A 57,671-nucleotide genomic window follows, 5' to 3' on the forward strand; every position below is an offset into this window, starting at 1 on the left:
AAAACCAGATGGAAATTCGTTCTTTTCACCAATGAACTCCGTTACGATTATTGGTAATTTTCATGATTTGTTTACCAGAGACGTATTGGGTAATCTTAAAGCTGTTGGCGAGCGTGGTCGGGTTAATCCGGTATCAGTTATTGAAGATATCAAACAACGCCAATTTGTTAACCGGGTTATTGCCAATGCAGGATTAAAGTTAAATCCCGTGAAAAACCTAACCGTAGACTATTCTATGGGTGTAGATAACAGCATTCAGAATGGAACAACCTACATCCCTCCCTTTGCTTATAATGTGAGTACAGGTTTTTTTGGGGGTGGCCCAACATTAGATCCATCTTTGAATGGATATGCGAGTACTGCAAATGCCACTACTACCTTGTTTAATAATGAACTGAATCTTACCTACGATGCTAAATTATCTAATTTATTAAGTTCTACAACACAATTAGGAGGTTCTTATCAATACCAAAAAGATCTGTTTAGTTTATTAAACGGACGTGGACTTGCTCCTTTTACACAGGTCGTAAATTCGGCGAGTACAATTCTGGTTAATAATGACTCGAGGTCTGAGTTTTCGATCAGTGGAGCATATTTGCAACAGAATTTCAAATATAAAGACCACCTATTCGTAACTGGCGCATTGCGCGTAGATCAATCGACGGTATTTGGTGAAGATAACCGCACTCAATATTATCTAAAAGGCAATGTGAGTTATGTGCTTTCATCTGCCGATTATTGGAAAAAATTGGGTATAAGTTCCTGGTGGAATTCGTTTAAATTGAGGGCTGCATATGGAGAATCAGGAAATCTTACCGGAATTCAACCTTATGACCGTTTCAATGTCTATTCGCCAGGGTCACTTAATAGCAGAACTTCATTAGTGTCGAGCGGTATATTAGCTAACACCTCTGTAAAGCCTGAGCGTCAAAAGGAATTAGAAGTTGGAACCGATATGTCTTTCTTTAATAATCGGTTGGGCGTAACATTTAGCTGGTACAATAAGAATGTAAGCGACTTATTACTTCCGGTTGTTGTTGCACCATCAACGGGTTTTTCTAGTTTGCTAGATAACATTGGTGGTACATTAAGGAATAGAGGAGTTGAACTCATGTTAACTGGTGTGCCGGTAAAAACAACTGATTTTAGCTGGACGACTACCCTGATATACAACCGGAACCGGAATAAGGTTATCGGGTCTGGTGCAAGAAGAACACTTGCTACAAATGCCGGGGCACCCGTTTCTATAATAGATGGATATCCTGCAGGGGTTTTTTGGGGTAGCTATTTTGCTAGAAATGATGACGGAACTTTGTTAACAAATGCCCTGGGCATTCCACTGGCAGAAGCTCCGAGAGTAAATGGTGTACCTAGTGGAACTCCTGTACAAAAAGTGATTGGTGACCCCAATCCAGACTACACGGGCTCTTTAGTTAATGATTTTACCTATAAAAAATTGAGTCTTCATATTCAGCTAGATGCAGTTCAGGGTGGCGATGTTTGGAATGCAGATTGGAGAACCCGTCAGGGGGTAGGTAATGGCAAAATAACAGAGGCAGAAGATTTAGGACAATTACCAAGGGGTTATGTAGCCGGTGTTTATAATATAGAAGAATGGCGTATAGACGATGGTTCGTTTGTGAAGCTAAGAGAGATTTCATTAAGCTATAATATTGGTAAAGTGAAATTTGTTAAAGATTTGACAGTTAATTTAAGTGGAAGAAACCTCATTTCCTGGGATAATTACAAGGGGTATGACCCAGAATTAAATTCAGGAGGGCAATCAACCCTTTTGAGAAATATCGATTTTGGCTCAGTTCCTATTCCCCGTACCTTTTCTATAGGTTTAAAAGCAACGTTCTAACTTAAAACTATTTGTTATGAAAAATTTAAAATCAAAATATACGATCTGGACATTCCTGTTGTGTGCATCTGTACTTTTAGGTGCCTGTAAGAAGGAATATTTAAATCCTAACGGAGCCAGCGCCACTGATGTATTGTCTTCTGCCAAAGGGCTTACGGGGGTAACTGTAGGTTTACAGAAAGCTTACTCTACATCCAGGGCTGGCCTTTTGTATGCCTCTCTGTCATTAAATGGGATTACCACAAATGAGTTAATCTCTATCAATACCGGAAATACAAACGAAGAGCGCCTGATGGCGGGTGGAGTTCAGGTTGATGGTAACAACACTATTGTGTTAGGGGTTTGGACAGCTTCAAATAAGATTATTTATGATGCTGACAATGTTATTAACAATGCAGTTAATTTGGCCGACAAGAACTATGCAGCAGGACTAATTGCTCATGCCAGTATTTTTAAAGCCATTGCATTGGGGAATTTGTCTGAGTTTTGGGAGAAAATTCCTGCAGGAATCGGGCTAAATGTAGGTTTCATTAATCGGTTGGATGGTTTCAATAAGGCTATAGCTACAATCGAGAATGCACAGGCTGTTATTGCCGCCAATGCCATCAGCACAACCTTTTTAGGGAATATTCCTACGGGAGTAGACATTCCCAATACACTTAATGCTTTGAAGGCCAGATATGCGCTGTTTGCTGGTAATTATGCGCTGGCGCTAACGGCGGCAAATGCAGTAGATTTAACAAAGAGGTCTACCTTTACTTATGATGCACTTAATCTGAATCCAATTTTTGAAATTGCTACTTCTACAAATAATGTAGTGCAACCTAAAAATATAAATTTAGGTCAAACAGGGGTTAATGTTCCCGATGCAGGCGATTTGCGCATTCCATTCTATACTGTAATTAATACCACAGTGAGGATAAATGGGTTTGGGGTATCTACTTTTGCACAAATTCCACTTTACCTGCCTGGAGAAATGACACTAATCAAAGCGGAAGCTTATGTTCGTCAGGCCACACCTAATTTGGCCAGCGCTTTAACAGAGTTGAATAAATTAGTGACCAAAACGCCTGCTCAAGACCCTTTTGGTGTAGGAGCTGGATTACCTGCCATTACGGGTTCGCCCACTGCTCAAACGCTTTTAGATTTGATCTACAAACACCGGTGCATAGAATTATTTATGTCAGGGCTTAAGTTAGAAGATATGAGGAGATTTAATCAACCTCTAACCGATCGGAAAAGGAATTTCTTTCCTTACCCTTTTGCAGAGCGAGATAATAACACCAATACCCCAGCCGATCCAACGTTTTAAGACAAAAATTGTATCATAAAATTCAATTATCAGTCTTGTCGAAGGATCTGTGCAGCGGAACATCGCTAAATAAACAGAAAACCAATCTGCGAAAATCCATTCTAATCTGCGGGAGAAAGTATTCTTATACCTCCCGCAGATATAAGAGGATTAGACAGAAAAGGATTCTTTTCGGGTTGTCGATCCTGAGCTTATCTAAGGATCTGTGGAGGAGAACTGCCTTCTACAATATATTTAATTCCTTTGTTCGATAGTTTGCCAGCAGATCGTCGTTTACATCCAGCTCCGTAATCAGATAGCTTATGCTTTCTATCGGGCAAACTTTTAGGCGTAATGCAATATCCAGTTTCTCGGAGATGCAAAGCACGGCAGTTCTTTTAGAGCAGGCCAGCATCGCCTTTTTGAGTTGATTAATTTCCCAGTAAGTATCTGTTAAACCTTCTTCAGGATGAAGTGCACTAGTACCCATCAAACATAAATCTGCTTTTATTTCAGCCAGTTGAGTAATCACATGCCCGCCATAGGTAACCTGCGAATTTTTGGAGAATAATCCACCAATTAAGATGACTTCAATATTGTTGTATTTCGCTAGCTCCACCGCAACCAACGGACTAATAGTAAAAAAGGTAGCCGTAAGGCCCTGAGGAAGTTGTTTAACCAGTTCTAAAATGGTCGTTCCTCCCCCTGTTAATATCACCATTCCATCTTTGATCAGGTTGGTCGCTTTTTTAGCAATGGCAATTTTGCTGTCTCTCGCATAAACCGTACTGTCATCAAACGAACTGTGGTACGATTTGGATAATGCCCCACCATGAACTTTATAAAGTAAGCCTTCGTCTACCAGCTCCTGCAAGTCTCTTCTGATCGTATCTTCTGATACATTGAGTAATTGTACCAGATCTGATGTAAGTACCCGATTATGAAGGTTAATCTGGCGCATAATGAAATCATGGCGTTCTTTTTTGAGCATAGTGGTTTGGTTTAGAAGCGAATGTATAAAAAGATTTTGAAAAAATATAAAACTGCGTTTTTTTGCTTGTTTGTGCAAGTTTGTCTTTTTAAACAAGTAAATGAAGAATATTATTTGCATTTATAACCAAAAACATTTTATATATTTACTAAACTAAACTTAAAATGCGTTTTTATGCGTGTTTGATAAACTACAAATAATCAACAAAACTAATTATTAACTTATCCCTAGTCAGTTTATGAAAAAAAAGCTACTACTAATTTTTATTGGTACCTTTTTGCTGTTTGCAAATGCTATTGCCCAGCAAATTACAGTTACCGGTAAGGTCACGTCGGAAGACGGGCCAGTGCCAGGTGTTTCCGTTCGGGTGAAGGGAAGCAATATGGTGGCACAAACCAATAGCGATGGGCTGTATACGATCAAAGCATCCAAAACAGATGTTTTGGTTTTTACTTTCATCGGATATCTTACCGCCGAAAGACCTGTTGCAGGTAATACAACCATTAATGTAAGTCTTAAAACCGATTCAAAAGGTTTAGATGATGTGGTGGTTGTAGGTTATGGAACCCAGAGAAAAGGCAATGTTACCGGCGCAGTTTCTACTATCGACGTTAAAAAAACTTTAGAAGGCCGACCTATCTCAGATGTTGGAAGGGCATTGCAAGGTGCAGCTTCAGGTTTGAGTATTACCGTACCCAGCGCAGAGATCGGCTCTGATCCGGTAATCCGCATCAGGGGTCAGCTGGCATCTTTTAACGGAAGTGCCCAACCCCTGGTATTGGTAGATAACGTGGAGATTCCAAGTTTGCAATTGGTTAATCCTAACGATATTGCCAGCATTACCATCTTGAAAGATGCTGCTGCTTCATCTATTTATGGTGCAAAGGCAGCTTTCGGGGTAGTTTTAATTACTACTAAAACCGGCTCTGCAACAGATAAACCATCTATAACCTACTCTAATAACTTTTCATATCAAAACGTGTGGAAAGACCTTAAAATGGCTGATGTAAATGGCTTGAAATATACAGTTGATGCAGCCGAACGAATAGGTGTAACCACACCAACAGGTGCCTTTTATTACGTAGATAGGGCCAGTTACGAAAAGGCAGCTGCCTGGAAGGAGAAATATGGCAGTACTATAGGTCCAGATGATCCTACTGTATTTGGTAGGGATTGGTATGTGCAGGGGGCAAACCAAAAAATGGGGGTGCGTACCTATAACCCTTACGATTACATGGTAAGAGAGTGGGCACCAACGCAGCAACACAACCTGTCTATAGGCGGTACATCTGGTAAAACGTCTTATAACATAGGTTTGGGTTTACTAGATCAATCGGGTATGTTAAAGCCGGCAAAAGAAGATCGTTTTACACGTTACAACGCCTCGTTTAAAATTACCAGTGAGATTAATAAATACCTCACCATTAGAGGAGGGGCAATCTACTCAAGAAGAAATAAGCAGTATGCGTATACCACCAGTTCTACAACGGCCGATCCATGGTTATACCTGTACAGATGGAGCTCAATTTATCCATTGGGTAAAGATGAAAACGGCGACCCTATACGCAGTCCGGAAAGCGAAATTGCTTCGGCAAACACCGCTAATATTCTTTTAAATTATGCCAATGTGAATTTAGGGACAACCGTAAATATCCTCAAAAATTGGAAAGTGGATTTAGATTATACTTTTACCAATCAAAATGAAGATTGGAGAAGGCCTGGAACGCGTTTCACGGCAAGGAATTCATGGGTTGCGCCAAAAGCAAGGCTCAATTCAAGTGGCGCACCAATTTACGTGAATGATATGGGGCAGGTAGTTTCAAGTACCTCCCCTGGAGCAATTGCTGCATACGATTTGTCTATGGATATGTATACTACTCCAGGGTCCAGTCCTGATCATTTTGCCCGGACCGCTACAAGTTTCTACAGCCATACCATCAATGCACTTACCACCTACAATTTAAAATTGAAAGAAGACCACGATTTTAAATTTATTGCAGGTTTAAACCGTGTAACCAGCACAGCAGAAGCTCAATTTGGTCAGATTACAAATCTCTCGGATATCAATAACCCTCAATTTAGTTTTGGAACTGGTTTGCAAACCGTTCTTCCAACAGCGGTTTCCCTTGGGTTAATTCCGGGAGGGATCCGGATTTTTGCACCAGATAAAATATGGGAATCTCAATTGGGTTATTTTGGCCGTATTAATTATGCCTATAAAAACAAATATCTTTTAGAGGGTAATATCCGTTATGATGGCTCTTCTAAATTTCCAGAATTTTTATGGTGGAGATGGTATCCTTCCTTTTCTGCAGGCTGGGTAGCCAGTGAAGAGAAATTTATGGCCTGGACAAAACCAGTATTGGATCAGTTAAAATTCAGGGCTTCCTGGGGATCCATCGGAGATCAATCTGTGCCCAATGATTTGTATCTCCCGATAATGCCGAATGGGCAGGTATCCTGGATTTTAAACGGTGCGAGAGCGAATTACGTGGGAACACCAAGAGCAATTGCCGCAGATATTCAATGGCAGGATATCGTAACAACTAACTTTGGTGTAGATGCTACGCTACTCAAAAATAAACTCACGGCCTCATTTGATATATTCCAGCGAAAAACAGAGAATATGATTGTGCCAACAGAAGGTATCCCGCTTACCTTTGGTATTGCTTCTCCACAGGGCAACTATGGCGCATTAAATACCAAAGGTTGGGAGCTTACTATCGATTTTAATCATCGTTTTCAAAATGGTTTGGGCTTAAATTTTAAAGGAAATTTATCCAATGCTAAAACTACCCTAACAGCGTATGGTTCTGGAACACAAATTACTTCTAACTATAATGGAAAAGATATAGGTGAAATCTGGGGATATCGTACAGATAGGTTATATCAAATGGACGATTTTGAGCTTGACGGATCAGGAAAACCAATATTATTTACCCTCACCGCTGCAGAAAGTAAGTTGAACGCTGGCAAGCAGGCTTATAAGTTAAAGCCAGGTCCAAATGGCGAAAAACCAGTATATCAACCTTTCGTGCAAAACTCAGCTAATTTCCGTTTTGGCCCGGGTGATGTGAAGTTCAAAGATGTAAACGGCGATGGGGAGATTAGCAACGGCGATGGAACCTTAGCCAACCCTGGCGATTTAGAAGTTATCGGTAATTCTAATCCACGGTATGAGTATGGTTTCCGTTTAGGAGCAGATTTTAAAGGCGTAGATATCAGTGCTTTCTTCCAGGGCGTTGGTAGCCGTAAAATCTGGGGAGCGGGATTCTTAGCTATTCCGGGTTTCAACTCTGCAGACGGTGCCATGCCGGAAGCCATTGCAAGTAACTATTGGACACCACAAACACCAGATGCTTTTTATCCTGCAGCTTATAATAATGCTGCAAGCAATACCACTAATAACATGCAGGTTCAGGATCGTTACTTATTAAATATGGCTTACTTAAGGTTGAAAAACCTAACTGTTGGCTATACTTTTCCTTCAACACTGGTTAAAAAGGCAGGAATCAGTTCCTTAAGGGTATATACCGCTTTAGAAAACTTCTTTACCTGGGATCATTTAGGCGATTTGCCTATCGATCCGGAAAGTGTGAGTGGTTATTCGGTTTGGGATCAGAACAACTATAACAGCGGGCGTACCGGTACAGGTATTCCAGCTTTCAAGAGTGTTTCATTTGGTGTACAGTTGAATTTTTAAGATTATGAAAACGAAATATTTCAAATATATAAATGGTTTGGCGCTAGCCTGCGTATTGCTGGTGTCCTGTAATAAAGAAGTGCTTGATCGGCCACCTTTGACATCAATTATCGATGGTGAATTTTGGCGGGGTGAAGATGATGTGCGTATGTATGCCAATGCCTATTACACTAATTTTTTCACCGGCTACAATTCAGGTTTTGGGGTAGATTATACACCAGTAAGGGGTTACACATTTTCAGATGATTTAACTGGCAAAAATGTTCAGATCAACTTTGAAAGCAGTATCCCAACTTCAAGAGGATCGGTTGCGGAAGCGGCAGATTGGATGGGAACTTATGCTGGCCCAACCTGGACTTTTGCCTGGATCCGTAAGTCGAATGTGATGATCGATCGTTTAGATAATGTAGTGAAGCCCAAAATGACCACCGAGGCTTACAACCATTGGTCGGCTGTTGCCCGTTTTTACAGAGGCTTTGAATACAGTCGCTTGGTGAGTGTTTTTGGCGATGTTCCTTATTTTGATAAAGTACCTTTGGATACTGATTTACCCTATTTGTTTAAAGACAGAGACAGCAGAGGGGTGGTTATGGATAAGGTATATGACGATTTTAAATTCGTTATGGCCAACATGCGCGAAAATGATGGTGTTCAGGTGCTTAACAGGTATATTGCTGCGGCATTTATTTCCAGATTAATGCTTTTTGAAGGAACATATGAGCATTATCATGGCATTGATGCCGCCAGAGCAAAAAAATATCTTGAACTTGCAGTAGAAGCTGCAAACTATGTCATCGCCAGCAACAGATACAACTTCAGCCGCGATTTTAAATCTATTTTCTCCAGCGATAATTTGGCTGGTCATCCGGAAGTTTTATTGTACAGAACCTATGATGCAGCATTGGGTGTAACCCACAGCATTGGCTCTTATCAAAACGGAACAGAAGTAGTAGGTGTTGATGCCAATCTGGTGTTGATGAAATCATTTATCATTAATGATGGTAAGGTGTGGCAAAATTCTGGTGTAGCAGGTGCCAATTCATTTACCATTGCCGATATGGTGAAAACCAGAGATCCGCGTTTTGAAGCTTCATTTTATGATAAGGCATTGCCCGCTTCGGCAACTTTGCTTTATGGCTTTAAATATGCTTCTAGAGAAGCTTTAACCTTTATCGGAAAAACTTATCCGGCAGCCTGGGGAAGCAATACCAATACCAGCGATGCGCCTATTATACGCTTAGGAGAGGTGGTACTCAACTGGATCGAAGCCAAAGCCGTTTTAGCTCAATATTTCTCTGGTCCTGCAGTAACACAGGCTGATATTGATAAATCCATCAATGCGATACGCAATCGCCCGCTGGATGCTGCTGCAATTGCTAAAGGTGTAGTTAAAACAGCACCTTTAAACTTGGGTATTTTACCGGTTGATCCTGCCCGCGATAGTGATGTTCCGGAGCTCATCTGGGAGATTCGCAGAGAGAGACGTATGGAATTTGTATTTGAATACAGCCGGCTGTTAGATTTAAAACGCTGGAAAAAACTCAATTATATGAATTTCAGTACCAATCCTGATTACTTTCTCGGTCCTTGGGTAAATGTTCAAACAGAGGCATCTGTATACTTAACCCCGGCAAACGCAACCGCTAAAAATGTAAAGGTGAAAAAGGCTGATGGTACAGTAGTCACTTACGATGGTACCAATGCTGCCGCAATGGTGGGCTATTGGATGGTTACGAATGCCACCAACAGAAATGCCTTTACAGATAGGGCTTACTTAGCTCCTGTTGGACAGGCACAGATTATTCAATACCAGGATAAGGGATATAAACTCACTCAAACCACCGGTTGGTAGGTTTGACTATGTGAAACGATAAAGGGCTGTGTCATAAATATCGATTGTCATCCTGAGCTTGCCGATGTAAAATCGGGACAAGTTTTCGAAGGATAATCGAAGTTACATTTATGATACAGCCCCTTTATTTTTTTGATTGGGTTGGGCAGATTAAAGAATTTTAAAGCCTAAACTCAATTGGAATAAGTTTGGTGTTTGCTTGTATTTTTCGCTTTTACTGATGTTAGAAACACCTGCTTCGTAACGTAAATCAACAGAGATGCTACCTACATCTACACCTGCGCCCGCCTGAATACCGAATGCCTGATTTTTGTAGTCGCCAAAATCTGTAGCCTGGTTAAAAGCAGAGCTAAAAGTCGTATTCTCATCCAAAACCAATGAAAGTACCGGCCCGGCCATTACACGGAAATTCAGATTTTTGCTTCCGAATTTAGTTCCCAATAATAAAGGAATATCCAGCGTGGTAAATTTTACCTTGCCTTCTGCAGAAACTTCATTTCCATTATCTTGTGTAATGCTAATGAACTTATTGCCCTTGCTGCCAATATAGGCCTCTGGCTGTAAGTAAACGCTGTTACCTATCCGTGCCCATGCACCAATTTGATAACCCAAACGATTTTCTTCTTTGGCAAAATCAGCATTGATTTTGGCCAAATTTACGCCCGCCTTAACCCCTAGGTTAAAACTTTGTGCCTGGGATGTTGCCCAACCTAGGGTTAGGAAAACAACAGAAAAGATGATCTTTTTCATAATTTATTTTTGTTTTTGTAATGTTTTCGGTGTTTAACTAATAACACAGGTTATCATTCATTATTCTGCACCTGATTTAAGGTTAAATCATGAGATATTAACCTACATTAGATTTTACAACGGCTGTTTAACACAATTATCATGCTAAAATGATCTGTAGATTACAGCTTTTTTACTTTTGCTTGAATAAAGCCATTAACCTGCCACAAATATTTTTTACTTTTGCCCTAAATAAATTTTGCTATGGCTAATTTTCAATTAACATCTGAGACTGCATTTAAGGTAAAAACCAAGTTTTTAAGAAAGTACCGTGACCTCGCCAACGAACCACTTGATTTTACACCAGGCAACGAAGATAAGCTGGTTGAAGATTTAATGCGTTTGGTTAAGCGCGATCGTACTTACGTGGAATTTACTATTCAAAAGGCCCTGGCGGATACAAAAGGCAACAGACTGTAGGTAAATACAGCAGAAGTAACGCTTAAATTACCTTTTTAAGCTTCCTGAGCTATTTTTAATCTTTGGGTGTTTTCGTACATTTACCATTGTACAATTTCTATTCATACATCTACCCGCAAGAATATCTAATTAATGCTTGTGTTCGGTTATAAAAAATAAGGGCATGAAAAAGCTTAGGTTTGGATTATTGGCTGCCGCATCTGGTATCGCCATTCTATCTTTCTCCTTCAAGGAAGATTTGTTTCTGGTATCTAAAAACTTAGATATTTTCGCCACACTTTATAAAGAAATCAATATCAACTACGTGGATGAAACCAATGCACCAGCGTTGATGAAAACCGGTATTGATGCCATGCTCGACAGTCTGGATCCTTACACAGAATATGTTCCTGAATCCGAAATAGAAGATTACAAACTAAAATATGTAAGTACTCAGTATGGCGGCATTGGGGCTAGCACGGTATTTATTGATGGAAAACTGTATGTAAATGAAGTGAGTGAAGGCTATCCCGCATTTAAATCGGAAGTTAAACCCGGCGATCAATTATTGAAGATTAATGGCATAGAAGTTAAAGGAAAAGAAAGAGCAGAAATTAGTCAGTTGCTACGAGGCCCAAAAGGAACGGCAGTTGATTTAATCTTCAACAGAGAAGGAAAAGAAATAGCCAAAAAACTAATCAGGGAAGAAATAAAACAACCCAATGTTTCTTACTCAGGTATGGTTGGTGATGGTGTTGGTTACATCAAATTAGATAAATTCCTGGAAAACTCAGGCCAGGAGGTGAAAGATGCCCTGGTAGCGATTCAAAAAGAAAATCCAAAGGGAATCATTCTCGATTTAAGAAACAACGGTGGTGGGATTTTGCAGGAAGCAGTTAAAATTGTTAACCTGTTTGTAGATAAAGATCAGCTGGTGGTTACCCAAAAGGGAAAAAATGTAGAAAAAACCATAGCTTATAAAACACTTCAGGCACCTTATGCCGCCAATTTACCTGTCGTAGTGTTGGTAAATGGAAACTCGGCCTCCGCTTCAGAAATTGTGGCGGGTTCTTTGCAAGATTTAGATCGTGCAGTAGTTATCGGACAAAGAAGCTACGGAAAAGGCCTGGTGCAACAAACCTTCAATCTTCCCTATAACAGCCTGGTAAAGGTAACCGTAGCTAAATATTATACGCCATCTGGCCGATGCATTCAAAAGCTAGATTATGCACATAAAAATGCAGACGGAAGAGCAACACAGTTTGCCGATTCTACCGTTACCATGTATCAAACTAAGGCAGGTAGAAACGTTTATAGCGGTAATGGCGTTTACCCGGATGTAGTAGTGGATGCAATGCGTTTAAGCCCCATAACGATCAATATGATTAATAAAAGTCTGTTTTTTAACTACGCCAATCAGTATAAAAAGAATAAGCCAACCCTAAGTTCAGCTAAAACATTTCAAATTACCGATGCAGAATACGCTGCATTTACCAATAGCCTGGCAGATAAAGATCTTACCTATCAAAGCAGAACCGAACGTTTGCTTTCTGATTTAAGAGCAGAGGCCGAAAGGGAAAATAAATCGGCAGAAGTTAAAACAGATCTCGAAAACCTGAAATATAAACTTACCTCAGCCAAGAAAACAGATTTGGAGCACCATAAATCGGAGATTAAACGCGTGTTGGAAACACAGATTGTAAGCCGGTATTTTTATGAAAAAGGCCGTATTGAGCAAAGTTTTCAATATGATAAGGAGCTTGTAGCAGCGAAATCACTCTTCAATAACCAGCCACAAATTTTAGCCATTTTAAAAGGAGACGGTAACTACAAAGTAATCGGAAAACCCGGAAAAGCAGTAGCCTCAATTGATTAAAGCCGTAACAATAATCTTTCATTTCGCCCAATTCGTTAAAACTTTTTAAATTTTTTATTAAGTTGCGTTGAAATTATAATTAAGCTTGAAAATACCTGGGCTAACCACCCTTGTTTTGCTTGAATTTCTCAACTAAGGCACATGAAAAAAGTTCTACTTATTGCACTGGTTTTGCTCAGCACTAAGCTTTTGGCGCAAAATTACAGTCCTTCAGCAACCAACCTCGAAAATAGAAAATGGTTTGCAGATGCCCGCTTTGGGCTTTTCATTCACTGGGGGCCATTTAGTATCCCCGGAAGTGGAGAATGGGTAATGAATGAAAGAAAATTAAACGTTCATAATTACACCAACCTTAAAGATTTCTTTAATCCCATCGATTTTAATGCGGCCCAATGGGTTTCCATGGCTAAAAATGCAGGCATGAAATACATTACCCTCATTACCCGTCACCATGATGGTTTTAGCATGTGGGATACCAAATATTCTGACTTCAACATCATGAACACGCCTTACAAAAAGGATATTGTTAAAATGATGGCCGATGAATGCCATAAACAAGGCATTAAGCTTTATCTGTACTACTCTTTGTTAGATTGGCGCAGAGAAGATTATCCGCACGAAACAGGTAGAACTGGCCAAAATTCGGGAAGAACGGGAAAAGGCGATTACGCCAGTTACCTGCAGTTTATGAAAAATCAGCTAACCGAATTATTAACCAATTATGGTGAAATATCCGGAATCTGGTTTGATGGACATTGGGATCAGACTGCTCCAGAGGGTGAAAAAGACAGAAGTTCGCGCATTGACTGGAAGTATGACGAAATTTATGGCTTAATCCACAAACTTCAGCCACAGTGTATGATTGGCAACAACCACCACATGAGCCCTTTTGATGGAGAAGATTTCCAGATGTTTGAACGTGACTTACCGGGAGAAAATAAATCAGGACTCAGTTTTCAAACTGCATCGAACAAATTGCCGGTAGAAACCTGCGAAACCATTTCCAGCTCATGGGGATACAATTTGTCTGATAACCACTATAAATCTACCGCAGAATTGGTGCAAATGCTTGCTAAAGCTGCTGGTTTGGGTACAAACCTGTTGTTAAACATTGGCCCAATGCCTAGCGGAAAAGTTCAACCAGAATTTCAGGAACGTTTAGCAGCGGTTGGCGAGTGGTTAAAGGTAAATGGCGAAAGTATCTACGGTACCCATGCAGGCTATACCAAGCCACAAGATTGGGGTTGCATCACCGAGAAGGAAGGAAAAATGTATTTACACGTTTTTAAAGCAACACCTGAAATTAAGCTGAGCAATTTCCCATACAAAAAAATTAAATCTGCTTATTTCCTCCAGGATAAAAAGAGCCTGAAATATACACTGAATAAAGGAGTATTCAACATCAACGCTAACGTAGCAGGCCAAAGCCCTGATCAGGTAATTGTATTAGAAATCAAATAGAAATGAACGTGAAAGTTAAAATAATCGGCTGTTTATTTTTGTTTGGATCGCTTACCGCTCGGGCGCAGGTTCAAAAGATTACTGATGGCTGGCAGTTTCAGGAACAGGATGCTGCACAGTGGCTTCCAGCTAAGGTGCCTGGCGAAGTGCACCTTGATCTTCTGGCCAATAAGCAAATTCCCGATCCTTTTTACAGAGACAATGAGAAGAAGCTGCAATGGATAGAAAGGGAAAACTGGGACTATAAAGTGAAGTTTGAAGTGCCATCAGCAACCTTAAATAAGAAAAATGTTGAACTCGTTTTTGATGGTCTGGATACTTATGCAGATGTTTATTTGAATGGAAAAAGAATCCTTCAGGCCAATAATATGTTTCGCCAGTGGAAAGTAGATGTAAAAGCCCTTTTAAAAGCTTCCAATCAGCTTTTTATACGCTTTAAATCGGCACAAAACACAGTTGATTCTATGGCTAAGGCCGATCTGCCTTACGTAATTCCAGATAACCCGAGAGCTTATGTGCGCAAGGCACAATTTCACTTTGGCTGGGATTGGGGACCTAAATTAACTACCGCTGGCATTTGGAAAGAAGTAAGGCTGGAGGCCTATGATGTTAAACCTAAGGAAAAAGCATTTGTTCCGCCTGTAAAGGTAGAATTGGTGCAGCAGCCCGATAAAGATGGAAAAAGCTTTTATTTTAAGATCCAAAGTAAAACGATTTATGTAAAGGGCGCAAACTATATCCCTTCAGATGCTTTTGTAAGCAGAATGACTAAAAACGACTACCGAAAAGTATTGTCGATGGCTAAAGATGCCAACATGAATATGCTCAGGGTTTGGGGCGGCGGAATATATGAGAGCGACGATTTTTACGACCTTTGCGACTCGCTGGGGATTTATGTTTGGCAGGATTTTATGTTTGCCGGTGCCATGGTGCCAGGCGATAAAGCCTTTTTCGATAATGTAAGGGAAGAAGTGAAATACCAGGTTAAAAGACTCAGACATCACAAGAGCATCGTGCTTTGGTGTGGAAACAATGAAGTAGATGAAGCCTTTAACCGTTGGGGCTGGCAGAAATCCTTTCGCATCTCCCCTGCCGATTCGGCTAAACTCTGGAATGATTACACCCGCTTATTTAGAGATAGTATCCCGAAATGGGTTAAGGAGGTTGACGGTAGCCGACCTTATATCAGCACTTCGCCAAAATATGGCTGGGGCGTGAAAAATAGCTTTACCGAAGGCGATAGCCATTATTGGGGCGTTTGGTGGGGTGGAGAAGATTTTGAGGTCTTTGAAAATAAAACAGGTCGTTTTGTGAGCGAATACGGCATGCAGGCCATGCCCAATTATCAAAGTCTTTTAAAAATTACCGAACCTCAGGATCGATACCTTTTCTCTGATGTTTTGCAAAACCACCAAAGAGCCGGAAATGGTTACGATAAGCTGGCGGTTTATTTAAAATCGTATATGGTAGATTCGGCACAGCTGAAGAAACTTTCGCTCGAAGATTATACTTATCTTACTCAATGCGTACAATATTATGGATTCAAAAATATGATCCTCATTCATCGCAGTAAGGCTCCGTATAATATGGGAACACTCCTCTGGCAATTGAACGATTGCTGGCCAGTGGAGAGCTGGAGCATCACCGATTACTATAACCGGGCACCAAAAGCCGCCTGGTATGCCGTTAAAGAAGCTTATCGCGACGATATCCGCATTAAAAGAGATACTGTAAAACCAAAGGATTTAAACCTTAGCGATCCGAAAATTACTTACGAAGTAAAAGGAAACACCATTAAACTTAAAGCTTCGGCCTTTGCCAAATATGTATTTGTAGATATTGAGGGCTACAATGGCAAATTGAGCGATAACTATTTTGATCTCGAAGCCAACAAGGAAAAGACCATCACTTTATCGGGTACAGCAGCCACCAATAACATTAAAATTAAATCCCTCTGGGACGTAACGCATAAATATTAAACCAACACAATGAAAATCAGAGCATCGAAGTTTACCTTCATCATTAGCGCCTTTCTCTTCACCAGTGCCCAGGCACAGCGAAAAAGTAGTCTCACGCAGTACGTAGACCCATTAATTGGCTCTGCAAAGCACGGGCACGTTTTTGTAGGTGCAAATGTACCTTTTGGTGCAGTACAGTTAGGCCCCAACAACATTATGGAAGGTTGGGATTGGTGTAGTGGATACAACTATGTAAGCAATACCATTACCGGCTTTTCACATACCCATTTAAGTGGAACGGGAATTGGCGATTTGGGCGATCTTTCTATTATGCCTGCCACAGGACAATTAATCCTCGAAAAAGGCAAAAAAGGTGAAGAAGATAAAGGATACCTTTCTAAGTTTACCCATGAAAATGAGGTAGCAAAGGCAGGATATTACAGTGTTTTATTGGAAAAATACGGTATTAAAGCCGAATTATCGGCAACCCCACGTGTAGGTTTTCATCAATATACTTTTAAGCCCAATGCAGAAAATCCGCACATTATGCTCGATCTGGTAGAGGGAATTGGTTGGGATGCTCCTACCTCAGTATCGTTAAAGCAAATTGATGCAACTACAATTGTAGGACACAGAAATTCAAAAGGATGGGCAGACGATCAGCGCTTATCTTTTGTGATTAAGCTTTCTCAGCCCATCAATAATTTCACCATTTACGATGAAGGTAAGGCACAAAAAGGTACCGATGTTAAAGCAAAAAAACTGACTGCGGTTGTTGGTTTCAAAAATATCAATAACAACATATTGCAAATTAAAGTGGCTTTATCGCCGGTGAGCATCGAAAATGCAATCCTTAACTTAAATACAGAATTACCGGGATGGGATTTTAAATCTACCGTGAAGAAGGCAGATATGCAGTGGGAAAAAGAGCTGGCGAAGGTAAAAATCAATGCTTCTAATACCACCAAGAAAATATTTTACACTGCGCTTTATCACACCATGGTAGCGCCGTCTCTTTATAATGATGTAAATAAGGATTACAGAGGATCAGATCAGAAGATTTATAAAAAAGGCAACTTTACTAACTACACTACCTTCTCCTTATGGGATACTTACCGCGCAGCTAATCCGTTGTATACCATTTTACATCAGGATCGTGTAAACGATATCGTTAATACGATGTTGGCCATTTACCAGCAGCAAGGAAAGCTTCCGGTTTGGCATTTAATGGGTAATGAAACCAATACCATGGTGGGCTATCATGCTGTTCCGGTAGTGGTAGATGCTTATTTGAAGGGATACAGAGGCTTTGATGTCAAATTAGCTTACGAAGCAGTTAAACAATCTGCCATGCAGAAAACAAATGGTATCGAATATATCCAGAACTTAGAATTTATTCCGGCAGAAAAGGTTGGTGAGTCTGTAGCGAAAGCGTTAGAATATGCTATTGATGATTACTGCATTGCACAAATGGCCAAGGCTATGGGCAACACTAAAGATTACGAGTATTTCAGCAAACGTGCTCAGTTGTACAAAAAGTATTTCGACCCGCAAACACGTTTTATGCGTGGCCGTTTAACCGATGGCTCATGGCATTTGCCTTTCGATCCGCTTAGATCGTTACACCGTGGTGATGATTATACCGAAGGTAATGCGTGGCAATATACCTGGTTGGTACCTCAGGATGTAAAAGGACTGATCAATTTGTTTGGTAGCGATCAATCTTTCACTACTAAGTTAGATTCTTTGTTTACTACTCCTTCTGCGTTAACTGAAGCCAGTTCTCCAGATATTTCTGGTTTAATTGGCAACTATGCTCAAGGGAATGAACCAGGTCACCACATCCCATATCTTTATGCCTATGCGGGTCAGCCATGGAAAACGGCAGATTTAATCCGTAGAATAGACAATGAATTTTATACCTCAAAACCTGATGGTATATGCGGTAACGAAGATGTTGGCCAGATGAGTGCCTGGTATGTATACACGGCCATGGGCTTTTATCCGGTAAATCCTGCAAACGGCACCTATGTTTTCGGTACACCATTGGTAAATGAGGCCACTATCGCGCTTAAGGGCAATAAGAAATTCAGTATTAAGGTAATTGATAATAGTGCAGCAAATAAATACATCCAAAAGGTGGTAATTAATGACAAAGCTTACACTAAATCTTACCTGCTACATCAAACTATTATGAATGGCGGAACAATGCAGATCTATATGGGCAGCAAGCCTTCGGCAACATGGGGTGTAGCGAAAGCCGACAGACCTTTAAATTAGTATCAAGTATATAGTATCGAGTAGCAGACGTTGGTTTATCGACTAATCTTGCAACTCGATACTTGTTACCTGTTTCTTGATACTTGCTACTTTTCTCTTGATACTTGTTTCTTGTCTCTCGATACTAATTCCTTGTCTCTTGATACTAAAAAATATGAAAAAACTATACTTCCTTTTACTATTAAGCCTAGGCTATGAGGCTCAGGCGCAAAACAAGTACGAACTGAACCAGGGTTGGGTTTGTGAAAATGTGAAGCAGGTTAAGGCCGATGGTTCAGCACTTTCAAATCCTGGGTTCTCGCTAAATGGCTGGATGCCAGCCACGGTTCCTGGAACGGTACTTACTACCCTTTTAAATAATCAAAAAGTTCCCGATCCATTTTATGGAATGAACAATGAGAAAATTGCCGATATCTATAAAACAGGTAACGACCACTATACTTATTGGTTTGTGAAGGATTTTAATGAAAAAGCAATTGGAAACGAACAGGTGTGGCTCCAGTTTAGGGGAATCAACTATAAAGCATCCATCTTTCTTAATGGAAAAAAAGTAAATACCACTCCACACGAAGGGATGCACCTGAGGGCACAATACAACATTACCAGGCTGCTCTCTGCTACAGGTAAGAACCGTTTGGCGGTCATTGTATACCCACCAGATGTAGTTGGCAATCCAAATGGAGGTCAGGGAGGAGATGGTACCATAGCAAAGGGCCTAACCACACAATATACCGCTGGCTGGGATTGGATTCAGCCCACCAGAGATCGCAATACAGGGATTTGGGATAAGGTAACCATAGAGAAAACTAAATCTATAAACATCCAGAATCCTCATGTAGTTACCTTAGTGCCCGGAAAACGTAATCCTGATGGAAAGCAAGCTCCCGCAATAATAAAATTTAGTGTAGAAGTAGAAAATCCGACGGCTAAACCCGTTTCCGGAACACTACAGTACCAAATTGCGGGAAAAACCATCCAGAAAGCAGTAACTATTGCCGCTAATAGCAACAGCGAAATTAAATTTCCCGACTTTACCCTCGAGAACCCTAAGCTTTGGTGGCCTAGTGGCTACGGTGCACAAAATTTATATCCTGTTGAGGTTAAATTTATGAGTAACCAGCAAACTTTAGATCAAGAACGCTTAAATGTGGGCGTTCGTCAGATTGATAACATTTGGAATGCACATACCCAAAGCATGGGAGCTTACGTGAACGGCCAGAAAATTTTTGTAAAAGGTGGAAACTGGATCATTTCTGATGCCATGCTTCGCTTTACCGATGCACGTTACGATGCTGAAGTACGTTACCACAAAGACATGAATCTTAACTTGATCAGGATTTGGGGTGGAGCATTGTTAGAAAGGCCTGAATTTTATAATGCCTGTGATAAGTACGGCTTGCTGGTTTTCCAGGACTTTTGGTTCAGTGGCGATTGTAATGGACGTTGGGTAGATCCGCTGAAAAAGGAAGATCAATGGACCAGGCGTAAATATCCTGACAACCATCCATTGGTTCTAGCCGCCATGGAAGATGGAATTAAACTCATTAGAAATCACGCTTCACTGGCTTTCTGGTGTGGTGGTAATGAAATTACGCCTCCTGAAGATATTCTTCAACCGCTTAAAAACGATTTGTTACCCAGGTTAGATGGTACCCGCCAGTTTTTCGATTTCTCTAACAGTGATGAGATGTCGTTTAACAGTTTAGGTGGTAATGGTGATGGCCCTTATGGCATTCAGCATCCGAAAAGCTTTTGGGGCACCCGAACTTTTCCTTACAATTCGGAAGTAGGATCGGTTGGTGTTGGCGATTATGTTTCCTTGCAGCGTTTTATCCCTAAAGAAAACCTGATTGCTCCACAAAATAAAAACAAAGCCGATTCGGTTTGGGAATACCATAAATACATTGGTTATGATGGGCATATCGACCCATATGGGAAAGCCAAAAGTGCAGAAGATTTTGCCATGAAAGCACAATTGGTTAACTACGATCAGTATAGGGCGCTAATGGAAGGTTTTTCTTCACACATGTGGGATTGGTATACCGGATCTATTATCTGGAAAACACAAAACCCATGGACGGCTTTAAGAGGCCAGATGTACGATTATTACCTTGATCCTAACGCTTGCCTTTACGGATTGAGAAAAGGCAGTGAGCCGCTCCATATTATGCTCAATCCGCTCGATAGTATGGTGTCTGTTGTGAATAATGGTTTCAGTACGCACAATAGTTTAATGATTCAGGCTAAAGCTTATGATATGGATGGAAAAGAATACTTCTATTCGCAGGTATTCAATTCTATTGGCCCCTCTTCGGTTAGAAAGTTCTTCCCATTAAATGAGTTTTTAACCAAATTGGACAAGAAGGAAGGTGTATTTGTTTCGCTGAAACTGATGAATGAACAACAGCAGGCTTTAAGTGAGAATATTTATTGGATGGCTGATCATGACGGTAATTACAAGGGTTTGCAAAGTATTAAACAAACTAAGCCCACAATTACAGCCCTTCAAAAAGATAAGCATCAGGTTGCAGTTACGTTGAGCAATGCGAATGGAAATCCTGTAGCATTCTTTAATCGTATAGCCTTGATTAATAAGCAAACCGGCGAACGTATTTTACCTGCATTCTATGATGATAATTATGTGAGCATTTTACCTGGTGAAAGCAGAACGATTACAGTAGAATACCCAGGAACAGAGCGCAACCTGGCTGTTGAGGTTTATGGTTGGAATGTAGCTAAAGAGGTTGTAGAGGTTCGGTAGTTATTCTGCTGTCGTATCCTGCGAAATTAACCTACCGGTTGGTGTCTCACCGGCCGGAATAATTTTTCTTTTACTTTTCCCTATTTGTGGCGTCTCCAATGCTGTTAACTTAAGGAGAAAACTAAAATGGATTGTCATCCTGAGCCTGTCGAAGGGCAATCTATTTTAGTTTTCGACTTATTAACCACTTTTCCCTAGTTGTAGCGTCTCGCTACAACTTTGCATTTGCCTTATTATTGGTTTTGATAGGGAGAGGCACTCATGTTCTTCTATGGCTTATATGGTTGAATCCTTTTTTACCATGTAAGGCATGTAAGTTCATTGTAATAACCACCCCTGCCTACTCACATTCCATCCGCACCCCCTCCTTGAAAAAAGGAGGGGAGTTGCGACCGCCTAAAATTCTTCGAGGATTTTTCCGTGTGTTCTGGGTTTCCGTGGCTGAATGCAAGTGATTTTAACCTACCGGTTGGTGTCTCACCGGCCGGAATAATTTTTCTTTTACTTTCCCTAGTTGTAGCGTCTCGCTACGACTTTGCATTTGCCTTATTATTGGCTGATAGCGAGAGGCTATCATGTTCTTCTATGGCTTATATGGTTCAATCCTTTTTTACCATGTAAGGCATGTAAGTTCATTGTAGTAACCACCCCTGCCTACTCACATTCCATCCGCACCCCCTCCTTGAAAAAAGGAGGGGAGTTGCGACCGCCTAAACCTCCTGGAGGATTTTTCCGTGTGTTCTGGGTTTCCGTGGCTGAATGCAAGTAATTTTTAAACCATAAGCAACAAAAAAGGCGACACTTTTCAGTATCGCCTTTATATTTTATAGCTTTTTTTTCAGCTTAGCTTACGCCATGTAATTTAACTTTAAGGCCGTCCATGTTGTTGTTTAATTGCAACTGACAAGCTAAACGAGAGTTCGGTAATAAGTCAGGCAAAGTATCCAGCATGGCATACTCATCATCTGTCATTTCGTTTAGTTTTTCCTCTCCTTCCAAAACATCAACACAGCAGGTTGCGCATAATGCCATTCCGCCACAAGTGGCTAAAATATCATATTCAGAAGCCTTTAAAAATTCCATCAAACTTAAGCCCATATCTGTTGGTGCTTCGTGAGATGTAACCGAACCATCCGGTTCTTGCATGTATATTGTGATGTTATTTTCCATTGTTTACCTTTTTTACGGGGCAAATATAAGAGAAAGCACTTAAAATTCTGAAACTCCGTTTACAGTTGTGTATTTCATGGTATATTTAACACCAGGGTTCATGTATTGGTAAGCACTGTGGCTCATCAATGCTGCCTCGTGGAAACCACAAAGAATTAGTTTCAACTTGTTTGTATAGGTGTTAATATCGCCAATGGCATAAATACCAGGGATGTTAGTCGAATAATCGTCAGTATTTACTTCAATGGCACTTTTACTGATGTTCAGGTTCCATTCTTCAATTGGGCCTAACTTAGGACTTAAACCGAATAAAGGAATTAAATGATCGGCCTCCACAATGGTTTTCTCCATGCTGCGGTTTTGGATAATTTCTACCTGCTCTAATTTATCAGTACCATGAACAGCGTTTAAGTTACTGTTTAGAATCAGGTTAATTTTTCCGCTTTCGGCAAGCTTCATCACTTTGTTTACCGAATCTGGCGCACCACGGAAGCTCTCGCTTCTGTGCACTAAAGTTAATTCAGAACAAACCTCAGCTAAGTAAATGGTCCAGTCGAGGGCAGAATCACCACCACCGGCAATCACCATTCTTTGATCGCGGTATTTCTCCGGATCAAGAATCATGTAGTTTACACCTTTACCATTCTCAAAGTTCTCCAGGTTTTCTACCGCAGGTTTACGGGGCTCAAAACAACCCAAACCACCAGCAATTACCACAACCTTAGCTTCGATAATAGTACCCATGTTCGTGGTTAAAACAAAATCTGCTTCGCCACGCTTTTCTAAACCTTCAATACGCTCACCCAAAGTAAAGGTTGGATGAAAAGGCTTCGCCTGTTCCATCAGATTATCGATAAGCTCCTGGGCCAAAACAGATGGATAACCCGGGATATCATATATCGGTTTTTTGGGGTAAATTTCAGAAAGCTGACCACCAACCTGTGGAAGGTAATCAATTAAATGACAACGCATTTTTAACAAACCGGCTTCGAAAATGGCAAATAAACCAACCGGACCAGCACCTATTACGGCTATATCAGTAGAGATCATTCAAAAAAATTTGTCGCAAAGTTACGAAATAAACTATTATTAATTACGCTATTTAGAAATATTCTAGATAATTCTGTAATCTTATTGTATTCAGTATTTTATATGCTTTGAGTTCGCTAAAAACAAAAGTTAACGGTTTTTAGCGAACTATAGCAAATTATAATTGGTCTATAGGTTTAGTGGGAAATTACTTTTTTACCAGTTCATTCCCAAGTTTTGAAATACAAAACTCCAAACATCTGTCGCCTCTTCAATCAGTTTTGCAGTTGGTTTACCAGCCCCATGCCCTGCTTTAGTTTCAATTCTAATAAGCATCGGATTTTCTCCCTTATACTTCTCCTGTAAAGTAGCTGCAAATTTGAAAGAGTGTGCCGGTACTACACGGTCATCATGATCGGCGGTAGTAATTAAGGTTGCAGGGTAGTTAACACCCGACTTAATTTGGTGTAATGGAGAGTATTTGATCAGGTAGTTGAAATCAGTTTCCTTTTCGCTACTGCCATATTCTACCACCCAACCCCATCCAACGGTAAATTTATGGTAGCGCAGCATATCCAAAACTCCAACGGCAGGTAATGCAACTTTAAAAAGTTCAGGTCTTTGGGTCATGCAGGCACCAACCAAAAGCCCCCCGTTAGAGCCGCCAGAGATGGCTATTTTACCGGGATTGGTATATTTTTCCTTAATCAGATATTCTGCGGCAGCGATAAAATCATCAAAAACATTTTGTTTCTTTTCGAGCATTCCGGCTTTATGCCAGGCTTCCCCGTACTCGCTCCCACCACGTAAGCTGGGTTGTACATAAATTCCTCCCTTCTCCAGGAAAAGCATTCTGGATAAGCTGAATGCCGGTGTCAAACTGATTTGAAATCCGCCGTAGGCATAAAGATAAACGGGGTTATTGCCATCCAGCTTGATGCCTTTTTTATGCACAATAAACATGGGTACTTTGGTTCCGTCTTTTGAGGTAAAGAACACCTGTTTAGTTTCGAAATTTTCAGTGTTGGCCTTCAGCTCTGATTTTTTATACAGGGTAGATGAAGCCTGGGCAATATCATACCGGTATATGGTACCTGGCGTAGTAAAATTGGTAAAAGTGTAGAAAAATTCCTGGTCAGATTTATAGCCGCCAAACCCGGCAACGGTGCCAATATCTGGCAATTGTACTGCTCTGATTTGCTTTCCGGTTAAATCGAACTGAATAATGTTGGTGCTTGCATCCTTCAGGTAAGATGCCCATAAAAAACCACCACCAGTAGAAATTCCTTCTAAAGCCAGTTGGGATTCTGGAATAACCTTCTGCCAGTTTTCAGGATCAGGGTGCTTGGGGTCTACCAATACCACTTGCTTGTTTTCTGCATTAAGGTCGGTGTTGAGCAGGAGCTTATCCCCTACATTATCTACAATACTATGGTTGTGCTCATAGCCTTTTACCAGCAGTGCTATTTTGCTGTCGGGGGCTTTCAGATCCTGATAAAATAAAGCGTTCCCTGAGGTGCCGGCACTGGCGTAAATAATTAAAAACCGCTCATCTTCGGTAACACTGGCACCAAAGTATAAATTGGGATTGCTCTTGTCTTCAAAAATTAGCTGATCGGCTGTTTGAGGATCACCCAATTTGTGGAAATAAACCTTTTGATGCTTGTTAGCGGCAGAAAGATCGGTCCCTTTAGCTGGCTCATCAAACTTGCTGTAGTAGAATCCATCACCTTTCCAGGCGGCACCAGAAAACTTAGTCCATTTCAGTTCGTCTGCAAGTTTTTTCTTGGTAGCTACCTCCATCACATAAATATTGCTCCAGTCAGATCCAGATTGGGCAACAGAGTAGGCGATGTATTTCTTATCGTTAGAAAAGCCCAATAGCGAAACGGATGCGGTTCCATCGGCGGTTAGTTTATTGGGATCGAGAAAAAGCTCTTCTTTTGCATCTAAACCTTTTTTAATATACCAGATGCTTTGATTTTGTAAACCGTCATTTTTGGTCAGGAAATAGTATTCTCCTACTTTAAAGGGAGCCGATGCTTTGGGGTAATTCCAGATTTCGGTTAATCGCTTTTTAATATCATCCCGAAAAGGAATTTGAGAGAGATAATGCTGGGTTACTTTATTCTCTGCATCTACCCAAACTTTGGTTTCTGCTGAAGTATCGTTTTCCAGCCAACGGTAAGGATCGGCTATGATGGTGCCAAAATAATTGTCTGTTGTGCTGTCTTTTTGGGTTACTGGATATTTCATTAAGGTAATTTTTGCTGCTGGTTGTTTACTTTGCTTACAAGCGAAAAGGCTCAATACAAATAAGCCCATTACAAATTGTTTTTTCATGCCGGAGTAGATTTATTTACCAATATATGTTTTTTCGTGCGGCCTTTTCTGCTTTAACCTTTTTGCATTACCTTTGAAATTGCACATGGCCAAGAATATTTATTTCGCTTCTGATTTCCATTTGGGTACCCCAAGCTATGCCGAAAGCCGCAAACGCGAGGCGCGGATTGTAAGCTGGCTAAACTTTATTGAGCCCAATTGTAGCGAACTTTTCTTAATGGGCGATATTTTTGATTTTTGGTTTGAATATGCCAAAGTGATTCCCAAAGGTTTTATCCGTTTACAGGGAAAGTTAGCAGCTATGGCTGATGCAGGGATTAAGATTTACTTTTTTAAGGGGAACCATGACATGTGGGTTCGCGATTATTTTACTCAGGAAATCGGTATGGAAATCATCAGTGATGAATATATCCTGGAACGTGGGGGCAAGAAATTTTTTCTGCATCATGGAGATGGTTTAGGACCAGGTGATCGGAAGTATAAGTTCCTGCGGAAGATTTTCAGAAGTAAACTCTGCCAGTGGTTGTTTGCCCGCCTGCATCCCAATTTAGGTATAGGCATTGCCGATGCCTGGAGCAAAGGCAGCAGAGCCGCCCAAACCGAAAAGGAAGTGTTTTTAGGCGAGGATAAAGAGTGGTTAGCCATTTACGCCAAAGAAAAATTGCAGAAGGAGCATTTTGATTATTTCGTGTTCGGCCACCGCCATTTACCGCTAGATATTGATTTGGGTAATGGAAGCCGTTATGTTAATATTGGTGAATGGCTTAATTATGATTCTTATGCGGTGTTTGATGGGGAGGAATTGAAACTGGAATATTTTAGTTAGGGTACGCAGGCAAGTAATTCAGAAGCTTTTAACCACCTTAGGCATCTAAGCTCTTCATCCAATTTATTTCCATGTATTTTTTCTTTTCCGTGATTTCTGTGTTTCCGTGGCTAATTTTTAACCGCAAGTGCCCCCTGGTCCGTCGCACACGGACCAGCGTCGTATAGCTTGTTTTTTACCACTTTGGTCCCTGGCGCAAGGAACAGCAGCAAATAGCTTGTTTTTTATCGCTTTAGGTCCCGTGGTACACGCAACAGCATGGTGTAGTCTGGTGTTGTTTATGCCTGGTAGCTCATTGCCGAGCCGCATCACTTGCCCGAACAACTTCCCATCCATATAAACACTTTCAGCTTTATTTATAAAATTGTACTTTTGCATTTCTTTAACGTAGGGCTATTCTGCTCGTCGATTAAAGCAATTACAATACAAGATAATATGTTAGATAAATTAGAAGCCATTAAACTGCGCTGGGAAGATGTAGAAGAACAGTTGAGTAATCCGGATGTAATTCAGGATATGAAGCGTTTTGCGGCTCTGAATAAGGAATATAAAGACCTCACCAAGATTGTAGAAGAATATAAAGTCTACAAAAATGTAATGAGTAATATTGATGCTAACCGCGATATTCTGGCTACAGAGAAAGATCAGGAGATGCGTGAGATGGCTAAGGAAGAATTGGACCTGATGTTGGCTCAGCAACAGGAAATGGAAGAACGCATTCGCTTGATGTTAATTCCTAAAGAGCCTGAAGATGCGAAAAATGCCGTATTCGAAATTCGTGGCGGTACCGGTGGCGATGAAGCAGCGCTTTTTGCCGGCGATTTATACCGCATGTACACCCGTTACTTTGAAACTAAAGGCTGGCGCGTGGAGGTAATGGATGTTACCGAAGGTACTGCTGGTGGTTATAAAGAGGTTGTATTGAAAGTGAGCGGCGAAGACGTTTACGGAACTTTAAAATATGAAAGTGGTGTACACCGTGTGCAACGTGTTCCAGATACAGAAACACAAGGACGTGTACATACCTCTGCAGCATCGGTAGCAGTTTTGCCAGAAGCCGAAGATATTGATGTTTACATCAATCCTGGAGATGTTGATTTACAGACTTCACGCTCAGGTGGTGCTGGTGGTCAGAATGTAAATAAGGTAGAAACTAAGGTTCAGCTTACCCACAGGCCTTCGGGTATTGTGGTAGTTTGCCAGGTAGAGCGTTCGCAGTTGGCTAACCGCGAGTTGGCTATGGAAATGCTTCGTTCTAAACTATACGATTTAGAGGTGCAAAAGAAACATGGTGATATTGCCGCTAAGCGTAAAACGATGGTATCTACCGGCGACCGTTCTGCGAAGATCAGAACTTATAACTACCCACAAGGTAGGGTTACGGAGCACCGTATCGGTTTAACGATGTATAACCTTCCAAACATTATGGATGGAGATATTCAGGAAATTATTGATGCACTTCAATTTGCAGAGAATGCAGAAAAGATGAAAGAGGGTGCTGTAGAATAAAATGTAGCCTGAGCCATAGGGACTTAGGTTTTTTTGGAAAAAAAGTTTGCAAATCCGGATATCCTCCCTATATTTGCAACCTCGAAAGGGACAAGCGATTGAAACTTTAGAGAAACGGAGTGGTAGTTCAGCTGGTTAGAATGCCTGCCTGTCACGCAGGAGGTCGCGGGTTCGAGTCCCGTCCATTCCGCAGAAAGCCTTAACTTGAAAAAGTTGAGGCTTTTTTGTTTTTAATGCGTTTTGTTTAGGGTTAGAAAAAAATAATATAATTTTATTACTATATTCAAAAAACTTCCCTATATTTGCGACCTCTTAAGGATAAAGCAATTTAACTTTAAGGAAACGGAGTGGTAGTTCAGCTGGTTAGAATGCCTGCCTGTCACGCAGGAGGTCGCGGGTTCGAGTCCCGTCCATTCCGCGAAAAGCCTTCAGATTATTTCTGGAGGCTTTTTTGCTTTTTATGCAACTGGAGCGATAAAGGTTACGTTGGAAAAGTTTCCCAATTCAATCGAATTAACAGCAAATCTTGCCTATAGCTTATATTTCTGATATCGCTCATATGATTAATCTCTCGAGCCCAAATTCTCTCGTGTTTTATACGAGGATAATACTTATGATTTCCATCGCTCTCCTTTATCCACCATTAGGGGATGCTTTGTATAATTTTGTGGGATTGTTTCAAACAGATAAAAATATTTCTTATACTTAATATACCAATGTATTAAAAATGAAGACTTACATAAAATATTTTCTTCCAATAGTGCTATGTATTTCTGCATGTAAGATTAACCAATATAAGAACAATAGAAAGGTTGGTAAGTGGGTAGAAGAGCAAGTTGAAGATGGTATTAGCTATAAATTTGTGGGTTATTATAATAAAGGCGGCCACGCAAAGAAAACATGGAAAACTTATCGAAATGATACATTAGTCCTGTCCGAAAAATATAAGGGAGACGTGAGTTTTGTGAAGAATTTTTATAATAACGGTAAGATTCTATCAAAGGGTAAATCCAGAACAGATAGAAGTAACCCAGAAAAACTGCATTGGTTTTATTTTGGTGAATGGAGATATTATAGCGTAACAGGAGATTTAGAGTTTAAACGACTGTTCGAAGGCGGTAAAGAGATAGCGGAAATTAAGATAAATAAAAATAAGTGAATGGATTCTAGACTTTAATATCCAATTTTGGGCTCAGAGTTGTGCTGAATTATGGAGTCCAATCAACAGTTTCCATCAATCACTCCATCACTCTCCTTTCCCCTCCTTATTGGCCAAATACACCTTAGGCGTATAACCATATTGCTTCTTAAACTCCCTGCTAAAGTATTTCGGATCATTGAAGCCCACCAGATAGGCTACTTCAGAAACATTGTGAATTCTTCCCTCTAATAGCATAGCCGCTTTTTTAAGGCGGATAGATTTAATAAAATCGTTCACGGAAAGATCTGTTATAGCCCTTATTTTCTTGTAAAGCACAGGCTGGCTCATCCCCACATCCTTTGCTAGTTCCAGTACCCCGAAATCCTGATCGGTAATGCGTTCTTCAATGCATTGAACGGTCTTAATCATAAACTTGTGGTCTACCGTATTAATGGTAATATCCTGAGGTTGAAGGTTAACCTGTTCGCTAAACTTCTTTCTCATAATGGCCCTGGATTGGAGCAGGTTCTTTACGTTGAGTAGAAGCAGTTCCAGACTGAAAGGTTTGGTAATATAGCTGTCTGCACCGGTTTCTAAGCCGTCTACCTGTTGTGGGTGCGTGGCCCTCGCGGTTAAAAGAATAACAGGGATATGCGCTGTACGCTCATCTGTTTTAAGTTGTTTACATAAATCGAGGCCATTCATAATCGGCATCATTACATCGCAGATAATGAGGTCGGGCAGCTGTGCTGTGGCAACTTCCCAGCCAATCTGTCCATTTTCGCTTTCGAGCACCTGGTAATGAATGCTCAATGTATTTCTTAATAATTGTCTTATTTCCTGATTATCTTCTACCAACAGAACCGTTTCTTTAGCAATGGGGTTGGAGCGTGGTGTGGTTTGATACTCATGGCTTGGTGTGGCCAATGTTGTGGCATATAATTCATTTTCATCTGCTATCGGATCATTCGGGTCAACTTTAACCAGCTCGTGTTCTCCCCTTTTTAAACTTACCGTAAAGCTGGTATCTCCTGCTTCCTGCTCACTTTCTGGGCGGCTTTTCATTAATAGTTCGCCTCCGTGGGCAACAACAATACTCTTAGATAGGGCTAATCCGATACCCGAGCCGATATGCACAATTCCTGGACTGTTTACCTGGAAAAATTCGCTGAATAATTTATCCTTTTCATTTTCCGGAATCCCGATACCATTGTCTCTCACTTCGATGTGGATTTCCGACATCTCTTCCCGAAGTAAAATGGTGATTGTTCCCTCGTTTTTAGTGAATTTAAAGGCATTAGAAAGGAGGTTAAAAAAGACCTTTTCCATCTGTATTTTATCAAACCAGATTTCAACAGGTTGCGTTTCAAACTTGAAACTATAGGTAATATTTCTACTTTCTGCCAGTTGAGAAAAAGACTGAAAAATTTCCTGTAAGAAATAAACCATATCTTGCTTTACCGGGTGGAGCTTTAGGTTTCCGGTTTCGAGCTTTCTAAAATCCATAAGCTCGGTAACCAGACGCATCAACCGATCGGCATTCTGCTTGATCGGAATTACCTGTTGGTTAATTTCCGGTAGATTTTTACTGCTTTTTAACAGGTTTTCCAATGGACCCAATATAAGGGTGAGGGGAGTTCTGATTTCATGTGACACATTGGTAAAGAAACGTAGCTTCATTTGTTGCACATCTTCATTACGCCTTAAAAGTGCCTTAACAAATAGATAGCGAACAAAAAGGAACAGTATGCCTGAGAATAAAAGGATATATAAGGTGTAAGCCCACCAACTGGCCCATAGCGCAGGGCGGATGCGGATTTCGGCAGCGGCTATTGTTTTTCCCGGAATGCCATCGTTGTTAATCCCCTTAACTAAAAACTTATACTTCCCTGCAGGGATATTGGTATAGGTGGCGCTGGGGGTTGAGCTATAATTCCAGTCACGATCATAACCTGATAATAAATAAGCGTATTTGTTTTTATCTGGTTTTACAAAGTTGAGCAAAGCAAACTCAATGGTGAAATGGTTTTGATCATGTTGGAATACGAGCTTTTGAGCATGATTCACCGTTGATGTTAACAGGTCATCATCGCCATTTACCTCTACCGTTTGATTGAACAATTTTAAATCGGTAAATACCAGCGGAGAGTGGTATGGATTGAGTTCAATATCTTTAGGGTAAAAGGCGGTAAGACCATTAATGCCCCCTAAAAATATCTCCCCCCTGCTGTCGATAAAATAAGAACGAGCATTAAACTCATTCCCGGCAAGTCCATCACTTTTGGTATAATTTCTAAACCTGCCCGATGCCGGATTTAATTCAGATAAACCATTTGCAGTACTGATCCATAAGTTTTGGCTTTTATCTTCTACGATGCCCAAAACGTTATTGTTGATGAGTCCATCGCCCTCCTGATAGGTTTTAAAGCGGTTAGTTTTAGGATTGTAAATACTCAACCCACCGAAATAAGTGCCAATAAGAAGCTCTCCGCTGCGGTTTTCTACAATGCAATTAATGTAATCTGACTGTAGTTTCGTTTTATTTGCTTCATTTTTGCGAAATTGAGTAAGCCGCTTATTATTTGGATTATACCGATAAAGTCCTGCGCTGGTAGCTATCCAGAGGTCGCCACGGCTATCTTCAAAAATTTTCTGAATATTCTTTTTAAGGATGTAGCGATTTAAAATGCTCTTAGTGGTATGGTTAGGATAATATCCGTTCTTTTTTTGGAGAATAGATAAGCCATTTAGGGAGCCGATCCAAATCGTTCCTCGTCTATCTACCTCCAGCGCTAAAATTTCTGCAGAACCTACCGCTCCTGTAGAATCTTTTACATTTTTAATCCTTTGGAATTTTCCCGTTGCCGGATCAAAGATGTTTAAGCCCCCTCTATGGGTTCCAATAATAAGTTTATCGCTGTTTAGCCCTTCTTTGACCATTATTTTGATCAAATTAGAACTGATCGTAGACGAGTCGTTGGAGTTTGTTTTATAGGCTTTAAAGCTATTGTTTTTCCTGTTGTAGTAATTGAGCCCTCCTCCCTCTGTTCCTATCCATAAATTGTGTTGTGCATCCTCTATAATAGAGCTGAGCACGTTGCCACTAATGCTGGGTACAAATCTGCTGTTGCGATACACCTTAAATTTTGTCGCCACAGGATACACCATATTTACGCCGCCAAAGTAGGTGCCAATCCAGATATTGCGGTTACGATCTTTAAAAATATGGTGTATAGAGTTGTGGCTTATGGTATTGCCGATTTCAGGATCATGTTGATAATTGGAGAATGTTTCCCAGTCCAGGTTCAGTACACTCAGGCCATCTTGTGTGCCAATCCACAATTGCCCTTTACCATCATTCATCAATTCGCGAATATCATTGTGGATTAAAGAGCCTGGATTTTTATTGTCGTGCTGAAAAATTTTCAGGTTCGTGGTTATCGGATCGTACTTGCAGAGCCCGTTGGCTGTACCTATCCAAATATGGCCATGGCGGTCTTCGTTAAGTGCGGTAATATAACTGGAGGGCATGGTTGCTGGCAGGTTTACCTTTTTGTATTGATAGGCTCCGTTTTTGCGATTAATCACAAATAAACCATTCCCCGTACCTACCCAAACATTCGACCGTTTATCTTTTAAAATAGCGTAAATGCTGTTAACGGGGTCATTGGCTTTCTGGCTAAAGCGAAACAACTGGAATTGGTTGTTCGTTTTATCGGTTAACAGGTTTAAACCGTTTAAGGTGCCCACCCAAATATCTTTGGTATGATCTTGATAGATGACTTCTACATTAGTGCTGCTTAAGTGCGGCACACTTAAAAATTGATCGGTTTTTTCATCATATAGACTTAGTCCGGCTGTAGTACCTACCCAAAGTTTCCCGTCAGCAGCAGTAACAAGTGCTGTAATTTCATTTCCTAAAATATACTGTGGTTTTTTGAGATCGCTTTTATAGATTTTAAATCGATACCCATCGTATCTGTTTAGTCCCTGTCTGGTTCCAAACCACATCAACCCGGTACTGTCTTGTGCAATAGCAACAACAGAATTTTGAGATAAGCCATTTTCAACAGTGAGGTTGGTAAAGGAAAGTTGGGCCCTGGCTGGGCTTAGGGCAAGTGATATTAACAGGCAAAGAAATAGCTTGGTAAGCTTATCACATCTCATATTATATTCGGAAATCGTTAGTTTGTTGCTTTTCAATAAATATAGAAATATTGTTCGTTTGTTTGAACAGAAAGCTTCATTTAACAGCTATGTTAATAGATTTTCTACCTTTTCTGTTTAGATTTTCATCTTTTTTTCAGGGATAATGTCTCAGTTTTGATATAACCAAATGTGCTGATTTACCTCTTGTATTTTGAGCAGATAAAGCCATCAGCAAAAAAAAAAAACTAACCGTAACCAAACTTAAACAATGAACAAACAGAAAGAAACTACTGCAACTGATCACGCCAGTTAACGGCTGCAATGCCACGCCTCAATTTAATCAACCCTAACCTAAATAATCTAAAATGAAGTTTAATCACTTTAAAAAGTGGTGTATGCTCCTGGGCGTATACCTGTTAATCTTTATTACATCCTGTAAAAAGAAATTTATCGAGTCAGATATTTTCATCAAGAAGCAATGGAAAGTAGAGTTATTGGCATCAAAAGTTTTACCGTCAATAACAGGCAGGTCTGATCATGCAGTCGCTATGATTTACCTCATGGACAATCAAGAGTTGCATTATGATATATATTTTGATAAGGCAATAGAGAATAATGATACGCCCGGACCAGGTAAGTTATATCTGGGAGCCGATGGAGTTGTTGGCAATCTTTTTATCGATTTGAAAACCCCGGCCTTTAACGCACAGGGAGAAACCAATGGTAAAGTAAGCGTAGATGCCGCTACAGTAAATAAACTGTTGACAGAAAAAATGTATCTCCAAATTTCCTCTACACAGCAACCAGCCGGAATAGTAAGAGGACAGCTTAACTAATCAGTTTTCATACTAAAGAATTGATCGTATTATGATAAAAATATTTACTCAGCAACAAAAGTTGTTTTGGGCTAAACGGAGCTTTGTAATCTGCCTTTTTACTGCCATTGGTGGCCAGGCAGTGGCTCAGCAACCGCAAGCTAACCTTACTGATTCTTTGGTATTAGATTCCATGCGAAAGGGATCTAATCCACAAAACAGGCACGTCGATCTCTGGAACAGGACAATTTCTAAACTTAGAAATGTTACCGGATCTGCAACCATTTACAGTGAAGATGTAAACACTACCCCGGTATCCGATATTACGAATGTAATTTCAGGGCGTATTAGCGGTCTCTATTCTAACAGATCGTCTGGTAGAACTGGGCCCATGTTCGATGCTTCTTCCTTTACCTTAAGGGGCCAATCGCCACTGATTGTTGTGGATGGTGTAATCCGTTCATTTACAAGTTTTAATGTAGATGATATTAAAAGCATAACTGTTTTGAAAGATGCGGTATCTACCAGTATGTATGGGTTGCGTTCGGCTAATGGTGTGGTTTACATCACTACAAAAGATAAGTCACTGGATCAGCCTTTTGAACTTAACTTTAATGTTCAGGTAGGGGTATTAAATCAATTCAGACGCCCAAATTTCATTAATGGGGCCAATTATGCCGAACTGTATAATGAGGCTCAGAAAAATACCTTTCCAAATGCGACTCCGGCTTTTTCAGCCGCTACCATTGCAGCTTATAGAAACGGTACTAACGACCCTTACCTGCAACCCAATAATGATTGGTACAATACCATTTATAAAAATAATGCCTTGCAAAAGCGTTATGCCATTAATGCCGCGGGAAACGGAAAAAGCTATCGCTATTTTACTTCTGTTGAACATTTGAGTCAGGATGGTAATTTTTTAACCTCTGCAGATAATCCATACCAAACCAATAATTTTTATAAGCGGTATAACCTTCGAACTAATGCACAGATTGATTTCAATGAAGATATACAGCTCAGTCTGAACATCTTTGGATCCATTGAAAACAGCAACGAGCCCGGTGCTACAAGTTCCTCCATCATGAGCAGGATTTTTGAAACTTCTCCTTTAGGGTATTCGCCAAGAAATCCGGATGGAACTTATAGCGGAAGTATTTTATACACCAACAATATTCTGGCAAGTGCAGTAAACTCTGGTTATATCAATTACAATGAACGAACCCTGAGCGCAGATGTGGGCTTAAAATTTAAGTTAGATGATGTGACCAAAGGACTTTGGGCAAAAGGGCTCCTTTCTATCAATAACTATTACCTCCAATCTATATCGCGAACAAAGACCTTTGCTATATTCTATCCAACAGTATCTCCTACCGCAACTACTTATACTAAAGTAGGTAGTGATGGAACAATAGAGGCGGGAAAAGGTGATCCGGCTATTGTTACGCAAAATAAACAGACCTTTTTCAATGGATTATTGGGCTATGACCGGTCTTTTGGGAAGCATAATATTAATGTTTTAGCTAGCTATAACTTAACCAACCTGATTGATTCCTACACACAGCTAAACCAGTTGTACAACAATGCAGGGCTTACTGCTACATACGATTTTAACAAAACCTATTTGGCCGAGTTAGGATTGGTGTATGGTAGCTACAACCGGTATGCACCAGGCAAAAGATGGGGCTTTCTGCCATCGGTGGGGCTTGGCTGGGTTATCTCTAACGAGGCTTGGTATAACAAAAATACTTTTAACTTCTTAAAATTGAGAGGTAGTGTAGGGCAAACGGCATGGGCCGATCCAACCAATTACTACAGCTACATGCAAAGATATACACTGGGCGCTACTGGTTACAACTTCGGTGCAACGGCAAGTGCAGTATCGGGAGTTGCCGAAAGTACCTTAAAGAATCCAGGCATTACCTGGGAAAAGGCGCTCAAAATTGATCTCGGTGTGGAAACACAGTTATTTCAAAATAAATTGGGTGTTGAGTTAAATTGGTACACCAACAAATATTATGATGAGTTGATAAGTCCTGCTAATGGTTATGCATCGGGTATAATTGGGCAAAGCTATCCAACGGTTAATGCAGGTAAATCACGGTTTAGCGGTTTTGAAGGGAACATTAGCTTTAATAATAACAAGCAGAACTTCGGCTATTTCATTAAGGGGAATTTTACGATTGCGCAAAATAAGATTATTTCCCGTCAGGAAGGAAACTATCCCTATCCATGGTTATATAGTGCTGGCGAGTCTACCGGAACCTATGGTTATGAAGCGATTGGTTTTTACCAGGTGGGAGAAGATGTTAGCAAAACGGCCAACATTCCCGGCTTTATTCCTCAGCCAGGCGATTTGAAATATGCAGATTTAAACGGTGATGGATTAATTAATTTTCTGGATCGAAAGGCAATTGCCGGAACAAAACCGCTATTTTTTTTCGGATTAAATGCCGGGTTTAACTATAAGGGTTTTGATTTCAGTGCCTTACTGGAAGGTAGGTTAAACCGGGAAATTTACTACAGTGCATCTCAAATGCTCGCATTTAATAATGGTTACGGTTACGTATTAGATTATACAACCGAAAACAGATGGACACCACAAAATGCTACTCAGGCCACCTTGCCAAGGTTAACATTAGGCGCAAACACCAATAACGAGCAAACCTCATCATTTTGGGTAAAACGTGCAGATTATATCAGGTTAAAGAATATAGAAATCGGTTATAGCTTTCCTGGCAAGTTTTTAAAGAAAGCCAAAATAAGTAAGGTGAGGATATTTGTAAATGCATACAATCCACTTACCTGGACTAAACTAGACTATTTAGACCCCGAAACAGGCTTATCTGGCTTTGCTAACTACAGAATATTAAACGGGGGCATTTCGCTCCAACTATAACACTAAAAAGTAAGAAAGATGAAAAATATGAGAAGATTCTCCATTCTAGGATTACTGATTTTAGTCATATCCACTTTCGGATGTAAGAAAATGATTGAAGATGAACCTTTGGAAAATGCTGAAATTGATTTGGTATTTGATGCAACGGATTCACTGGGGAAATATGCCGAAGATTACCTCAATAATACCTATTCAAGTTTACCCAATGGCTTTAATAAGATTGGTAATAATATGTTGGATGCAGGTTCAGACGATGCGCTCCCATCATCTACTTCAGATGCAGTTCAGTTTTTTTCGAACGGCGCTTTCAATTCTGTCAACCTTCCCGATAATCCCTGGGATGCCAATTATGCCGGCATTAGAAAAGTGAATATCTTTTTAGCCAATATAGATAGGGTTCCACTAAAAACAGCAGGTTTTAAACAACGCTGGAAAGCAGAGGCGCGGGGCTTGCGTGCCATGTTTTATTTCGAGTTATTAAAGCGCTGGGGCGGAGTTCCATTAATCGGGGACAAGGTTTTTGAACTGGGAGAAAATATTGCTATCCCCCGAAGCAGCTATCAGGAAACGCTTGGTTACATTGTTGCTGAATTGGATGCGATTATGCCAAGTCTTTTATCGCCCAATGGTACAAGTGGTTATACCACTATCTATTTTGGAAGGTTTAACCGGGGAGTGGCCATGGCGCTTAAATCGCGCTTATTGTTGTATGCAGCAAGTCCCTTAAATAATACGGCAAACGATTTGGCCAGGTGGGATGCTGCGGCAAAGGCTTCAAAGGCCATTATGGATAGTGTTGCTGCGGGAAAATTTGTATACGCATTATCAACTTTAACCACCACGGCGCATTACAGCAGCACCAATGTGGCCAACCTGGTCCCGGCAGGTACAACGCTAACCAGCTATGTAACCGGAGTAAACAGGTTTCTGAATATTTTTTCTACGAGGTATAATACCGAGCTGATTTTGCCTTACTTAAGAGGTACTACAACGGATGTAGAATCTAACAATGAGCCAATTGGATATACAAGGGCCGGCCTGGGGAAAACCAATCCAACACAGGAGCTGGTAGATGAATTTGAAACCTTCGCAGGTAAACAAATCACAGAGGCTGGTTCTGGTTACACCCTTACGTCACCATATTACAACAGAGATCCGAGGCTGGCCGGAACCGTTTCTTTTAACGGGTTGTATTGGCTTACGCGAAATGTACAAACTTATGATGGTGGGAAGGACAGGCCACAGGGCTTTGGCCGAACAAATTCTGGTGAAACAAGAACAGGCTATTACCTCCGTAAGTTTATGACGCCAACAACCAGCGAAAGTGCTTACACAGCCGCCAATCATAACTTCCCGATTTTTAGATATGCCGAGATTTTATTGAATTATGCGGAAGCCCAGAATGAAGTTGCAGGGCCAGATGCAACGGTATATAAAGCCATAAACGACATCAGGGCAAGGGTTAATATGCCGGCTTTGCCTACAGGATTAACCCAGGCCGAAATGCGTAACAGGATCAGGCACGAACGTAGAGTGGAGATGGCTTTCGAAGAACAACGCTTTTGGGACATCAGAAGATGGAAAATAGCTGAAAATGTTTTGAATGGAACACTCCATGGTATACAAGGCACCTTAAACGGAACTGCTGTAAGTTATGGTATTGTAGATGCTGCACCTTCAAGATTCAGTGCCAGTAAAATGTACCTCTACCCTATTCCATATAAAGAGATTACCTCAAATAATAAAATGGTTCAAAATCCTAACTGGTAGACTATTTAATAATTGTTATGAAAAGAATTTTAATATACATAATTGTTTTATCTGCCTTTATTACCCAAATGGTATATGGCCAGGCCGGTAAAATTATCTCGGGTGTAGTTTCCGATAACAGGGGACCAATCCCGGGAGCCACGGTTTACGAAAAGGAACTAACTGCTAATGGCGCAGTTACTGATCAGAACGGAAAGTTTAGCTTAAAGTTAAAGGGGAATGCCGGTACGCTGGTAATCAAATCTATCGGATACCTTACGAGGGAAATAAGTACAACCGGAAAAACGACTGTAAACATCACCTTGCAAGAGGATGCAAAAGGATTGGAAGAGGTTGTAGTACTCGGATTTGGTGAAAAAGCTAAGAAAATTACCAGCACAGGTGCGGTGAGTTCTATTTCTGGAAAGGAAATCAGACAAAGCCCTACATCCAGTATTCAAAATTCATTGGCAGGACGCTTACCCGGATTTTTCTCTCAGCAACGGGGTGGGCAACCGGGTAAAGATGGAGCAGAATTTAATATCCGCGGAATCAGTACCTATCAGGGAACAACCCGCCCATTAATCATTGTCGATGATATTGAAGTTACTGCAGATCAAATTAGCATGATCGATCAAAACGAAATTGAAAGCTTAACTATACTGAAAGATGCATCTACAACAGCCGTTTATGGGGTAAGGGGGGCTAATGGCGTAGTGGTAATCAGAACCAGGCGGGGTGAAGCAGGGAAACCACAACTTACCTTCAGGCAGGAGGTAGGTTTAAATAGTTCGACTATGAACTTTGATACCAATGATGGGTACACTACACTTGCCTTACTCAACGAGTGGACAACCCAGCAGTATTTGGATCCCGCTATTCAATATCCCAAGTATTTTGCAGGAAATAATTTGGAGCGCTATCGACTGCAAGATGATCCCTACAATTTCCCTTTCGTAGATTGGTGGGATGAGCTAACGCTTAAAAACAGCTTACAAAGCAGAACTAACTTTGATATTAGTGGTGGTACCCAAAAAACAAAATACTTTGTTTCCTTAGGATATTTCAACCAGGGTGGGATGTATAAAAACTTCACGAAGGACGAAGGATATAATGGCAACTATAATTTTGACAGGTATAACTTCCGCTCGAACGTGGATATTGATCCAACCAAAGATTTACACATCCGGTTCGATTTATCAGGCCGGTTTGGGGTAACCAACTCACCAAATGATAGCCCTGGAAATAATGGTGCCCCAACCTTACAATATCTGTGGAACGGGCAACTCTCTGCATTTGGTTACCCTGCTTTTAACGCAAATGGAACTTACGGTGGTTCTACCAGTAGTGCCACAAAGATAAATCCGATTGCCAATTTAAGATATTCGGGATACAGCAGAGATTATACGAACAATCTTGGCTTTGTAACTCAGGTAAATCAGAAATTGAATTTTATTACAGATGGTTTATCTGCCAATGCATTATTGTCTTACGCCAGCGACTACAGTTTTAATCGCTCATTAAAACGAAATGCTGCTGAGATTCCGACCTATTATTGGGATCCAAACACGAAGAGTTACTTACCAGTAGTGAACAACCTTTATCGCCTTGGAAATTTAAGTCGTACAGGGGGATACACAGGATCCAACCGGGTAACCAATTTGCAAGCCTCAGTAAAGTATGATAAATCTTTTGGTAATCACGACTTAAATGCATTTGTACTTCTTAACCAAACTACCAAAACCGACGAGACAGCCTCAGCGGCTACAGAACCTTACAATGTTAGAGGGATAACAGGTTCCATCAGCTATAATTTTAAACAGCGCTATTTGCTTGATATTAAAGGGGCGTACAATGGTTCCGATAAATTTCAAAATGCCAACAAGCGTTACGCCTTATTTCCAGCAGTTAGTGTTGGGTACAATATCAGCGAAGAATCTTTTTTTAAGAAAAACATAACGTTTGTAGACAACTTAAAGATAAGAGCATCTTATGGAATTGTGGGTAATGATGGTATTGGAAGTTCTGTGTATACTTATGAAAAAACTTACTCTTCTGGAAGTGGAAAAGGATATGTATTTGGCGAAACTTCCAATACTGCGCAATCAGGAATAATTGAGCCAACATTATCAAATACGGAAATTACCTGGGAAACGCAGACAGATGGTAATATAGGTTTGGATCTGAAGATGTTTAAGGGTAAGGTTTCCTTTACAGCCGATTTTTACAAGAAAAGAAGAGAAGATATTTTAACCCAAAGATCTTCAGTAGCAGCCGCTTTCGGCGCTTCTCTTCCATTCGTAAATCTTGGAATTGTAGAAAATAAAGGATATGAATTTGAATTAACCTATCGTGATAATGCCTTCTCCAACAAGCTCTCTTATTTTATCAATGCCCAAATCAGTCATAGCGAGAACAAAGTCGTTTTCAGAGATGAGGGGCTGGCCAAATACCCATGGTTAGGTTTAACAGGGAAGCCGGTTGGGGCCTTGTTTGGTTATCAGGACGCAGGCTTATATCAATCGCTATATGATGTGTACAATAGCCCGAAACTGCTTACGGCAACTCCGTTAAACAATCTGAACCTGGGCGGTGTAAAACTCGTAGATCTTAATGGCGACAACGTAATTGATCAATATGATATGGGGTATCTGGGCACCAATCAGCCCGAGTTTATTGCCGGGTTGAGTTTGGGGTTCTCTTATAAAGGTTTTGATTTTAGCACACTTTTTCAAAGCTCATTCAAATACTTTATCAACATTAACCGCGGTATCATCAGTTATAGCCGCCCAGAAAATCAATCGGTTCCATACAACTTAGGCCGCTGGACTCCTATTACAGGTAACGATGCAAGCTTCCCTGTTTTGGCAGGAAGTGGTAGCCAGAATAGCGTTTACTCTACCTACTGGACTAAGCGGGGCGATTATATCAGATGGAAGAATGTAGAGATAGGGTACCGCTTGCCTGATTCTTTTGCAAAGAAACTGCATGTAAACAACATCAGGTTATATGCTAATGGATATAACCTGGGATTACTATATACTGCACTTCCGGTATTTATTGATCCTGAGTCCGTTACCGGATCTTCCTCAACAACCAATATTGGGGATATAAATGAATATCCGCAACAACGCATTTACAATTTTGGTATTCAGTTCGGCTTATAATTAAATCAGTTCAACATGAAAAAGAAATTTTATACAATCAGTTTATTCGCTTTAATAGCTTTTATCTATACTTCTTGTAAAAATGATAGTTTCCTCGACCGCAAAACGGAAACACTTACTGAAGATAAAGTTTTTGCAGATAGTGCATTAACAACGGGCTTTATTAATGATATGTATGCCTACACGGGGCAGGATATTGTTCCTTACCGCTACAGCATGATCACCAGTCCGGGGAGTAATGATTATGCCTGCTTTGACGATCAAACCACGCTATCTATTAGCTACTACAGCACACCACAAACGGGCGTTATGGGGGGCACATACAGTGCTGCCAATTATTCGCTAAATAATTACTGGACAACCTATTACAAGAAGATAAGGCTTGCCAGTTTATTTATGCAAAAATCAGGCAACTCACCTATTTCTGCGGCCCGTAAAGCAAGATTAAATGCCGAGGCCAGGTATCTTAGAGCGTTTTTTTACGTCTCCCTGATTAGATTTTATGGTGGTGTTCAAATCATGCCAGATATTCCCTTAAACGCAGAAGACATTCTGGTTTCAAAGCGCAATACGTACAAAGAATGTGTAGATTATGTAGTGGCAGAATTAGATGCTGCTGCAGCCCAGCTGCCATCAGCTATTTCACAAGATGCTTCCGAATATGGACATGCAACCAAAGGAGCTGCCCTTGCCTTAAAAGCCAGAATTCTGCTTACTGCTGCAAGTCCTTTATTTAATGGGAGTTCTTTCACTACTGATCCTGCTATTTTACCCTATATCGCTTATTCTTCAACCTATAATCAGGCCCTTTGGCAAAAAGCTGCGGATGCCTGTAAGGCTGTAATCGATTTACCAGATTATGCTTTGGTAGAGGATAATGCAACAAGACCAGGTCATGGTTTTTGGAAAATGTTTGTAAAAGGGAGACGAAATACGGAATACATTATTCCATACATTGTAGCCAATGGTACAGCCTTAGAGTCAAGCCGGTTTCCCAGAGGACGTGTTGGTGCAGCCGGGGGGTACAGTAATCCTACTGAAAATGCCGTTAAGTTTTTTGGAATGAAGAACGGTAAAGCAATCACTGATCCGGCCTCTGGTTACGATGCTAACAATCCTTATGCAAATCGAGATCCGCGGTTTAACTATTCCATTTTATACAATCAGGCACCAATGTGGAAAAGCGGATCGGGTACTACACTAGTTCCAATCGATATCTTTTTTAATAAGGCAACCAACTCCCTCACAGCCGATGGGCTGCAAACTTATTATACCAAAACAGGTTATTATTCTCGCAAGATGGCTAACGATTCAACTGCAACATCTGCATCAATAAGCAGGGCTTACCCGGTGCTTCGCTTGGCAGAACTTTATTTGGGTTATGCTGAAGCATTGAATGAGTTAGGCCAAACAGAGCAAAGTGTAACCTGGTTAAATAAAATCAGGAAACGTGCAGGAATCGATGTTGGTGCCGAGTTGAGATATGGCATAGCAGTAGGCATCACAAAAGAAGCGCTTAGAAAAATTATTCAGAACGAATCTGTGGCAGAGTTTTTCCAGGAAGGACACTTTTGGTATGATACCAGAAGGTGGAAAACAGCTGAAGTTACAGAAGCACAAAATTTGATGGGGAATTATATCACCAAAGAACTGAACGGTACTTTCACCTATAAAGAAGTTTCGGCATTAGCAGTAAACTGGCAACCCAGAGCTTATTTTGCGCCAATTCCACAGGATGAAATCAATAAATCAGCAACGCTCATCCAAAATCCCGGATGGTAAAAATATTTAGTTTGATTAGTTTGTAATGTTACCACGTTGACTGTCTGGATAGGCAGTCGACGCTTGGTAACTGCAATGCAAACGAAATCATCATCAAAGTACCCATTAGATTATATTAATATGTCTGCCACGCATAAACCTAAATCTGCATTAACTGAACTGAGACAGTCGGTTGATATTAGAACACTGGAGCCCATTATATTTTATTCTGGGAAGAGTGATGAATTACACATTCATTTAGGTGAGTTGGATAGAGGTGAGTTGATTATTAAGTCGCTTTCGAAGAAAATGATGCAGGTGGAGGAGGTGACTTTATTGGAGAATGGCGAGAGGTTGGCGTGGAAACAAGATTTAAAAGGACTAAAAGTAGTGGTTCCTAAATCTGTAAATGAGGTGCTCGGTAACGAACACCCCATTATTATTAAAATCAAATTTTAAACGTTTACCCAGCTAACCTTAAACAATAAATTAAGTATGAAAAACAGAAGAAAAAACCAGCTTCGCCTCAGCCTGCTCTTTATGATTACAGGCACATTGATCATTAATGCCTGTAAAAAGGCACCAGCAACCGAAGCGGAAACCTTTAGCACCAAGCTAAATACCTTAGACCTTGCTGGAAGTACGCCCCCATCATTTGTAACCAACAGTAAAAATCTAAATATCGTGATGTTTGTGCCGACAGATAATCCGGCATTGCCCGATTATAAAACACGGTTAACCGCTTTATTTACACATTTTCAGACCTGGTTGCACACCGAGATGCTGAGATATGGTTATGATAAGTACATGGGATTAGCCAAGGTTGATTCGACCAGTCTGGTTAGGTTTATTGAAATACCTGCCGCAGGTCCACAGGCAGATTATCCCTATTCATCCAGTGTATCGGCAGCTAAAATTCTGAATGAAATTAATGCATACAAAGCTACACATGCATCAGCGTTTTCCAACTCATCGCACATGCTGATTTTATTGCCACAGAGAACCGATGGTGGCGACCAGCCATTTTACGGCTGGGGCAAAAACTGTTTTGCACTGGATAACGCGAATATGGCAGTAGATAAAATCCCGAATCCGAACTCAAATTATTTAGGTGGAATGCTGCACGAACTTGGTCATGGCTTAAATCTTCCACACGATCATGCCAAATATGCATCAGAGCAACCCACATTAGGCACCTCACTAATGGGCTCGGGAAATGTTACCTTCAGTAAGGGCCAGCCTACTTTTTTAACAGAGGTTGATGCTGCGATTTTGAACCGCAACGAGATTTTTCAAAATCCATTGCCAACAGAAATACCTTACGAAAGTGCAACTACAACCATTAATGCAAATGCCACTTATAACAGTACTACGCAGGCCTTTAATTTATCGGGCAGCTTTACCAGCAATAAAGAGGTTACCGATATCTTAGTTTACATGGATCCCAATGTTAATAATGAGGGAACAGGCGCGAACAAAGATTACAATGCTGTAACCTGGAGATTTACCCCGGGAACTGGAAATACCATTTCCGGAACCATTCCATTGACTGAGCTTTATTATAAAACTAATGAGCCTTACGAGTTAAAAGCGAAGCTATTGCTTAAAAATGGAAATGTAATTACGCAAACCTATACTTTCTCCTTTTTAAATGGCGTACCACAAATTGGTGCAAATGGTTCAGCCAAATTCTTCCAAAATGCAAGCTATGGCGGCTATGGCGTATCTTTACCTGTAGGCGAATATACTACAGCCGATTTAGTTAGCTTAGGGATAAGCAATAATGATGTATCATCCGTTAACGTAGGCCTGGGGGTAAAAGTAATTATGTATGATGGCGATAACTTTACCGGAACCAGCATTACGCTAACTTCATCGAGTTCTTACACCTCTACTTTTAACGATAAAGCATCGTCAATAAAAGTGATTGCACTATAAAATATTCAGGCTTTGCCAACTCGACTGGGTAGTTGGCAAAGCATTAAAAGTTAATTAATACCAATGAAATTGATGATTACCATTCTTTTGGTAGAAGAAAAATTAAACTAAGCACTCAGAAACTTAAATTAAATCCAGCACACCAAAGGAACAATTACATGATGAAAAATATATTAAAATACGTACTACCTGCATTTTGTATACTCTTTACAGCAAATGATGCGGATGCCCAACAGTGGTCGGGCCCTAAACGCAAGCCAGAGAAACCCATCGAGGTGAAATATGGCTCTTTAACGCCAGCTAACCGTACAGATGCAACAATGGAGGCCTTCAGGAATTATGGTTTGGGCCAGTTTATTCATTGGGGAGTTTATTCTTTAGCAGGTAATGAATGGGAAGGGGTTAGTGCCCGTGGAGGTGCAGCGGCATCCGAATGGATCCGCTCCTGGTCGGGACCAACAGCACCAAAAGATTGGAAAAACACCTATGATAACCTTTATAAGCAATTTAATCCGAAAGATTTTGATGCTAAACGCTGGGCTAAGCAAGCCAAAGATATGGGCGCAAAGTACGTCATCTTTACCACTAAACACCACGATGGGTTTGCCCTTTGGCCAACCAAATACTCTGACTATAACATTTCTAAATCTCCTTATAAAAAGGATATCGTAAAACAAGTGGTAGATGCCTATACTGCCGAGGGAATTGATGTGTATTTATATTTTTCTATTCTGGAGTGGAACAACCCAAACTACATGGGTAAGGCACCTCAAACCGATGAGGAAAAAAGGAAATTCGATAAATTTTTACATTATACACGCAACCAGTTATTAGAGCAATTAAAAAATTACCCTCAAATAAAGGGCTTTTGGTTTGATGGAACCTGGGATGCTTCATGGAAGAGTGCCTATGAGTTTACCTATAACCTGGAAAAAGAACTGCGGGAGAAACACCCTGGATTAATTATTGGCTCACGTTTTCGCAATGACGAGCATGGCTCCCGCCATTTTGATTCGAACGGCAATATGCTGGGCGATTATGAACAAGGCTGGGAACGTAAACTGCCAGTCGAATTTGAATGGCTGGAAGGGCATGATTGGGATGCCGTAATGACGATTCCACCAAATGGTTGGGGGTATATGAAAGACTGGTCTGGAATTTACACCAAAACTACCGATGATTTGCTCGATATGCTGATGCGTTCCAGATCTATGAATGGCAATTTCGTTCTAAACTTTGGCCCTGATGGAAACGGAAATATGCACCCTGAAGAAGATAAAATTGCAAAGGAAATTGGAGAATGGGTAAAGCAAAATGCTGAAGCCATTTATAATGTTCGCCACGCAGCATTGACTCCCTCAAAACTCGGTTACTTCACTCAAAAAGGTGATCAACTGTATTTAACTGTTTTCAACAGGCCTGTAAACAATATAGTGCGGATTGCCGCACCTAAAAATGCACAGCAAGTGCCAACTACTGCCGAGCTTTTAGTGGGTGGAGAAAAGCTGAATTTGAAACCAGCAGACATTGGACTGGACTTAGACAAGAACACTTATTATGATGTAATACTTCCCAAGGGTTTTGTGTCTGATCGTGCTTTCGTGCTAAAAATGAAATTGGGTACTCCCAAATCTAAATCGGCCAGGCTAATGGATGCCAAGATGTAATGGATAAGTGACGAAAAACACAGATTTTCTAACTTTTCGTTTAAGATTATCATCTTTTTTCGGCAGGTAAAAGCACAGTTTTGCTACGATAGACGAATTATAGAATTATAGAATGAGTGAATGAGTGAATGATCGAGTGAGTGAATGAATGGAATGTGCACGATTTAAAATTCCTTCATTCAAAACTCAGTCATTCGATACGCAGTTATTCCATCATTCAAAATTCACTCATTCAAAATTTAAAACCACAAAACCCATAAGAATATGAAGAAATTATTGTTTACCGTATGCTTTCTGGTAGCTGCCGGAATAGCTGGTGGGCAAAAGGCGAATGGAGAAAAAGAACCCATGGGAAGCCTCATTGATAAACAGTTTAAACTCGCTCAAAAACAATATCAGCTGTTGGCTAAAAATACACCGGCCAACCGGATGCCAAAAACCTATTATCCTAATTCAAAGAAACTAGAAAGTAGCGACACCCAGTGGTGGTGTAGTGGATTTTATCCAGGCTCGCTCCTCTATATTTACGAATACACTAAAGATCCTGAAACCCTGGCAGAAGCTCAAAAACGCTTAGCTATTTTGGAAAAGGAAAAGCATTATACCGGTAATCACGATCTTGGATTCATGATGTTTTGTAGCTTCGGTAATGCTTACAGAATTACTAAAAATGAAGTGTATAAACCTACAATAGATACTGCAGCTGCCTCTTTAATCACTCGCTATCGCCCGGGTGCAAAAGTTATCCAATCCTGGAATTCGAGCAAGAAATGGAGAGGGCCTGTTATTATTGATAACCTCATGAATTTAGAGCTTTTACTTTGGGTAGCGGCTCATGGTGGTGATGAAAAATACCGTAAAATTGCAATAGAACATGCCGATGCAACGATGAAAAATCATTTTAGAAAGGATTACAGTTCTTACCACGTGGTAGATTATGATATGAATACCGGGAAGGTCATTAAAAAAGGCACCTCACAAGGTGCGGCAGATAGTTCTGCCTGGAGCAGAGGTCAGGGTTGGGCACTTTACGGTTATACCATGATGTATCGTTTTACCAAAAACAAGCAATATTTGGAATTTGCAAAAAACATAGCCAGGTTTATATTAAATAACCCAACAATGCCTCATGATCAGGTTCCATACTGGGATTTTAACGCCCCTGGAATACCCAACACCTATAAAGATGCATCAGCAGCAGCTGTTATTGCCTCCGCATTTTTGGAGCTGGGCCAATATACCAAGGGAAAAGAAAAAACAGCTTATGTAAGCCATGCAGAGCAGATGATAAGATCACTCTCTTCGGCAGCTTATACCGCCAGGGAGGGCGATAATGGAGGTTTCCTGCTCATGCACAGTACGGGAGCCCTGCCTTTAAAATCGGAAGTGGATGTGCCTTTGAGCTATGCCGATTATTATTATTTGGAAGCCTTATTGCGCTATAAAAACTGGTATCTGTAAAAAACGACATGGAAAGAAGAAAATTTATAGGAGCCCTTTCCTTAACAGGAATGTTAGGGGTTATAGATCCTAAAGAAGTAGTAGCTATTGCTGGAAACAATGAACAACTAAAGCTTGAAAAAGCTGGCAACGACAGGACTTACTGGTATAAGCTGCTGTATAAAATGGCCAATCCGGTAGTATCTAATCTGGCAAATGGAACGTTGGTCAAAAACATGCCTTTAATCACTTCTCCTACATTTGATTCACGCACTCCTGCGGTATCTTATTTAGAAGCGGTTGGCCGTTGCTATGCGGGTATTGCTCCATGGTTAGCTTTGCCAGATGACCACACAGAAGAAGGAATTTTAAGAAAAAAACTCCGCTTAGATGCCATTAAAGGATTAGATAGCTGCTTTGCTCCCAATAGTCCTGATAAACTTAATTTCGCTAAAGATCATCAGCCGATTGTAGATGCGGCATACTTAGCACAAACTTTTTTAAGAGCACCAGAAGCACTTTGGAAGCCGCTAAAGTCAGAAACAAAAGAAGCTATAATTACAGCTTTCAAATCTTTACGAAATCGAAAACCCTTTAAGAGCAACTGGCTATTGTTCGGTTCCATTACCGAAGCCTTTTTGCTTTCCATTGGAGTGCCTCATGATGAAGCCCGTTTAAATGAAGGGGTAGATAAACTTAACGAGTGGTACAAAGGTGATGGCTGGTATGGTGATGGGCCAAACCTGGCTTTCGATTACTATAATTCCTTTGTTATTCATCCCATGATGGTAGATACACTTGCCGTAATGCTGAGTAAGGGGCTGGTAAAAGCAGAGCGATATGATTTGGCTTTAAAACGCATGCAACGTTATGCGCTGGGCCAGGAACGTATGATTTCTCCGGAAGGTACTTACCCACCAATCGGACGTTCAATTACTTATAGAACGGGTGCCTTTCAGGCGCTGGCACAAGTGGCATTGATGAAAAAATTGCCTAATACAGTATCTCCGGCACAAGTACGCTCGGCTTTAACCAAAGTGAAGCAAAACATGTATGATACTCCAGGTACGTTCGATAAAATGAACTGGCTACAATTAGGTTTTTGTGGACACGATCCCGAAATAGCCGATTACTATACCTCTACAGGAAGTTTATACATGGCAACCTTATCATTTTTGCCTTTAGGTTTACCTGCAACTGATGAATTCTGGTCAGCACCAGCTGCAGATTGGACAGCGAAAAAAGCCTGGGCTGCAAAAACATTTCCTAAAGATTACCACGTAGATTTTTAAATAAGTAAAGCAGAAATGGATAAGATGCTGTAAGTCATTTAGTACCTTATCCATTTCCTGTTAAGTTATTTCACCGGCCATTTGGCATAGGTAGAAAGTGTTTTAAACTTTCCGTTTACCTTGCCAAACACAAAGCCGAAATAGCTCTCGGCCTGGGTATTGCTTTCGGGATACTGCATGTAGGCTTCATACATTTTACTTCCCGGATCAGTTAACTTTTTTAGGGATCGGTAATAAATTTCATCAGTTTTATCGTCTATTTCCGAAAGGTTATCTTCCTTGCAAAGGGGAAGCAACCGCATCACATCTGCATTAAAAATAGCGGTTTTATATTGATTAAACTCAGTTGTGCTAATGGCATCACTGGCTGCGCCAAGCCCATTGGCAGCTTCTTTATGACTGGTATAAAAGGGGAAGTTTAACAGTGGGGCCACATTATTAACATTCTTCTTTTTAAGACTTTCTTTAAGTGACGTGAAAAGTTTTCTAAATTCTTCCTCATCTCCCGAATCGGCCTTTTTTACTGTTGCGGATAAGGTGCTTGCCTTTTGTTGATTGGCATGAACCACCTTTTGCTGTCCCTTCCCATTTTCTGTAGTACAGCAAATAAGAATTGGCAACAGAAATGCGGAGGTAATTAATTTGATTATTTTCATATCTGGCTAGTGTCTGGGAATGTAAATCAGGGTTCTTTCTTCCATACGCTTTAAAATAACGGCCGCCCCCATTTGTTTGGATACGGCTTCAGCATCAAATTTACCATCTGAAACATATTTTCCTTTTACATACTGATCGGAATAGCTCCATAAATAAGGCGAGTTAATGCTGTGGTATTTGTAATACCCAAAACCATTGTATGCTTCCAGTTTACGCAAAACAGTAGGTAGGTTCCAGTTAGAAATTTCGTGAAATTTCATGAGTTTCAAAGCATCAACGGCACTCTCTTCAAAGGTAAAGGGTGGGCCATGACCTACTTTAGGCCGGTTTGCAGGAACCCTTACGGTGTAACCGTTTAACGAATCGCCGTTGTGCAGGTGTTTTTTAAAGTCGAAACTACACTCTAAATAGTGTGCACAGGCAATGAAATACCAGGGTATCTGGCCCGATCCCAATGCGAAGTTGCTAAATGCACTATCGAAAAGGCTTTTCGGCTGTAAGGGGTTCTGGTTAAATAGGGCAAAAGAAGAGGCAATGGGTTGGCTGAGGTCAAATCGGTTAGTGGTTTGCAAGGCCGAACTTAAACCGAAGGTGCCGGCTAAAGGCTTTGAAAAATTTTTGCCTGCCACCTGATCGGAAATATCCTGATACCGGCTTTTATTGGCATTGATCTGATCGTCTATGGTTTTATCAATGGTTCCAATTTTGGTGGTATCAATCACACAATTGTCGAACATTTTAATGTATTCGAGATCTGTAGGCTGCGAGGGTTTTGCTACTTTAAGCGTTTTCTTCTTTTTCATAGATCATGAAGCTTAATACAATAGATGATGATTGTCGAATGAGTATTTTATTTCTGTTATTTCGTCTTTACTTTAATTGTTAAAATAGCCAGTTGCTACCTGCTTTAAATGCCCAAATATCAAGCCAAAATAAAGTGTATCTTGTTCATTTTTAAATGTTAACGTGGCTTCTTGTTCTGGTGTTGTTGATAACTGATTTCCTGAACAAGCTGACTTTTTTTATCCTTACTTCACAATTTCAAACGTATTTTTCCCTTTCGGAATATATAAGTAGAGTTTTAGGAAAGTAGCTTCGGTACCACCTTTTTCATTTTTGCTTTTCCCCCAAATGGCCGATTCTTTTTTTAACCTTAAATCATTACTTACCTGTTCTAAGCTGGCAATTTTGCCATTTCCATATACGGCCAGGCGATAACCCGTTAATGGTTCTAACTTGAAGCTTGGGTTGTTAAATAAGGCCATATCATCATCAAAGGCCTCGGTAATGAAAGCTTTATCGAAATAGCCCGATTTAATCTGACTCACATTTGCCCCATAATTTAAGCGGAAATAATCATCTTGTTTTTTATCGCTGATGATTTTTGAATAGTATTGGTAAGCGGCCTCCGTTTGTTTGAGCAGTTGGTCCTGATCCATTTTACTCAGGTCTTTTCCCTCTTCCCAGCTTTTGATATCAAATGGAACTTTCGCCTCAAAATCAAAGGTATATTCATAATAATCTTTCTCTTCTCCCAAAAATGTTTTTCCATCTGGTTTGGTTGCCGCATGGTGCGTGAGAATTAATTTCTGGTTTTCAAAGTTATTGGAACTATCGGCGTTATTGCGTTCATACACTTCAATTTTCATTTTGGTGTAGCTGGTAAGCTTATCAAACGCATAACCATCAGAACGTTTCGTTTGTGGATAAAGCTTATAGGTAATGGTTTGTTTTCCTGAATGGCGAATGTAGTCGTTCAGGTTAATGGGCGACATGATTTGCCCATCTTCAAAGTAGTTGAATATTGGAATGTCATTAATCAGGATTTGAAAGAAACATTGATCGTGATTGACGTAGATATAGTACAGAGGTTCTTGTGAGAAGCGATTAATTTGCTTGATTTGTTGCTGAAGCGCGTTTGCAGCTGTAATTACTTCTTGATTAGAATCTGTAATGCTTGCTGTTGTATTGTCCATAGATTTGTTTTTTTGCTGGCAGGCTCCTAAAACCAAAAGAGAAAGGAGTAGGGTATATTTTAGTTTCATTGCTAGTTGTTCGTTTTGTAAAACAGGTTGATTTTTGCCATGGTAAAAGTATGCTCTCCAAATAGGTTAAACTCCGTATCTATTAAATTAGTTTCTGCATCATCGCCCCAGTCTTTTTTAGTTTGTTGCGAGCGTTTGGCGCTTAACCTAACTTTTCCTTTTATCCCCGAAAAATAGATTTTGTCTTCGTAATATAAACCATTGGCTTCATCGGCACCATAGGTTCGGGTATGCACCAAATGACTCGACATCTCTGCGGCAAATTTGGTATCTATCTGGGTATGGGTATTTCTAAAAAAGGTGGCGGCTACAAATGGTGCTACAGGAACGCAGCCTACTACATGTATTCTGCCTTTAATCATCAGCTGGGCTTCCATCTTAATGGCGCTATCGCCAATTACTTTTCCTGCACTGTTGCTTAAGCCCTGTTTCAGGGCATTTTTAATGCTCACCTTTCCTGCAAACTGCTCATGTGGTGCCGGCGCAGCAATCTTGATCTTGTATTCCTGGCTAATGCTTCCACTAAACATGATTCTGATTGCAGCATCATGACCCGCGCGATCAAGCAGTTCTTGTACACCCTTTCCTACCTGCTCTTTTGCTTTACCTCTACCCCAGTTTCTGGCGGTTTTATCAACGTTTCCACTTAAAGGATCGTTGTTGTCAATCTCTTCGTTTTTCAGGTCAGGATTATCCTTTACCAAAGCTTTGCTGATCAGGCTTTTCAGGCTCATCGACTTATCAAACTTGATCCCAATAACCGGATCAGCCTTTACATTGAATTCGGTGATGTAATGCACCAAACCATCTTTATATTTTTCTAAATAGGTGGCATAGGTAAAAGCTACTTTAGGAAAGATAAATTCAAAGCCTAAATCTTCTACTTTAGCCATTTTATCCTGGGCCTTTTTCAATAAGCGTACTGCTTTTTTAACTTTCGGAAGTTTTGCTGCGGCAGATTCTCCAAGCGTTAAGATGGCAATAATCAATTCAACAATCATCACCAGAATGGTAAGGGTTAAAATTCCCTTTTCAACTAAATCACGGTTGTTGTCGGTATAGTTTTCCAGCTCATTAAATTTACCGCCAACATAATTCCATTTTTTAGCATAGCCAATGCCGTACATCTCTGCCTCTGCAACAAAAAAGTCTATGGCCATTTGGGTAATCATCTTATAAGCTTCACCCATAGGGAAATAGGTAAGCACTTTTAAATACAGATCGATGTAATACTTAGCACGCTCATGTAAGCCTTTTATACCTTTGATTACAGAAATAGGCTCTGGTTTGCCCCGGTACACAATAGGATAATCACCGTCAAAATCGTACATGGCCTGTAAAATCCAAAGGGCATCGGTAAAAGCATTAATTACTAAGGTAGGTTTCTTGGTATCCGGAAAATAGGCACAGGAGTGAATGTCCAGCTCGTAACGATTGGGCTTTAGGCCAAGGGCCGAGGGAAACATATCACCTTCATGTGAAATGATCTGAAGCTTGGCTTCTTCGCCGTTTAAGGGTATATCTTTGGTGGCTTTACGGTCTGCCGTGATATTCACCAGCTCCGAATATTTAATTTTGGTATGGTCGTGTTGTTTTTTGCCATCTACAATAAGGAGGCACTTTTCTGTTTTAAAACCCTTTATAAACAGTGATAAATCAACGGGGATTTTATAGTTGGGGGTAATGGTATTGTAGAAAATCGTTCTTAGGTTATTCACCTTAAAAGTGAGGACTGTTTTCCTGTTGATTTTATGTATAGGTCTATCCTCATTGGTAATGTAATCGAACTGTTTAGCCCTGCGTTCGCCGTAATATTTAGCGGTGAGCTTATTTTTTACACCATTGGTATAAAAATGACTCAAAATGGCATTGGCCCTTTTTTCTGTTAGTTTATCGTTGTATTCGTAGCTTTTTCTGATATCGGCATAAGATTCTATGAGTACGCCAATTTGCGGGTTTTGCTTTAAATATTCGATCACATTTTTCAATAGCGGCTTGCTTTTATCCGGTACTTCATATTGATCGGTATCGTAAAACACACTCAGATTAAAAGAAAATTGTTGCTCTGCAATGCCTTGAGCCGCAGGGTTTTTGTCCAGAAATACCGTTTTAAGTGCTTCCCTGTCGTGGATGTTAATCTGCGAAAAAGTACATAGGTCATATTTAATAGGTTTTTTCTCTTCTTCGCCAATCGTAATAACCTTATTCCCTTTGGGAAGCGGAACCACCTTTGTAATCAGTTTTCCGAAACTATTTTTAATATGTAGATGGGTAGCATGTCGCAAATCGCCTTTTGGAGTGGTGTCTTTTACGTATCCTGTTGCCCCCTCATAGGTAAGCATGATGTAGAAGCGTTCAATGGGTTTTTCGGCCCCAATTTCTTTTCTCCATTGCAATACATCCTGATGAGAGATATGAACATCCAATATGCCATTAACACATTTTTGAGTGTATGTTTTACTTATTTTCTGATCGTCGTTGCCAAAAAAGTTTACCTCACAATTGTAAATATGAACGGTACAATTGTATCCATTTAATCCCTCTAGTTCCAGGTGCAGGTGAAGCGGTACATTGTACTGTGTAGGGTTTCCAACATGAATTTGCTTGTTGTTGTTTTCAATGTCTTCCTTCCAGTAAGAGCTCACTACCCGCGGTGGGCTGTATGCACGAACGTATAAGCCGGTAGTACCCGATAAATCTTTAAAACCTGTTAAGCTTGCTTCTACGTAATAAGATACCTTACCTGCCTGTGCCTTCGAAATATTCAGGGTGTAGGCTGAATTGGCTGGCCGTGCGCTTTTATAATAATCTACCTTTCTATCTGCAGATTGCCTGATCCAGGTAACTTCTTTTTTCTTATCGGCTTCGGTTGTTCCCGGAAACCATTCTCCCACCACGAAACCAAGCGTAGAACCGCCCTCCACTACCACAGAATAATTGGGTTGCGATTTCTCTTTATGCACTTTGCCTTGTCCGTTCCAGGCAATTTTTTTTACACCTTTTTTAGCCATTTCTTTCCTCAGTTAAATTATCCGTCAATTACTCCGCTGTCATCAGGTATTGTTTCGGTCATTTCTTTTGGTGTGATCATTGGGTTAAGGGTTTTTTGAACCTCATCATTGGTGTTGTCGAAATTTTGTGCCGTTGGCTCTGCCATTTGCCCGTGTTTAACAATTTTAATGCAATCAGGTCCACCTATTGGGCAGGTTGCCTTGGAGGTTTCTAATAATATTTGCCCGCCATTGTCTAAAACAGTGTCTTCATAAAAATCTGCCCATTTGGTTACCGTTATGGTGCAAGGCAAATTGTTTTTCTTGGAGCAACTGCCAAAGGTATTTTTCTCGAATGTGGTGCCAATATCCTTATGGGTAGCGATAGGTTTTTTGCTACCGTTATCATCATTGGCATAATCTTTTTTGTTCGTTAAAACCTTCAGATGATCGGGGCTGGTTCCAAAATTGCATAAGCACATGGCGCCTTGTACTACAATATGTTTTTCTGCCATAGTATTATTTCTTATTTAAAACCATTTATCCCAAAAACTATTGCGTTTCTTTCTTTCATTCCCATCTAACACGATGAGGTTTTCTATCGCCTCACTGGAGCTTCCTTTAACCAGTTTGCCTTGCTCTTCCTCACCCAGCATAAAGAGCTTCAGGTTAATATCTCTATCCTTCCTTTCCCTCCATTCCCAGCTGGCAATGATTATTTGTATGGCCTTTGAAACAGGGTTTAAGATATATTTCGCGTTATAGGTTGCTCTATTTTCCTGGCTTTCTGCCTGCTCCAACAGACCATGATGTTCAAGCTCAATGGCTCCAAAATGATTGGTTAATTCGTTTACCTGCTCAATGGTATGGTAACCAGATGTCATGGGTTCCAGATTGGGAAAAGTAAGCTGCGTTTCAATCCTCAGGCTTTCCGTATAACTTTTATAAATGGCCTGAAAATAAACCTGGATAAACCAATCATCACGCAAGCAAATCTGAATTGCACCATCATCTGCAAGCTTTTCATCCATAAGTTGAAGGTATCTTGTGGTAAAATCTCCTTCAAAATACGCTGTTACTGCTGCCCGTACAGTTGGCCATCGTTTTCTAATTTCTCCCAGGTTTTGGATGGATAAGAATTTCCCTTCTTTATTGGCCTCAATGGTTAGGGGATAAAATACTTTTCCCACTTCGTAAGCCAGTTGATCGGCAACCAGTTCAGGTGTAAGCTCATTGATATAAACGGGGCTTCTGCGTTCCAGTTTGTAGAGCAAGGTATTTTCAGGGGTTTGCCCCAGATAGGTAACCGCCAGTTCATATTTTATTTCATTTGCCGTATCTCCATCTCCAAATAAAATGGTTAGGCCATAGTGTCTTGTTTCGCCATTTTTATTCAGTTTCCTCAACAAACTGAAGTTGTGGTCGAGCGGAAAGGGCTGGTTGAATCTTTCATCCCTTAAGTTAACAGGAGCTAAGGCTTCTGGTTGATGGTGTTCATCGGTAAGCAAACTTCTCTGGTTCATAACAACTGGAAATTAATAAGTAGCTCTCACTCGGTTTGGGGTTGGATCCATTCCAATCCAATCATAATTGGCCGACCAATGCAGATATTTATTGCGCAACAATCTCAGGTCTTTCTGCTCTTGTAGCTCCTGCTGATAAGTTGCAAAGCGTGGATCATTGGATTTAATGCCCTTATATCTTTCATGGATGTCTTTAAACCACTTAAACGTATAGGTTTTACCGCCTTTAAAAACATAGTTGTTCAATTTGGTATTTACCCTTGCCAGCAGCGGGTCTTTAGAAAAGTTGTACTTGGCAGATAAGGTACCTTTGTTGATGGGCTTGGGCTGTCCGCT

Annotated in this window: 36 protein-coding genes and 2 tRNA genes (2 of these 38 cut by a window edge); 25 read left to right on the top strand and 13 right to left on the bottom strand. The window is 40.5% G+C overall.

From position 1 onward, the window contains the following. Nucleotides 1–1,864: the 3' portion of a SusC/RagA family TonB-linked outer membrane protein gene (locus BMX11_RS14520; RefSeq protein ID WP_090885492.1), read on the top strand. The gene continues 1,223 nt to the left of window position 1, outside the view; the window shows 1,864 of its 3,087 coding nt (coding positions 1,224–3,087); its start codon lies beyond the left edge, outside the window; it ends in the stop codon at nt 1,862–1,864. Nucleotides 1,865–1,880: 16 nt separating this feature from the next. Beyond that, nucleotides 1,881–3,176, top strand: coding sequence for a RagB/SusD family nutrient uptake outer membrane protein (locus BMX11_RS14525; RefSeq protein WP_090885494.1), 1,296 nt, complete (start codon nt 1,881–1,883; stop codon nt 3,174–3,176). A gap of 223 nt (nt 3,177–3,399) precedes the next feature. Here BMX11_RS14525 and BMX11_RS14530 read toward each other — a convergent pair whose 3' ends face one another. Then, nucleotides 3,400–4,146, bottom strand: coding sequence for a DeoR/GlpR family DNA-binding transcription regulator (locus tag BMX11_RS14530; protein ID WP_090885496.1), 747 nt, complete (start codon nt 4,144–4,146; stop codon nt 3,400–3,402). Between the two features lie 238 nt (nt 4,147–4,384). On the opposite strand from BMX11_RS14530, the gene BMX11_RS14535 reads away from it, so the two are divergent. Both BMX11_RS14535 and BMX11_RS14540 read left to right on the top strand, forming a co-directional pair. Further along, a complete protein-coding gene (locus BMX11_RS14535; RefSeq protein WP_090885498.1) occupies nt 4,385–7,849 on the top strand; it encodes a SusC/RagA family TonB-linked outer membrane protein in 3,465 nt (1,154 codons plus the stop codon). 4 nt (nt 7,850–7,853) lie between these two features. After that, nucleotides 7,854–9,701, top strand: coding sequence for a RagB/SusD family nutrient uptake outer membrane protein (locus tag BMX11_RS14540; protein ID WP_090885500.1), 1,848 nt, complete (start codon nt 7,854–7,856; stop codon nt 9,699–9,701). 150 nt (nt 9,702–9,851) lie between these two features. Here the strand turns inward: BMX11_RS14540 and BMX11_RS14545 are convergent, their stop codons facing one another. Then, entirely contained in the window at nt 9,852–10,451 is a 600-nt protein-coding gene (locus tag BMX11_RS14545; RefSeq protein WP_090885502.1) for a porin family protein, read from the bottom strand. A gap of 243 nt (nt 10,452–10,694) precedes the next feature. Between BMX11_RS14545 and BMX11_RS14550 the strand changes: the two genes are divergently transcribed. From BMX11_RS14550 to BMX11_RS14575, 6 genes are all read left to right on the top strand, one after another. After that, nucleotides 10,695–10,910: a hypothetical protein gene (locus tag BMX11_RS14550; protein WP_090885504.1), complete on the top strand. Its 216-nt coding sequence runs from the start codon at nt 10,695–10,697 to the stop codon at nt 10,908–10,910. Between the two features lie 163 nt (nt 10,911–11,073). Continuing rightward, the gene (locus BMX11_RS14555; RefSeq protein ID WP_090885506.1) at nt 11,074–12,765 is read left to right on the top strand and encodes a S41 family peptidase; all 1,692 of its coding nucleotides are present in this window, start codon (nt 11,074–11,076) and stop codon (nt 12,763–12,765) included. A 141-nt stretch (nt 12,766–12,906) separates the two neighbouring features. Continuing rightward, complete coding sequence (locus tag BMX11_RS14560) at nt 12,907–14,226, top strand: alpha-L-fucosidase (protein ID WP_090885508.1); 1,320 nt, start codon at nt 12,907–12,909, stop codon at nt 14,224–14,226. A gap of 8 nt (nt 14,227–14,234) precedes the next feature. After that, nucleotides 14,235–16,205, top strand: coding sequence for a beta-mannosidase (locus BMX11_RS14565; RefSeq protein ID WP_217643845.1), 1,971 nt, complete (start codon nt 14,235–14,237; stop codon nt 16,203–16,205). A 9-nt stretch (nt 16,206–16,214) separates the two neighbouring features. Continuing rightward, nucleotides 16,215–18,464 carry a GH92 family glycosyl hydrolase gene (locus tag BMX11_RS14570; protein WP_090885512.1) on the top strand — a complete coding sequence of 750 codons (2,250 nt, stop codon included), beginning with the start codon at nt 16,215–16,217 and terminating at the stop codon, nt 18,462–18,464. A 154-nt stretch (nt 18,465–18,618) separates the two neighbouring features. Next, nucleotides 18,619–21,225: a glycoside hydrolase family 2 protein gene (locus tag BMX11_RS14575; protein ID WP_090885514.1), complete on the top strand. Its 2,607-nt coding sequence runs from the start codon at nt 18,619–18,621 to the stop codon at nt 21,223–21,225. An 843-nt stretch (nt 21,226–22,068) separates the two neighbouring features. On the opposite strand, the gene BMX11_RS14580 is transcribed toward BMX11_RS14575, so the two are convergent. The 3 genes from BMX11_RS14580 to BMX11_RS14590 all read right to left on the bottom strand — a co-directional run bounded on the left by BMX11_RS14580 (nt 22,069) and on the right by BMX11_RS14590 (nt 25,767). Next, on the bottom strand, nt 22,069–22,395 hold the full coding sequence (locus BMX11_RS14580) for a 2Fe-2S iron-sulfur cluster-binding protein (protein WP_090885516.1): 327 nt from the start codon (nt 22,393–22,395) through the stop codon (nt 22,069–22,071). Between the two features lie 39 nt (nt 22,396–22,434). Next, nucleotides 22,435–23,445, bottom strand: coding sequence for an NAD(P)/FAD-dependent oxidoreductase (locus BMX11_RS14585; protein WP_090885518.1), 1,011 nt, complete (start codon nt 23,443–23,445; stop codon nt 22,435–22,437). A gap of 195 nt (nt 23,446–23,640) precedes the next feature. Beyond that, nucleotides 23,641–25,767 (bottom strand): prolyl oligopeptidase family serine peptidase, encoded by a 2,127-nt coding sequence (locus BMX11_RS14590; RefSeq protein ID WP_090885520.1) that lies wholly within the window; start codon nt 25,765–25,767, stop codon nt 23,641–23,643. Between the two features lie 85 nt (nt 25,768–25,852). On the opposite strand from BMX11_RS14590, the gene BMX11_RS14595 reads away from it, so the two are divergent. The 5 genes from BMX11_RS14595 to BMX11_RS14620 all read left to right on the top strand — a co-directional run bounded on the left by BMX11_RS14595 (nt 25,853) and on the right by BMX11_RS14620 (nt 29,261). Further along, nucleotides 25,853–26,593, top strand: a complete 741-nt coding sequence (locus tag BMX11_RS14595) for a UDP-2,3-diacylglucosamine diphosphatase (RefSeq protein WP_090885522.1) — start codon at nt 25,853–25,855, stop codon at nt 26,591–26,593. A 435-nt stretch (nt 26,594–27,028) separates the two neighbouring features. Continuing rightward, nucleotides 27,029–28,102 carry a peptide chain release factor 1 gene (gene prfA / locus BMX11_RS14605; RefSeq protein ID WP_090885525.1) on the top strand — a complete coding sequence of 358 codons (1,074 nt, stop codon included), beginning with the start codon at nt 27,029–27,031 and terminating at the stop codon, nt 28,100–28,102. A 116-nt stretch (nt 28,103–28,218) separates the two neighbouring features. Beyond that, nucleotides 28,219–28,292: transfer RNA gene (locus BMX11_RS14610), tRNA-Asp, on the top strand. 154 nt (nt 28,293–28,446) lie between these two features. After that, nucleotides 28,447–28,520 (top strand) — tRNA-Asp (locus BMX11_RS14615). Nucleotides 28,521–28,829: 309 nt separating this feature from the next. After that, nucleotides 28,830–29,261: a hypothetical protein gene (locus BMX11_RS14620; RefSeq protein WP_090885527.1), complete on the top strand. Its 432-nt coding sequence runs from the start codon at nt 28,830–28,832 to the stop codon at nt 29,259–29,261. A gap of 87 nt (nt 29,262–29,348) precedes the next feature. Here BMX11_RS14620 and BMX11_RS14625 read toward each other — a convergent pair whose 3' ends face one another. Next, the gene (locus BMX11_RS14625; protein ID WP_090885529.1) at nt 29,349–33,410 is read right to left on the bottom strand and encodes a hybrid sensor histidine kinase/response regulator transcription factor; all 4,062 of its coding nucleotides are present in this window, start codon (nt 33,408–33,410) and stop codon (nt 29,349–29,351) included. 347 nt (nt 33,411–33,757) lie between these two features. On the opposite strand from BMX11_RS14625, the gene BMX11_RS14630 reads away from it, so the two are divergent. The 10 genes from BMX11_RS14630 (at nt 33,758) to BMX11_RS14675 (ending at nt 50,120) form a co-directional block, all read left to right on the top strand. Continuing rightward, nucleotides 33,758–34,228 (top strand): CHRD domain-containing protein, encoded by a 471-nt coding sequence (locus BMX11_RS14630; RefSeq protein WP_090885532.1) that lies wholly within the window; start codon nt 33,758–33,760, stop codon nt 34,226–34,228. A 31-nt stretch (nt 34,229–34,259) separates the two neighbouring features. After that, a complete protein-coding gene (locus tag BMX11_RS14635; RefSeq protein ID WP_090885534.1) occupies nt 34,260–37,106 on the top strand; it encodes a SusC/RagA family TonB-linked outer membrane protein in 2,847 nt (948 codons plus the stop codon). A gap of 18 nt (nt 37,107–37,124) precedes the next feature. After that, the gene (locus tag BMX11_RS14640; protein WP_090885536.1) at nt 37,125–38,876 is read left to right on the top strand and encodes a RagB/SusD family nutrient uptake outer membrane protein; all 1,752 of its coding nucleotides are present in this window, start codon (nt 37,125–37,127) and stop codon (nt 38,874–38,876) included. Between the two features lie 17 nt (nt 38,877–38,893). Then, nucleotides 38,894–42,022, top strand: coding sequence for a SusC/RagA family TonB-linked outer membrane protein (locus tag BMX11_RS14645; protein WP_090885538.1), 3,129 nt, complete (start codon nt 38,894–38,896; stop codon nt 42,020–42,022). Nucleotides 42,023–42,037: 15 nt separating this feature from the next. After that, nucleotides 42,038–43,804 carry a RagB/SusD family nutrient uptake outer membrane protein gene (locus BMX11_RS14650; protein ID WP_090885540.1) on the top strand — a complete coding sequence of 589 codons (1,767 nt, stop codon included), beginning with the start codon at nt 42,038–42,040 and terminating at the stop codon, nt 43,802–43,804. A 120-nt stretch (nt 43,805–43,924) separates the two neighbouring features. Continuing rightward, complete coding sequence (locus BMX11_RS14655) at nt 43,925–44,242, top strand: alpha-L-fucosidase C-terminal domain-containing protein (protein ID WP_090885542.1); 318 nt, start codon at nt 43,925–43,927, stop codon at nt 44,240–44,242. A 36-nt stretch (nt 44,243–44,278) separates the two neighbouring features. Beyond that, nucleotides 44,279–45,721: a hypothetical protein gene (locus tag BMX11_RS14660; RefSeq protein WP_090885544.1), complete on the top strand. Its 1,443-nt coding sequence runs from the start codon at nt 44,279–44,281 to the stop codon at nt 45,719–45,721. A 158-nt stretch (nt 45,722–45,879) separates the two neighbouring features. Next, nucleotides 45,880–47,388: an alpha-L-fucosidase gene (locus BMX11_RS14665; protein WP_245738674.1), complete on the top strand. Its 1,509-nt coding sequence runs from the start codon at nt 45,880–45,882 to the stop codon at nt 47,386–47,388. A gap of 264 nt (nt 47,389–47,652) precedes the next feature. Then, the gene (locus BMX11_RS14670) at nt 47,653–48,849 is read left to right on the top strand and encodes a glycoside hydrolase family 88 protein (protein WP_090885548.1); all 1,197 of its coding nucleotides are present in this window, start codon (nt 47,653–47,655) and stop codon (nt 48,847–48,849) included. A gap of 8 nt (nt 48,850–48,857) precedes the next feature. Continuing rightward, nucleotides 48,858–50,120, top strand: coding sequence for a DUF2264 domain-containing protein (locus BMX11_RS14675; protein ID WP_090885550.1), 1,263 nt, complete (start codon nt 48,858–48,860; stop codon nt 50,118–50,120). A 65-nt stretch (nt 50,121–50,185) separates the two neighbouring features. On the opposite strand, the gene BMX11_RS14680 is transcribed toward BMX11_RS14675, so the two are convergent. The 7 genes from BMX11_RS14680 to BMX11_RS14710 all read right to left on the bottom strand — a co-directional run. Beyond that, the gene (locus tag BMX11_RS14680) at nt 50,186–50,776 is read right to left on the bottom strand and encodes a hypothetical protein (RefSeq protein ID WP_090885552.1); all 591 of its coding nucleotides are present in this window, start codon (nt 50,774–50,776) and stop codon (nt 50,186–50,188) included. Between the two features lie 6 nt (nt 50,777–50,782). Further along, entirely contained in the window at nt 50,783–51,580 is a 798-nt protein-coding gene (locus tag BMX11_RS14685; protein WP_090885554.1) for a hypothetical protein, read from the bottom strand. A gap of 225 nt (nt 51,581–51,805) precedes the next feature. After that, nucleotides 51,806–52,822: a hypothetical protein gene (locus BMX11_RS14690; RefSeq protein ID WP_090885556.1), complete on the bottom strand. Its 1,017-nt coding sequence runs from the start codon at nt 52,820–52,822 to the stop codon at nt 51,806–51,808. Nucleotides 52,823–52,824: 2 nt separating this feature from the next. After that, entirely contained in the window at nt 52,825–55,833 is a 3,009-nt protein-coding gene (locus tag BMX11_RS14695; RefSeq protein ID WP_090885557.1) for an OmpA family protein, read from the bottom strand. 17 nt (nt 55,834–55,850) lie between these two features. Then, nucleotides 55,851–56,327, bottom strand: a complete 477-nt coding sequence (locus tag BMX11_RS14700; protein WP_090885559.1) for a DUF4280 domain-containing protein — start codon at nt 56,325–56,327, stop codon at nt 55,851–55,853. A 15-nt stretch (nt 56,328–56,342) separates the two neighbouring features. Next, a complete protein-coding gene (locus tag BMX11_RS14705; protein ID WP_090885561.1) occupies nt 56,343–57,335 on the bottom strand; it encodes a hypothetical protein in 993 nt (330 codons plus the stop codon). Between the two features lie 12 nt (nt 57,336–57,347). Beyond that, nucleotides 57,348–57,671 carry the 3' portion of a phospholipase effector Tle1 domain-containing protein gene (locus tag BMX11_RS14710; RefSeq protein WP_090885563.1) on the bottom strand. The gene runs 1,092 nt beyond the window's last position, so the window shows 324 of its 1,416 coding nt (coding positions 1,093–1,416); its start codon lies off the right edge, out of view; its stop codon occupies nt 57,348–57,350.

The organism is Pedobacter rhizosphaerae, assembly GCF_900111155.1.
In the GTDB taxonomy this organism is placed as follows: domain Bacteria; phylum Bacteroidota; class Bacteroidia; order Sphingobacteriales; family Sphingobacteriaceae; genus Pedobacter; species Pedobacter rhizosphaerae.

Coding starts and splice junctions, on each gene's coding strand:
- BMX11_RS14655 (WP_090885542.1), top strand. CDS start 43,925: ATGTCTGCCACGCATAAACCTAAATCTGCATTAACTGAACTGAGACAG.
- BMX11_RS14680 (WP_090885552.1), bottom strand. CDS start 50,776: ATGAAAATAATCAAATTAATTACCTCCGCATTTCTGTTGCCAATTCTT.
- BMX11_RS14540 (WP_090885500.1), top strand. CDS start 7,854: ATGAAAACGAAATATTTCAAATATATAAATGGTTTGGCGCTAGCCTGC.
- BMX11_RS14620 (WP_090885527.1), top strand. CDS start 28,830: ATGAAGACTTACATAAAATATTTTCTTCCAATAGTGCTATGTATTTCT.
- BMX11_RS14545 (WP_090885502.1), bottom strand. CDS start 10,451: ATGAAAAAGATCATCTTTTCTGTTGTTTTCCTAACCCTAGGTTGGGCA.
- BMX11_RS14550 (WP_090885504.1), top strand. CDS start 10,695: ATGGCTAATTTTCAATTAACATCTGAGACTGCATTTAAGGTAAAAACC.
- BMX11_RS14685 (WP_090885554.1), bottom strand. CDS start 51,580: ATGAAAAAGAAGAAAACGCTTAAAGTAGCAAAACCCTCGCAGCCTACA.
- BMX11_RS14640 (WP_090885536.1), top strand. CDS start 37,125: ATGAAAAATATGAGAAGATTCTCCATTCTAGGATTACTGATTTTAGTC.
- BMX11_RS14660 (WP_090885544.1), top strand. CDS start 44,279: ATGAAAAACAGAAGAAAAAACCAGCTTCGCCTCAGCCTGCTCTTTATG.
- BMX11_RS14590 (WP_090885520.1), bottom strand. CDS start 25,767: ATGAAAAAACAATTTGTAATGGGCTTATTTGTATTGAGCCTTTTCGCT.
- BMX11_RS14580 (WP_090885516.1), bottom strand. CDS start 22,395: ATGGAAAATAACATCACAATATACATGCAAGAACCGGATGGTTCGGTT.
- BMX11_RS14530 (WP_090885496.1), bottom strand. CDS start 4,146: ATGCTCAAAAAAGAACGCCATGATTTCATTATGCGCCAGATTAACCTT.
- BMX11_RS14705 (WP_090885561.1), bottom strand. CDS start 57,335: ATGAACCAGAGAAGTTTGCTTACCGATGAACACCATCAACCAGAAGCC.
- BMX11_RS14560 (WP_090885508.1), top strand. CDS start 12,907: ATGAAAAAAGTTCTACTTATTGCACTGGTTTTGCTCAGCACTAAGCTT.
- BMX11_RS14630 (WP_090885532.1), top strand. CDS start 33,758: ATGAAGTTTAATCACTTTAAAAAGTGGTGTATGCTCCTGGGCGTATAC.
- BMX11_RS14650 (WP_090885540.1), top strand. CDS start 42,038: ATGAAAAAGAAATTTTATACAATCAGTTTATTCGCTTTAATAGCTTTT.
- prfA (WP_090885525.1), top strand. CDS start 27,029: ATGTTAGATAAATTAGAAGCCATTAAACTGCGCTGGGAAGATGTAGAA.
- BMX11_RS14675 (WP_090885550.1), top strand. CDS start 48,858: ATGGAAAGAAGAAAATTTATAGGAGCCCTTTCCTTAACAGGAATGTTA.
- BMX11_RS14645 (WP_090885538.1), top strand. CDS start 38,894: ATGAAAAGAATTTTAATATACATAATTGTTTTATCTGCCTTTATTACC.
- BMX11_RS14625 (WP_090885529.1), bottom strand. CDS start 33,410: ATGAGATGTGATAAGCTTACCAAGCTATTTCTTTGCCTGTTAATATCA.
- BMX11_RS14700 (WP_090885559.1), bottom strand. CDS start 56,327: ATGGCAGAAAAACATATTGTAGTACAAGGCGCCATGTGCTTATGCAAT.
- BMX11_RS14535 (WP_090885498.1), top strand. CDS start 4,385: ATGAAAAAAAAGCTACTACTAATTTTTATTGGTACCTTTTTGCTGTTT.
- BMX11_RS14670 (WP_090885548.1), top strand. CDS start 47,653: ATGAAGAAATTATTGTTTACCGTATGCTTTCTGGTAGCTGCCGGAATA.
- BMX11_RS14665 (WP_245738674.1), top strand. CDS start 45,880: ATGATGAAAAATATATTAAAATACGTACTACCTGCATTTTGTATACTC.
- BMX11_RS14555 (WP_090885506.1), top strand. CDS start 11,074: ATGAAAAAGCTTAGGTTTGGATTATTGGCTGCCGCATCTGGTATCGCC.
- BMX11_RS14570 (WP_090885512.1), top strand. CDS start 16,215: ATGAAAATCAGAGCATCGAAGTTTACCTTCATCATTAGCGCCTTTCTC.
- BMX11_RS14695 (WP_090885557.1), bottom strand. CDS start 55,833: ATGGCTAAAAAAGGTGTAAAAAAAATTGCCTGGAACGGACAAGGCAAA.
- BMX11_RS14595 (WP_090885522.1), top strand. CDS start 25,853: ATGGCCAAGAATATTTATTTCGCTTCTGATTTCCATTTGGGTACCCCA.
- BMX11_RS14585 (WP_090885518.1), bottom strand. CDS start 23,445: ATGATCTCTACTGATATAGCCGTAATAGGTGCTGGTCCGGTTGGTTTA.
- BMX11_RS14525 (WP_090885494.1), top strand. CDS start 1,881: ATGAAAAATTTAAAATCAAAATATACGATCTGGACATTCCTGTTGTGT.
- BMX11_RS14690 (WP_090885556.1), bottom strand. CDS start 52,822: ATGAAACTAAAATATACCCTACTCCTTTCTCTTTTGGTTTTAGGAGCC.
- BMX11_RS14575 (WP_090885514.1), top strand. CDS start 18,619: ATGAAAAAACTATACTTCCTTTTACTATTAAGCCTAGGCTATGAGGCT.
- BMX11_RS14635 (WP_090885534.1), top strand. CDS start 34,260: ATGATAAAAATATTTACTCAGCAACAAAAGTTGTTTTGGGCTAAACGG.